The sequence below is a fragment of the Micromonospora sp. LOL_023 genome (assembly GCF_048060115.1).
Lineage (GTDB): Bacteria > Actinomycetota > Actinomycetes > Mycobacteriales > Micromonosporaceae > Micromonospora_E.
In genome coordinates this window covers 1-55,313 of sequence record NZ_JBHMIM010000046.1, presented here as the reverse complement: position 1 = coordinate 55,313, position 55,313 = coordinate 1, and the positions used below count along the sequence as shown (strand labels likewise).

The window sequence follows — 55,313 nt, the reverse complement described above, 5'->3', positions numbered from 1 at the left end:
GCTGCCGCGAAGGTGATCGGGATCCGTACGTCCTGACTGCGGTCGCCGGTGCGGGTGTGGTCGGCCCGGGTCATCACCGAGCAGGTGCGTACGGTGCAGTCGACGGCGCCGATGTTGGTGACGAGCGGGATGCTGACCTGGAACGAGCCGCCGGTGCCGTAGGGGACGGCGAGTCCCTCGCCGTACGAGGGCGGGTTGCTGGAGATCCAGTGCGAACTGCCGCCGGTGCCGGAGGTGTCGACGCCGCCGCCGCACGGGGAGGGCGCCGTGCCGGCGCCGTTGTCCACGCAGAACGCGACGTAGATGCCCTTGTTCGTGTCGTAGCCGGTGCCGGTGACGGTGACGGTCTCGCCGGAGCGGCTGACGCCGGTGGACTTGGCGACGGTGAGGCGTTGCCCGGCTGCGCCGTTGGCGGTGGTGTCGGCGTAGGCGGGGGCCGCCGTCATCAACAGCGGCGCGGCGGCGATGGCGGCGACGATGGTGGTCGCGATGGCGATAGGCGTCGCGGTCGCAGTGGTGGCGGCGGTCGCGATGACTCGGCCGCTGAGCAGCGGCTTAGGCATGGGTGGTCCTTCCGACAGACGTCGGTGCAGATCAGGATAGGTTTGGCTAACCTAAGTCATCGCTGCGGGCCTGGGCAAGGGTCCGACCGGCCCGAAGGTCGGGTACTCCCGCCGGATGCGCCCTCTATTAGGTTTGGCTAACCTAACTGCGATCGCAGCAGTGTCCACGTGAGAGCGTGGACACGGTGAGTAACCATCCGGAAAGGATCAGTAGATGATCTCAACCAGAGCCAGAGCTCTGGGGCGACGGTCGGCAACCTGGGCGGCCGTGGCCGTTCTCAGCGCCTCGACCGCACTCGTCGGCGCCTCGCCGGCCATGGCTGCCCCGGCCGACATCACCGAGGGAAGCCTCACCTGGGGCTTCAAGGCGTCGTTCCGCACCTACCTCTCGGGGGGCAACGGCAATCCGCCGATCGCGGCGAGCAACGGTGCCTCGATCAACGCCGACGGCACGTTCGCCTTCCCGTCCACCGGCGGCAGCTACGACGCCGAGACCGGCGAGGCGAACGCCACACACGGCGGTACGGTCGTCTTCTCGTACCCGGCGCACATGTTCACCATCACCCTGGCGAATCCGACAGTGGCCGTCACCGGCGGCACCGCCGTACTCAAGGCCGACGTCGAACTGGAAAGCACCGCCTTCCCGCCGGTCGACGTCACCCAGGCCACCGTCGCCACCCTGACCACCAGCGGATCCAGTCTGGAGGCCGGCGCCGGCGGCATCACCGGCACCGACCTGGCCGCCACCCTCACCGAGGCGGGAGCCGCGGCGTTCAACGGCTTCTACGCCGCCGGTGAGATCCTCGACCCGGTCTCGTTCACCGCCGTCACCTCCGGCGGCGGCGTCGAGCCGGGCGAGCCCGGCGTCACCGTCACCCCGGCCACCGGCGTCGACCCGGCCGGAGCCACCATCACCGTCGCCGGCAGCGGCTTCGACCCGGCGGCCAACAACGCGGCCGGCGTCTACGTGTCGTTCGGCCCGAAGGTCGACCAGCACTGGACCAACGCCGGCGTCCTGCAGGTCACAAAGTGGGTGAGCAGCACCAACGAGCCGACCGCAGCCCGGGACCGGATGAACCCCGACGGCTCGTTCGACACCACGCTGGCGATCAGCGCCCGGTACACCGACGGCAACGGCAACGCCGTCGACTGCACCGTCACCCAGTGCTACGTGATCACCTTCGCCGCGCGCGGCTCGGTCGACCGTAGCCAGGACACCTTCACCCCGGTGAGCTTCGCCGCCCCGGCCGGCGGCGGCGACGCCAGCCAGCAGATCGCGGCCACGGTGCTGGCCGGCGGTCCGCTCACCCTCAGCGTGGCCGGATCCTCGGTCACCCTGCCGGCGGTCGCCAACGGCGCCGTCGCCAGCGGCGCGCTCAACGCCGCGACCGTGTCCGATCTGCGGGGCACCAACGCCGGTTGGAGCCTGGTCGGCCAGGCTGGCGACTTCACCGCCGCCGGTGACGCCGTCATCGCCGGTAACAACCTCGGCTGGGCGCCGAGTGCGTCCGCCGTGGACGACCCACTGGTCGGGGCGACCGGCGCGGTCACCCCGGGAGCGGTGGCCGAGCCAGGTGCCGGTCTCGGCACCGCACGGGCGCTGTGCACCTCGGCCGCCGGCGCCAGCGCCGGCAGCTTCACCTGCGGCGCGCAGCTCAACCTCGGCGTACCCGCCTCGGCGACGCCGGGCGACTACACCGCGACGCTGACGCTGACGCTGTCCTGAGTAGTCGCTGGATCGGCCGGTGCGGGACCACCCGGTCCCGCACCGGCCACCCTCGTCCGACTGGAGTGTGCGATGTCCCAGCCCACCCGCAGCGGCCCCGCCGTCGGCCCGGCGCCGGCCGCAGCACTGGCGGCGGTGGCCGTCGTCGCCCTCCTCGGCGGCGCGGCCCTCAGCGGTGCCGCCCCGGCCGCCGCGCAGCCGGCCAGCCCGGCCCCGACCGCGCAGTCCGCCCCGGCCGGTGCCGGCGCGGTCACCTGGGCGGTGCAACCCTCCGGCCCGGACGGGCCGGCCGGCCGCAACTACTTCGCCCACGACCTCGCCCCCGGCGCGGAGATCACCGACTACGTCGGCATCAGCAACCTCGGTGACCAGGAGCAGACCTTCACCGTGTACGGCACGGACGGGTTCCTCACCGACGACGGTGCCTTCGCCCTGCTACCCGCCGACCAACCCGCCACCGACGTCGGCACCTGGATCCACTTCGACCAGCAGGAGTACGCGATCCCGGCGGGTGAACGGCGGGACATCCCGTTCCGGCTGGTGGTGCCGGCCAACGCCACCCCCGGCGACCACACCGGCGGAGTCATCGGCTCAGTGGCCCAGCTCGGTACCGACGCCAACGGGCAGCAGATCAACGTCGACCAGCGGGTCGCCGCCCGGATCTACCTGCGGGTCGACGGCCCCGTCCGACCGGCGATCAGCGTCGAGTCGATGAGCATCACCTACGACAACCCGGTCAACCCGTTGGGCGACGGCGACGTGGTCGTCACCTACCAGGTCCGCAACACCGGCAACATCCGGATCGGCGGCACCGGCGCGGTGCTGCTCGACGGGCCGTTCGGCTGGAATCTGGCCCGGACCGATCCGGTCGACCTGCCGGAACTGCTGCCCGGCAGCGCCTTCACCGTCGCGGAGCGGATCACCGGCGTGCCACCGGTACTACGGCTGACCGGCACCATCGACCTGGCACCGGTCACCGTGGACGAGGCGCTGCCGCCGGTCACCCGTACGGCCAGTGTCTGGGCACCGCCCTGGTTGCTGCTCACGGCGATCGCCGCCCTCGGCGGCTGGACCGGCGTACGAAGATGGCGCAGCCGCCGCCGACCGGCCCCGTCGGCCGCCGCCGACGCCGCGCCGTGACCGGCCGGGGGACCTCGGCCTGCGCCCTGGCCCTGGTCCTCGCCGCCAGCGCCGGTGGCCTGCCCTCTGCCGCGGCGACCGCCACGCCACCGCAGACCACCGTCGATCCGGCCAGCGCCGGCGTGGGGCAGCCGCTGGTGGTCACCCTGACCGGCTGGCCGACCGGCAACGTCCAGTTGGAGATCTGCGGAAACCAGGCCCGGCGCGGCTCGGTCGACTGCGCCGCCGGGGCGGCCCGGCAGTTGTACGTGCCCGGCCCGCAGCCGGCGACCGGTCGGCTCACTCTCGCCGCGCCACCGGTGGCCTGCCCCTGCGTGATCAGGTCCCGGCTTCTCGACCCGGGTACGCCGGACAGCGCGGCGGCGGCTCCGGTCACCAGCACCGTGGCGATCGACATCACCGGTCTGACTGCCCCGGTCGCTCCCGCGACCACCGTCCCGGCCCAGCTGCGGCTGGAGAATGTGACGGTTGCCCCGGCCGACCGGGACTGGTCGACGTTGTTCGCCCTGCGCGGTGCGGTCGTGCTCGACGTCGACGTGCGCAACGACGGCCCGTCCGACATCAACGCGCCCCGCCTGTCGCTGCTGACCGGCCGCCCGGAACAGGCCACGGTGATCGCCGACGCCCCCGAGATCGCGCCACTGCCGGCCGGGCAGCGTCGTACCCTGCGGATCGTCGTGCCGCTCGACGGACCGCTGTACGGTCGGTACGTCGTACACGGGCAGTTCCAGGTTGGCGTGCCTGGCACCGCCGCCGCGCCCGGGGCGGCGTTCGTCGCCGAAGCGGAGCACTACCCGTGGGGCTGGGCGGCGGTGGCCGGCGGGCTGATTCTCATCCTGCTGGTGCGGCAGTTCGTCGGGCTGGCCCGGGCCCGCCGGCTGTCGAGCTGAGCGCGGTGTAGCCGACCGTCACCGGGAGCCTCGTCCACCGGTCAGTTCGCGCGATGCAGGTCCGGCAGAGTTCGGGCGGAGCCAAGACAGTCGGTGGCCATCCGCTGTCTGCAACGGATGGCCACCGGCGGGTGCTCCCTGGACGGGTGGCCCGGTCAGCAGCGGCTGATCGTCGAGTTGTTCAGTACGATGTTGCGGATCACGATGTTCTGCCCGCACGGGTTTTCGGTGATCCGCGAGTTCGTCAACGTGAGGTTCTGCAGGGTGATGTCCCGGGAGACCGGGAACTCGGTGCGTGAGGCGATCCGCACGTCCGACCCGTTGACCGAGCCGGAGACCGCCGCGATGTTCACGTTGTAGCAGTTTTCCAGCAGGATCGAGTTGCTGCCCGTACCGGAGATGTCGATCCGGTCGATGACCGTGCCACCGGACTCCGACACGCAGAAGATGCCGCGGCCACCACCGCGGGCGACGACCCTGCCGACCCGGATGTTCGTCGGGTAGCTGTCGCCGACCCGGCCGTTGCGGTTGGCCATCCGGAAGGCGGCGTACCCGGTGCCGGTGCCGGCGCCCTGGCCGTCCACCGTGCCCACTGTGGCGTTGATGGTGTCGTTGAGCATCAGGCCGGAGTATCCGGTGTTGCGGGCGGTGACCGTGCCGACCGTCAGGCCGTCCACGCCGTACGTTTCGACGCCGTGCGCGCTGGTGCCCTGGACGTACACGTTGTCGATCCGCACGTTGCGGGACCGCTGACTGCGGTCGCCGTGGTTGTCGATCCGGATGCCCAGGCCGGCGGAGACCCGGATGTCGATCTGGCCGAGGGTGATGTTGCTGCCGTTGCGGACGAAGATCCCGTACAGCGGGTTGCCGGTGATGTTGAGCCGGGTGACCTCGACGTCGGTGACGCCTCGGGCGTAGACCACGGCCTGGTCGCCGGAGCCGGAGCCGGTCACGTTGACCGTGCCGCAGACCTCCAGGACCGTGTACGACGGCAGCGACAGCCGCGATCCTGCGCTGATCGACCCGGAGCCCCGGACGATGACCTTCTGCTTGCTGTTGCGTCCAGCGGAGAGGCTGTTCACCGCGGCCTGCATGGCGGAGAGCATGCTGGTGCCGGTGTAGACGGTGCTGCCGCCGTTGCGGGCGGTCCAGGTCGACCCGTTGAGGACGGCTTCGGCGTTGAACGATCCGGAACCGCAGCTGCCGGACGGGGGCGGGGTGCTGCCGGTGCCGACCCGGACCATCTGCCACTGCTGGTTCCAGCCACCGACGTCCTGGTACTGGGAGATCATCCCACCGTTGGCGGTGGACCACTGCCAGACGTCGAGGGCCTTGCTGGTGTGCCGGTTGATGAAGCGGACGTGGCCGCCGTCGGAGTCGGCGACCCTGAAGTGTTGGCGGGTGGTGCCGTTGTCGGCGTTCTGGATCAGCTGGGTGCCGTCGATGGCGTTCGGCAACTCCAGGAACTTGCCGCTGTGCCGGGACCGGATCTTGTAGTAGCCGTTGCCGACGTCGACGAACTGCCACTGCTGCTGGTTGCCGTCGTTGCGGGCCCACTGCACGATCGGTGCGCCGTCGTTGGTGGCTGAGTTGTGGAGGTCGATCGCCTTGCCGCTGTGCCGGCTGACCAGCACGTAGAAGGCGCTGGTGTCGACGGTGGCGGCGGCCGCGTGCTGCAGACCGACTGCGGCGCCGGTGACGACCATGGCGGTCGTGGCGAGCGCGACGATGCCGGTGCGCCAGCGCCGCCATCTGGTGGCTGTCATGAATCCTCCCGGGTGTGTACTCGACGGGCTGGTGGCGCCCACGGCAGCGTGCAGGAAAGGGTTTTCCTAATGTTACCGCAATGTATCGAAGGGTTTCGATCCCGTCAACCCATCCACCTCAATCTGGCGATCTTGCCCTCATCAATGGACAACCTAGACAAATAATCCTGACAACTGCAAGATCGTCAGGGAGAGTCGGGGAAAGGTGACAACGGGTGTCAGGTTTTGCTGACACGGTCGACACCATGAACACACCACTGACTGACCGGATCGCACTGGTCGCCGGCGCCACCCGGGGCGCCGGCCGGCAGATCGCGGTCCAACTCGGCACCGCCGGCGCCACCGTCTACGTCACCGGGCGGACCACCCGCGAACGGCGTTCGGAGATGGACCGCCCCGAAACCATCGAGGAGACCGCCGAGCTGGTCGCCGCCGCCGGCGGCACCGGCATCGCCGTCCCCACCGACCATTTGGAGCCCGACCAGGTTCAGGCGTTGGTCGAGCGAATCGATCGCGAGCAGGGCCGGCTGGACGTGCTGGTCAACGACATCTGGGGGGCCGACCACCTGACCGACTTCGAATCCCCGGTCTGGCGCCAGCCGCTGGACCGCGGTCTGCGGTCGCTGCGGCTGGCGATCGACACCCACCTGATCACCAGCCACTACGCCCTGCCACTGCTCATCCGCCGACCCGGCGGCCTGGTGGTGGAGATGACCGACGGCACCGCCGACTACAACGGCACCCACTACCGGGACTCGATCTTCTACGACACCGCCAAGAACGCCGTCGGGCGGTTGGCTTTCGCCCAGGCACAGGAGCTGCGTCCGTACGGGGCGACGGCGGTGGCGCTGAGCCCAGGCTGGATCCGGTCCGAGGCGATGCTGGAGCACTTCGAGGTGACCGAGGCGAACTGGCGCGACGGCACCGCCAAGGACCCGCACTTCGCCATCTCCGAGACCCCGGTGCTGGTCGGACGGGCGGTCGCCGCGCTGGCAGCCGACCCGCAGGTGTCCCGGTTCACCGGGCAGTCGCTGTCCAGCGGGCAACTGGCCAAGGAGTACGGCTTCACCGACGTCGACGGCAGCCAGCCGGACGCGTACCGCTACATCGTCGAGGTGGTGGAGACGGGCCGGCCGGCGGACACCACCGGTTACCGCTGAGGTCACCGGCGGTCAGTCGCTGGCGTAGAGCGCGGCGAGCTGGGCGGCGGCGGCGCGCATCCGGGCCCGCAACGCGGCCGGGGCGACCACCTCGACCTGCGGCCCGAGCGCCTGCAACTGTTGGTACGCCACTTCGAGCGACTCGACCGGCAGCCGGGTGCGCACCCAGCCCTGCCCGTCGGGCGGCCCGGCCGAGTCGGCCGCCGCGCGAGCGGCCGGTGCCTCCACCGCCCAGCGCAGCGCGCGCAGCCCGGCCGGGCTCAGCCGTACGGTGATCTCCTCGGTGAGGATCGCGCGGACGAACTCGGCCGACCGCCCCGCCCACACCGCGGCCAGGTCGAAGTCCGGATCGCGAGCGAAGGACACGCCGATGGTCGTGACCGTGCCGATCCGATCCACCCGGTAGATCCGGTGGCCGTCGTCGACCCGGGCGACCAGATACCAGGTGCCGTTCTTCAGGACCAGGCCGGACGGCTCGACGGTCCGGGACACCTCCCCGGCGCGGACCGTGGCACCGGCACCGGCACCGGCACCGGCACCACGCCGGTAGGTGATCTCGACGACCTGGTCCTGCCAGCTGGCGCGAGCCAGCGGGAGCAGGGCCGGCGGCGGATCGGCTTCGCGGAACCAGCCCGGCGCGTCCAGGTGGAACCGCTGCCGGGCCCGGCCGGCGGCATCGCGCAGGCTGGCCGGCAGCGCGGCGGTGACCTTGAGCTGGGCGACGCCCAGCACGTCGGCGAGGCCCATCTCGCTGGCCGGGCCCGGCAGCCCGGACAGGAACAGGGTCTCGGCCTCGCCCCGGCTCAGCCCGGTCAGCCGGGTCCGATAACCGTCGAGCAGCCGGTAGCCGCCGCCGCGTCCCTGGTCGGCGTAGACCGGCACCCCGGCGGCGGACAACGCGAGCACGTCCCGGTAGACGGTGCGCTCGGAGACCTCCAGCTCGCGGGCCAACTCGGCGGCGGTCATCGTCTCCCGGGCCTGCAGCAGCAGGACCAGGGAGATCAGCCGGGCGGCCCGCATCGTCGATCCCCGAACCCGCTCAGAGTCCGGACCGGGCGGCGACGGAACCGTCGGTACGCGGGTCGCGGGCGAGTACTTCGCTTCGTTGGCGCCGGCCGCGGGCCGAGCCGAGCACGCCGGCGGGGCAGCCGCCGGCGGTCGACCGGCGGAGCAGGTCGTCGTGCAGTCGCGCCCACAGCGGCAGTGGGTTGTGCCGGTCGACCGGCCGGACCTGGTCGGTCATCGCCGGAGCAGGTAGGTGTCCATGATCCAACCCTTGCGCTGTCGGGCCTCGGCCCGCCGCGCGACGATCCGGTCGGCGACCAGATGCACCGGGCCGGCGTCGAGGATCTCGTCCGGCGTACCGAGGTAGGCACCCCAGTAGATGCGAACCTGATCGTCGGCGGTGAACCGGGTGAACGCGCACTGCGCGTCGAGCATCACCACCAGGTCGTCGACTCCGGCAGGAAAGCCTTCGTCGGCGAGCCGGCGCCCGGTGGTGATCTGCACCGGGCGGCCGATCCGGTTGAGCGCGATCCGGTGCCGGGCGGTCAGCGTGGCGATGCTGCTGATGCCCGGGATCACCTCGTGATCGAACTCGACGACGTCGCGTTCCCTCAGGTCGTCGAGGATGGCGAGGGTGCTGTCGTACAGCGCCGGGTCGCCCCAGACCAGGAAGGCGCCGCAGCCGTCGTCGGGGAGTTCGTCGCGGATCAGCTCGGCGAAGAGGTCGGCGCGCCGACGACGCCAGTCCTCGACCGCCGCGGGGTAGGCCGCCGCTGTCCGGTCCCGTTCCGGGTCGGGGACCTCGACCAGCCGGTACGCCCCCGAGGTGTGTCGGCGCAGGATCTCGTGCCGCGACACGGCCAGATCCTGCTTCACCGGCCCCTTGTCGAGGAGGAAGAACACGTCGACCCGGCGCAGCGCCGCGATCGCCTGCACGGTGAGTTGCTCGGGGTCACCGGCACCGATCCCGATGATCAGAATCTTTCGCACCTGGCGAGTGTGCCCTAACCCGTCGGCGGCGGGTGTCCGGGTTTAGCGGTTAGTGGCCGTTTTTGGGCACAGTTTTGCGGCAAATGGTCAGACGGATGAGGCGCCGAGCCGGCTGAGCGGCGAGGATCACAACATGAAGGTTCTCTTCCTGGGTGGTCCGTGGCATGACCAACGTCGTGAGGTGACCCCCCGCCGCCTTGCCGCTGCCGCTGACACCTTGCCTACGCAGTACACGGTGCCGATTCAGACCGGAGCCGATCCGGTCACCTACACCCGCCGCTACGCCCGCAGTCAGGGCGGGCGGCTGCCGGTCTACGTCGCCCCCGACTATTCCGGCCCGGCCCGCGCCTGACCTGCGGCGCGGGCCGCGACGCTGAGCTGGTCACCGCGGTTTGTCGAGCCCCCGCAGCGGGTCGGCCAGCTCACGTTCGAAGAAGTCCAGGAATCCGTCCGGGTCGGGCCCGGCGTTCTGCAACACGATGTGGTCGAAACCGGCGTCGAGATACGGCCGGACCGCTTCGAGGTGCACCGCCGGGTCCGGCCCCACGCTGAAGTGGTCGGCGATGTCGCCGGCGTCGACCAGCGCCGACGCCGCTTCGAAGTTGACCGGGTTCGGCAGCTCGCTCATCACCTTCCAGCCGGTCAGCGCCCAACGGCTGGACTCCCAGGCGGCCTTGATCGCCTGGTCGTCGTCGACCGCCCAGGCCATCGGCACCTCGGCGTAGCGCGGCCCGGCACCGCCGGCCCGCCGGTAGTGCTCGACGATCGAGCCCTTCGGCTCGGTGGCGAACAGCCCGTCGCCGAGCTCGGCGGCCAGCCGGGCGGACTCCGAGCCGCTGGCGGCCACCGCGATCACCGGCGGGGTCGGTGGCAGGTCGAACACCCGTGCGTCGTCGAGCTGCAGGTGCCTTCCCTGGTACGAGTGGTAGCCGCCGGACCAGAGCAGCCGGATGATCTCCAAGGCTTCGCGTAGCCGCTCGTGCCGTCCGTGCACGCTGGGGAACGGCTCCCCGGTGACGTGCTCGTTGAGGCGTTCACCGGCACCCACCCCGAGGGTGAACCGGCCGTCGGACAGCAGTGCCATGGTGGCGGCCGCCTGGGCGATGATCGCCGGGTGGTAGCGCATGCTCGGGCAGGTCACCCCGGTGGCCAGGCCGATCCGTTCGGTACGGGCGGCGATCGCCCCGAGGACGCTCCAGGTGAACGGCGAGTGGCCCTGCGAGTCGAGCCACGGGTGGAAATGGTCGCTCATCTCGACGAAGTCGAACCCGGCCTGCTCGGCCCGGACTGCCTGGTCGATGAGCTCGGCCGGCCCGAACGCCTCGGTGGCCAGCTTGTAGCCAATCCGCATGTCTCTGCCCTTTCCGTGCTGGTCCCACCACGTCGGTGACCGTGGCGCAGTCCGAAGGTTCTCGTACCCGTGCCGGACGGATCTATTCGCGGTCGTGCTCGACCCGCAGTTGCCGCTTCGGGGCCGGGTCGGCGAGATGACCGGCGGCGGATCAAGGCGCCGGTCTTCGGCTCCGCGACGGTGGCGTCCTGGGCAACATCGATCCGTTCCTCGCTGTCGACCGCCAGGCGGTTACCGCTGGATGGTGCCTGATGAGCAACTGGTGCGGGTGCGACTGGCTAGCCGTGAGCAACTGCGAAGGCAACTGCTCTGTGAACGCGACGGGGGTCGCGGCGAGGCGGTCGCGAACCTCCTCAGGAATGTCTGATTTGGAGGTTCACGGATGTCCGGCGGGCCGGCATACGCGCGTGCCTGTGCGCTTCGTCTTCGGCCGATAGTGGAGGAGGATGTGCGGGTGCCGGTGCCACGAGTCCTGGTCGTCGACGACGACGCGCAGATCCGCGAGTTACTCGAGTCGACCCTGCGGTTCGCCGGCTGGGAGGTGCACGCCGTGCCCGACGCCGCTACGGCGTTGGTGCGCCTGACCGGCCAGGAGTTCGATGCTGTCGTGCTCGATGTGATGATGCCTGGCCTGGACGGGTTCGAGACCGTCCGGGTGCTGCGCGGCCGGGGCAAGACCACGCCGGTGCTGTTCCTGACCGCGCGGCAGGACGTGGAGGACCGGATCCAGGGGCTGCGGCTGGGCGCCGACGACTATGTCACGAAACCGTTCAGCGTTGCCGAGGTCGTCGCCCGGCTGGAGGCGCTGGTGCGACGGACGGCGGGCACCGAGGTGCCGTCCGAGGACAACCGGCTACTGCTCGCCGACCTGGCCGTCGACCTCGATGCTCACCTGATTACTCGTGCGGGGCGTCCGGTGCACTTGTCGCCGACCGAGTTCCGGCTGCTTGTCTTCCTACTCAACAATGCGGGGCGGGTACTGTCCAAGAGCCAGATCTTGCAGCACGTGTGGGGGTATGACTTCGGCGGGGACGCCAACGTCGTCGAGCGGTTCGTCGCCAATGTACGCCGCAAGATTGACAACGGTGCGTCCGTGCCGCTGATCCACACCGTGCGTGGTTTCGGGTACACGGCGAGAGAACCCCGGTGAGACTGCGGTGGCCCGTGCGGCCGCTGTCGATCCGTCGCCGGCTCCTGGTCCACCTGCTCGTCCTGCTGCTCGTCGGGCTAGTCGGCGGTCCCGCCCTGACCTCGTTGTTCCTGCAACGCTACCTCGCCGAGCGGGCCGAGGAGCGGCTGTGGAACATCAACGCCTCCGTCGGCGGGATCCTCAGCGGACGTGACCGGGTGGTGATCGAGCCGGACGCGTTGCCCGCCTTCTCCGGCGTGGTCGTGGTCGGTCTGGACACGAGCGGCCGGCCGGCGTTCACCTTCGACCGGCTCCAGGATGGCCCACCGCCACCGGCGGGCGACCTCGTCGCAGCTACCCGCGCCCTGCCGATCGGGGAACCCGCCGACCTGACCGCCGGGGGCCGCACGTTCCTGGTGGCCCGTGCCCGAGCCACAGGCCTGGTCGTGGAGTCCGGCGACGCCACGTCGATACCGCTCGGGTTCCTCATCGTCGCCGTCGACCGGACCGACGACGTGGCGGTGATCGCCCGCCTGCGGCGGACCGGGTTCGGGTTCGCCGTCGCCGCGTTGATCGTGCTGGGGTCGGTGGCCGCGTTGAGCCTGCGCCGCGGCCTGCGCCCGCTGGAACGGATGGCCGAGGCCGCCGACCAGATCGCCGGAGGCGCCGGGGACCACGACTTCGGCGATCTCGCCCACGGCTCCGGTACCGAGACAGTCCGGCTGGCCGCGGCCCTGACCGAGGCGTTCGAAGCCCGGCGCCGCGCCGAGCAGGCCCTGCGCTCGTTCGTCGCCGACGCCTCGCACGAACTACGCACCCCGCTCACCGGCATCAGCGGCTGGCTCGACCTATACGTGCAGGGCGGCCTGGAGGACCGCGACGACCTGGACCGGGCGATGGGCCGGATGGAGGCCGAGGTGGGCAGGATGCGCCTGCTCGTCGAGGATCTGGCCCTGCTCGCCCGGATGGACGCCGGGCGGCCGCTCGCCGCCGAACCGGTCCCTCTGCTGCCCCTGCTGGAAGGCATCATCGAGGACGCGCGCGTGATCAAGCCGGACCGGGCGATCACCCTGCAGGCGGCCGGACCGGTCACCGTGCTCGGCGACGCACCGCGGCTGGAGCAGGTGTTCCGCAACCTCGTCGGCAACGCCGTCCAGCACACCCCGGCCGGCACGCCCGTCGAACTGGCCGTCGGCCCCGCCGCCCGCACCGAGGTCGCCATCGAGGTCGTCGACCACGGACCGGGCATCGCCGAGCACGACCTGGCCCGGGTGTTCGACCGGTTCTACCGGGTCGACGCCGGCCGGTCCCGGGACGGATCCGGGACGGATCCGGCTCCGGGCTGGGGTTGTCCATCGTCCGAGCCCTGGTGACCGCGCAGGGCGGCGAGGTCACCGGCCGGTCCGTGGTCGGCGAGGGCACCACGATCACCGTCCGGCTCCCGGTCGCGGCACCGGCAGCGTTGCCGTCAGCCAACCATCAGGTTCCCGGCAGGGGATCGTCAGGGTCCGAATAGGCGCGCCGTCAGCTCAGGCCGGTCGACTGGACGGCGAGCGGGCATCCGGCCCGCCGGACAGCGGAAGGGATGACGAGCTGATGGCTCGGTTGTTGCAGCGCGTAGGCCGGTTCGCGCACCGGCGGAGATTCATCGTGATCGGAGGCTGGGTGCTGCTGCTCCTGGCCCTCGTGGGAGGTCTGGCGGCGCGCGGGAGCGCCCTGACCGACGAGTTCACCATCCCCAGTTCGGAGTCCCAGGCGGCGCTGAACGTGCTGCAGGAGGAGTTCCCCGGTGCGGGCGGGACCTCGCTGCAGATCCTGCTGGAGGCACCCGACGGCGGGACGGTTGGCGATCCGGCCTACAACGCAGCCGTCCAACGGTCACTGACAGCGGTGTCCAAGCTCGACCATGTGCGGTCCGTCGCGCCGCCGCAGGCCCCGGGCACGGTCAGCGCCGACGGCCGATCCGGGCTGGCCATCGTGCAGTTCGACGTACTCAAGAGCGAACTGCCCGACTCGACAGGCGACGACGTCCGGGCCGCGATGGCCCCGGCCGAACAGGCCGGGCTGACCGTGCTCCTCGGCGGCAACGCCCTCTCCGGCGGGCCGAGTTCCGCCTCGCACGCGGCGGAGGTGATCGGCCTCCTGTTGGCGGTCGTCGTCCTCGCGGTCACCCTCGGATCGGTGGTCGCCGCCGGGCTGCCCCTGCTCACCGCGCTCGTCGGCGTCGCCGCCGGGCTGGTCGGTATCTGGGTGGCCTCGACCCTGACCACGATCTCCACGACCGCCCCGACGCTCGCGCTCATGCTCGGGCTCGCGGTCGGTATCGACTACGCCCTGCTGCTGGTCGCCCGCCACCGCGCCGAACTGGCCGCAGGGGCGGACGTCGCGCAGGCCGTCGCCCGAGCCACCGCCACTGCTGGGTCATCGGTGGTGTTCGCCGGGTCGACCGTGATCATCGCCCTCCTCGGCCTGGCCGTGGCGCAGGTGCCGTTCCTCACCGTGATGGGAGTGTCCTCGGCGGCAACCGTGCTCCTCGCGGTGCTGGTGGCGATCACGTTGCTGCCGGCCCTACTGTCGGTGGCCGGGCGGCGGCTGGCGCCGCGCCCGGGCGGGCGATACAGCCGGCGGGCCACGGCCGTCGCCGAGGGCCGCGCGGTCCCCGGCGCCGAGCGCTGGGTGCGGGGCGTGCTGCGCCGGCCCGTCATCATCCTCGCCGCCGGGATCGGCGCGCTACTCCTCCTGGCGGTGCCGGTGACGGGCATGCGACTGGCGCTGCCCGACAACGGGAGCCTGCCGAACAGCGACCAGGCGCGCCAGGTCTACGACACAGTCTCCGACGAGTTCGGACCCGGGCTCAACGGTCCGGTCCTCGTGCTCGCCGACCTCTCCAGGTCCAGCCAGCCAGACACGGCCGCCACGGCCGTCGCCGAAGGTCTCAGCGACATTCCCGGTGTGGCGTCGGTGGCGCCGCCGCGGATATCCACCAACGCCCGGTACGCCCTGATCCAGGTGATCCCCGCGACCGGACCCGCCGACCCGGCGACCGCCGACGTGGTGCAGACGATCCGGCACGAGGCCGCGGACATCACCGCCACGACCGGCGCAACCATCCAGGTCAGCGGGACGACCGCGCTCGGCGTCGACGTCTCCGCCCGGCTGTCTACCGCGATCCTGCCGTTCGCCCTGGTCGTCGTCAGCCTGTCGATGGTGCTGTTGACGATGGTCTTCCGCTCCCTGCTGGTGCCCCTAATTGCCGCGGTCGGCTACCTACTCACCCTCGGCGCGACCCTCGGCGTCACGGTGGCACTGTTCCAGTGGGGCTGGTTCGGCGGCATCCTCAGCGACGGCACCACCGGCTCGCTGGTGAGCTTCATGCCGATCATCGTGATGGCCGTGCTGTTCGGTCTGGCAATGGACTACCAGGTCTTCCTCGTCTCCCGGATCCACGAGGCGGTCATCCACGGCCGCGAGCCGAGGGAGGCGGTACGCGAGGGAGCACGGCACGCCGGCAGAGTCGTCGCGGCCGCCGCACTGATCATGATCGGGGTCTTCGCCAGCTTCGTGGTCAGCGGGACGGCAACGGTCCGCCCGATCGCCTTCGCGCTGGCCCTCGGCGTGCTCCTGGACGCCTTCCTTGTCCGAATGACGCTGGTCCCCGCCGCACTCGGGCTGCTCGGCACACACGCATGGACACTGCCGCAACGCCTCGACCGCCTGCTGCCCGCCATGGACGTGGAGGGTGTCGCACTGGCCCGCCCGGCCGGTGGGGACGCCACCGGCTCCGTTGAGGAACTTGTCCCCACCGAGGTGGACCTCACCCGCACCGGCGGTCCGCAGCTGAGCGGACGACGTCGAGACCGCGAGCGCCGCCAGCCAGCACCGATCAGAAGGATTCGCGTGCGTAACCGCCTTTTTGCAGCCATGCCGGTGACCGTGATCGCAGCGCTCGTCGGGTGCCTCGCGGTGCCACCAGGCGCCCAAGCTGCCGCGTCGACAACGACGCCTGGCATCGACGCCTACCTCTACGGTTACGCTCCGGTCGTCGCCGCCCGCACCCGGGCCAACCAACTGTGCGCCATCGGGAACGTCAACACGCTGGTGAACTCGCCTACGCTCGCCACTCCCGCCAGCCGTGACGTGGTGGCACCCAACGTCGACACCCTCTACTCGATCGCATGGCTCGACCTGCGTCGTGGGCCGGTCGTGCTGACGGTACCGGCGATCGACGACCGGTACTACAACTTCCAGTTCCTCGACCTGTACACCAACGTGTTCACCAACATCGGTACCCGCACCGTGGGCGCTTCGGGCGGCAGGTACGCGATCGTTCCGCCCGGATGGTCCGGTGAACTTCCGAGCGGCGTCACGTCGGTGTCCGCACCCACCTGGGACGTATGGCTGCTAGGCCGCACGCTCGTGAAGAACCCCGACGACGTGCCCGCCGCCAGGGCTGTCATGGCCGGGTACCAGCTTGCCGTCCTCGAAACGTCCGCCACCGACACGCCGCCAGCGCTGCCTACGCCCGACTGCGCGAACCTGCCACGGCCACAGACCCCCTACGACGCCGGCGCCGCCTTCTTCGACGAACTGGCTGCCGCGCTCGCGGCTGACCCACCCCCGACCGCCGACGCGCCGGCACTCGCTCGTCTCGCCACGCTCGGCGTCGAGCCGGGCGGGATCCCGAGCCAAGGGGATCCGCAGACCGTTGCCACCCTGGAGGCGGCGGTGACCGACGGGCAGGCGTACCTCGTAGCCGGCCAGGCGGAAGCCGCGTTCCCCGCTGCCGGGCGGACGTGGCGGTCGAGCCTCAGCGCCGGCACCTACGGCACCGACTACCTGCTCCGAGCCAGTATCGCCGCTGGTGGCCTGGGCGCCAACGTGCCCGCCGAGTCGACGTACTATTTCTCCCTGTCCGACTCGCTCGGCCAGCCGCTCAGTGGGGAACGCTCCTACCGGCTGCACTTCCGGCCGGGAGCTCTCCCGCCGACGAGCGCGGACGGATTCTGGTCGGTGACCATGTACGACGAGAACCACTTTCTTGTCCCCAACGAGCTCAACCGGTACGCCCTCAGCGATCGTTCCGCTCTCACGGTGAACCAGGACGGATCACTCGACCTGTTCCTGTCCACCACTCCACCACCCGGCGGGACGGCGAACTGGCTGCCCGCCCCGACCGGCGCCTTCCACGTCTACATGCGGGTCTACCTACCCACCGACGATGTACTGACCGGCGAGTGGCAGCCGCCGCGCATCGCCCGGTGGTTCTGCTGAGACGTGTGCTGATCACGCGATCGGGTCAGCGCCGGCTGACACGATCGCGCCGCTCCCGGGTCGCGGTACCAGCCACCGCTCGTCGGTGATCCGCAGACCGAAGCGCATGAAAATGACCGTGACCAGCCGGTAGCCCGGGTTGGCCCATCGATCCAGGGTTGCAGGTCGGTCGAGTCGGGTCAGAACCTGGCGGGTGAGTGCCCGCGGTAGTCGTTCGGACTGCCGCGGGCAGGCCGTGCTGACCGCCCTCGCCGAACAGGCGCTCGCCGAACGCCCCGCGCCCGACGCGTTCGTCGAAGCGGGCGCTGCCGCCACGACGTCGGGAAGTGCCATGTGGCTGGGTGCGCCCATGGTGCTCCTGGATCTGTGTGCTCAGCGGCCGGGAGGGGCGAACGAAACTGGAACACGGCGTGGTGAAGGCGGCGGCAGCTCTAGTTTCGTACCTCCGGGCGAGGCGCCGCCGGCGATCCTGCCGCTATGGACAAGGGGGACAAGGGGCGGCCGACGTGATGGACGGCGTGCTGTCACCTGGGGAGATCACTAGCTGGGTGGCGTCGAGCAGGGCACGGACCGCTGTGGAGTCGCCGATGATGGCGACCGCTTCGGCGCCCTCGATCGGAGCTCCACCGATGACCAGAGCCTTCCACGCGAGGGTCGTTGCCTCGACTCGCGCGTCGACGTCGTCGGGGATCGGTTCCTTCGACACCGTGGTGCCGCCTGGGCCTACTGTCGCGAGGTACTCGACCGGCTCTTGCCCGGCGGCGCGGGAGTCCGTCAGGGTCAACGCGACGCGGCGGACGGGCTCACCTGCTGGTGCCGGCGACGCATGTGCCCGCATGGCGAGGACGAGTGTGTCCGGGCTCATGTCCGCCTCCAGCGGCAGTCGCGGCGAGCGCACGGCCCACCGTGACAGGGCTGTGTTGACAGCCTCGAGGTCGTATCCCCACTCAGTAAGGTCGTAGACGGTGACGTCGGCGGGGCGGGGCAGGGTGCGCCGTACAACGATGCCGGACTCTTCCAGGTCCTGGAGCCGGCGTGAGAGCGTTCCGGGGCCGATGCCTGGAATGTCGCGCTGGATGTCGACGAAGCGCTTCGGCCCCAGCAACAGCTCGCGCACGACGATGAGGGCCCACCGCTCTCCGATCAGGTCGAGCGCGTGGGCGGAAGCGCAGCCGTCGTTGTACGAGCCATATGTCCTTCGTGTCGCCACCGAGCCAGTGTAACTACTTGGCTAGTAGCGTGTACTACTGATTTAGTAGTGCCATGGATGCCCGACGCACCGATGTTTGGACTGCCGTTCACCGCGAACGCGCGGCTCTTGTCCGCGACCTGGAGACTCTCGCGCCAGAGCAGTGGAACGCTCCGACCGCCTGCGGTGAATGGGACGTGCACGACGTCGTGGCCCACCTCGTCGACACGGCGAAGACCACGAGGATCGGCTTCATCCGACACATGGTGACTGCCCGCTTCGACTTCGACCGCCAGAACGCCGCCGGTCTCGTCCGCGAACGGTGCGACGACCCGAAGGACACTCTCGACGCGCTGCGATCCGTCCTGACCTGCACCAGAACGCCGCCGGCGGCGATCGCCACACGCCTCGTCGAGGCCTTCGTCCACGGAGAAGACGTCCGGCGGGCGGTCGGGCTCACCGGCGACTACCCGGCCGACCAGGTGGCGACGGCGCTGGAATTCCAACTTCGCACGACCGTGAAGATCGGCGGCGGTAGGGAGCGCGCGAGTGGTCTGCGGCTCATCGCCTCCGATGCACCCGTGGACGGTGGAACCGGACCGCTGGTGCACGGATCGGCCCTCGCCCTCCTGCTCGCGGTATCCGGTCGCCCCGTTGAGCCCGATGAGCTCTCCGGCCCCGGCGCAGCGACTCTCGCCGAACGCACTACCTCCTGAAGCCGCCACGCCACCCGAATCTGCTACGAGCTCTGTCTGGTCCTTGGTGAGGCCGACGACGGCAACCTCGACAGGGCCGTCCGGTCCCTATGGCGTGCCGCCGACGTGCATGGCTGCCGGGTTCGCCGGGCCCGTGGTTCTGGCGAACCGGGTTCAGCGCCAGTCCGGGTCGCGGCGCAGCACCAGGGCGCTGTTGAAGCCGTCGAAACCACGGGCGGCGACCAGCGCGGCGTGCCCCGCGCACTCACGTGGCGTACGGACGAAGTCGAGCTCGCAGCCGGGTGCCGGCCGTCGCGGTGCGGCGGTCGGCGGCAGCAGCCGATGCCGCAGCGCCAGCAGCGCCGTCGCCACGTCCAGCGCGGCGCTGCCCTGGTGGGCCCGGCCGGTCAGCGGCTTCGGCGTGGTCACCGGTGGTTGCGCCGGGCCGAAGACGGCGTGCAACGCCCGAGCCTCGGACCGGTCGTAGCGCGGCACCCCGAGCGCGTCCGGCAGGCAGACGTCCACCTGCGCCGGTGCCACCCCGGCGACCTCCAACGCCCGCCAGATCGCCCGCGCGTACTGACCGACGTCACCGCCGGCGTGTCGGTCGGTGTGCCGGGCGTCGTGGGTGGCGCCCCAGCCGGCGACCTCGCCGTAGATCACCGGAGCGCCCCGGGCCAGCGCGTGTCCCAGCTCCTCGACGACCAGCACCGCGCCACCCTCGCCGGGCAGGTAACCGGCGGCGTCCGCATCGAACGGCAGGTACGCCGTCTGCGGGTCGGTGCCGGTGCTGAGCAGCCCGCTGCGCAGCTGGCAGGCCAGTGCGTACGGGCTCAGCGCGCATTCGGTGGCCCCGGCCAGCACCACGTCGGCACCTCGGCGGATGGTCCGGGCGGCGTGCGCCAGGCTGTCCAGCCCGCCGGCCGCCTCGGCGACCAGCACCCCGCATGCCCCCTTGAACTGGTGGGCGATGGAGAGCTGGCCGACGCTGGCGGCGTAGAACCAGGCGATCGACTGGTACGCGCCGACGCTGCGGCCCGGTCGGCTCCACAGCCGCTGCAGCTCCCGCTGCCCGAACAGGTTGCCCCCCGACGAACTGGCCAGCGCGACCGCGTACCGGTCGGGGTCGTCGGCGGTCTCCGGCAACCCGGCGTCGGCCAACGCCAGCCGGGTGCCGGCGAACCCGAGGTGGGTCCACCGGTCGGTCTGCACCGCCCGCCGGTTGTCGGTCCACTGCAGCGCGTCGAAGTCGGTGACCTCGCCGGCCAGGGTGACCGGGTACGGCGTCGGGTCGAACAGGGTGATCGGGCCGGTGCGTACCTGCCCGGCCAGGGTGGCCTTCCAGTGCGCGTCGGCACCCATCCCGGTGGGCGCCACCACTCCGATGCCGGTGACCACCGCTCGTCGGCGGTCCGGATGCGGTGGTGCGCCGCCATCGGTCCGCCCGCCGCTGTTCGATCCGTCGCCGCTCAACGTCGGGTCCTCTCCGGGCGGGCGAACACCATCGCCGACTGGAATCCGCCGAAGCCGCTGCCGACCGACAACGCCACGTCGACCGGTAGCTCACGGGCGGTGTTCGGGACGTAGTCCAGGTCGCACTCCGGGTCCCGGGTGCGCCAGTTCGCCGTCGGTGGGACCGTCCCGTGTGCCATGGCCAGCGCACAGGCCGCCATTTCGATGGAGCCGATCGCGCCGAGCGAATGCCCGACCATGGACTTGATCGAGCTGATCGGCACCCGGTACGCGGCGTCGCCGAGCGCCCGTTTGAAGGCGGCGGTCTCGTGCCGGTCGTTCTGTCGGGTCCCGGAACCGTGTGCGCTGACGTACGACACGTCGTCGGGGTTGAGCCGGGCCTGGTCCATCGCCTCGACGATGGCCCGCGCCATCTCCGCTCCGTCGGGCCGCAGGCCGGTCATGTGGTAGCCGTTGCTGCGGGTGGCGTACCCGCCGACCTCGCAGTAGATCCGCGCGCCGCGCCGCCGGGCGTGGTCGAACTCCTCCAGCACCAGGACGGCGGCGCCTTCGGCGAGGACGAACCCGTGCCGGTCGTTGTCGAACGGTCGGCTGGCATGCGCCGGGTCGTCGTTGTCCGGGCTGGTGGCCCCGATCGCGTCGAACGAGGCGACGGTGACCGGGGAGATCGGCGAGTCGGCGGCGCCGGCGAGCATCACGTCGGCGTCGCCGTCGACGATCAGCTGGTGGGCGTAGCCGATCGCGTCGATCCCGGAGGTGCAGCCGGTCGAGATGACCTGCGCGGGGCCGTGCAGCCCGTGCCGGCAGGCCACGTCGGCGGCGAGGCTGCTGGGGATCAGCGCCTGATACAGGTACGGGGTGGTGCAGTCCGGGTCGACCAGCCAGTGCGTGCCGGAGTCGCTGGCCACCACGTACTCCTGCTCCAGGGCCATGGTGCCGCCGACCGCGGAGCCGAGCGCCACACCGGCCCGCTGCCGGCCGGCGTCGTCGAGCCGCAGCCCGGCGTCGGCGACCGCCTCGATCGAGCAGGCGAGCGCGAACTGCACGTACCGGTCGGCGCGTCGTCGTTCGCGGGGGCCGAGGCCGGCGCGGGCCGGGTCGAAGTCGCATTCGGCGGCGATCTGGGATCGGAACGGTGCCGGGTCGAAGAACGTGATCCGGCGGGTGGCGGTGCGCCCGGCGGTGATCGTCGCCCAGAAGCTGTCCCGGGTCGCGCCGCCGGGGGCGACGACCCCGATGCCGGTGACGACGGTTCGCCGGGGCGACCCGGGCGCCGTCACGGCCGGCTGCCGTTGGGTGCCGTCGTGCGGGGGCGCTGCGCCGGCTGCGGCCGGTTCGCCGGGAGCCGGTCGGTGTCTGGCGCGTCCGGTCCGGGGCCGAGTACGGCCGGGCCTTCGGTGTCGACGTGGCCGAGCTCGGGGCGCGGTGCCAGCGGGCCGAGGTGGAACACCACTTCGGCCGGCCCTTTGCTGACGTTGCGCAGCCGGTGGCGGGTGTTCATCGGTACGAACAACGCCTCGGCGCGACGCACCGCGACCGGCAGGTCGTCCAGGTCGACGATGATCTCACCGCGCGCGACGTAGAGGAACTCCTCGCTGTACGGGTGGTAGTGCTCGGCGATCCGTTCGCCGGGGCGCAGGATCGCCATGCCGAGGAAGCCCGACGTGCTGCCGACGGTACGCGGGCCGAGCAGCACCCGCAGTTCGCCGCCACGGCGGCGGTCGGCGGTCAGGTCGCGGGCGGCGACGAGTCGTGGGTCGTTCACTGCCGACCTCCGGCGGTCTCGGCGGTGCGGGCCAGGGTTTCGATCCGGTCCCGGATGATGTCCAGTTGGATCCGGCTGTTGGCGTTGATCCGGTCGGTCATGCCGGCGTTGTCGATCGGCGCGGTCGGTCGCATCGAGAAGTCCTGCACCCAGGTCATCCGGGTGCCTTCGGGGACTTCGGCGTAGTCCCACCGGATCCGCATGTACTCGAACGGCCCGGGTTCGATCCGCTGCGCCAGCACCCGGCGGCGTTCCCGGTCGGCGGTGCGTTCGCTGACCCAGCTCCAGGCGATGCCGTTCTCGTCCGGGTGCATGGTCAGCCGGAACCGTACGGTGTCTCCGCTCCGGTGCATGATCTGCACCGATTCGTACTCGGTGAACAGGTCGGTCCAGCGGCCGACGTCGTTGGTGACGTCCCAGACCAGGTCCAGGCCGGCGGCGATCACCACGCTGTTCTCGGTGTGGCCGGGTGGATCCGGCTCGTCGACCGGTGCTGTGCCGGTCGCGTCGGTCGGACTGGCGACGGCTGTGCCGGCCGCGTCGGCCGGACTGGCAACGGCCGCACCGGACGGGCCGAGTTCGGCGGCGACCAGGTCGGCGACCTGGGCGATGCTCAGGTCCGCGCTGTCGGTCGGGATCCGCACCTGGTAGCGGTCGGCGACCACGGCCTGCAGTTCCAGCAGGGCGAGCGAGTCCATGCCGAGGTCGGCGAGCGACGCCGCCGGGTCGTCGGCGGCGCTGCCCGCGTCCAGGCCACAGTTGCGGACCAGGATGGCGGTGATGTCCGCGGAGGTGACCGACCGGTGTTGATCGATGATGCTCATTGTTGCTCCTTGGTTGAGGCGACTTGTCACTTAGGAACCGGCTGGTCGAGCAGTCGGTCGACCAGGGTGGTCGACAGCCGTCCCTTGCGGAACGCGGCGTCGTCGAGGACCCGCCGCAGGAACGGGATGGTGGTGCGCATTCCGGGCCCGTCGATGTCGAACTCGCTGAGCGCGCGTTCCATCCGGTTGAGTGCCAGCTCCCGCTCGGGTGCCCACACCACCACCTTGGCCAGCAGCGAGTCGTAGTGCGGGCCGACGACGTATCCGGGATAGCCGTGGGTGTCGACCCGGGTGAAGGGGCCACCGGGTGGGACGAACCGGTCCAGTCGTCCCGGGGTCGGAGCGAAGCCACGTCGCGGATCTTCGGCGTTGACCCGACACTCGATGGCGACGCCACGCGGCCGGATCTCCGGCTGGCGCAGCCGCAGCGGGGTGCCGCAGGCGATGTGGATCTGTTCCTGGACCAGGTCCACCCCGGTGATCATCTCGGTGACCGGGTGTTCGACCTGGATTCGGCAGTTGATCTCGATGAAGTGGAACTGGTCGTGTTCGTCGACGAGGAACTCGAAGGTGCCGACGCCGACGTAGCCGACCGCCAGGGCACCGCGCAGCGCGACCTCGGCCATCTCGTCGAGCATGGCGGCCGGCAGGGTGGGGGCCGGGCCTTCCTCGATGAGCTTCTGGTGCCGGCGCTGTACGGAACAGTCCCGGGTGCCCAGATGGATCCCGTTGCCGTGCCCGTCGCAGAGCACCTGGACCTCGACGTGCCGGGCCTGGAGGAGATAGCGCTCCAGGTAGACCCGGTCGTCGCCGAAGACCGCGCGGGCCGTCTGACGGGTCCGGTGGTACGCCTGGGCCAGGGTCCGTTCGTCGGAGACCACGGTCATGCCCCGGCCGCCGCCACCGGCCGCCGCCTTGATGATCACCGGGTAGCCGATCTCGGTGGCGAGGGCGGCGGCGTGTGCGGCACTGGTGACCGGCTCCTGGCTGCCCGGCGGCAGCGGCAGCCCGGCCGCGCCGAGGACCGCCCGAGCCTGGGCCTTGTCGCCCAGGGCGAGCATCACCTGTGCCGGCGGGCCGATGAAGGCCAGCCCGTTCTCGGCGCAGATCTCGGCGAAGTCGGCGTCCTCGGAAAGGAATCCGTAGCCGGGGTGGACGGCCTCAGCGCCGGTGCGGCGGGCCGCCTCGATGATCGCCGCCGCGTTCAGGTAGCTGGACCGGCTCGCCGGTGGGCCGATGTGGACGGACTCGTCGGCGAACCGGACCACCGCCGAGTCGCGGTCCGCCGTCGAGTGGACCGCGACGGTCCGTACGCCGAGTTCCCGGCAGGCCCGGGCGACCCGCAGCGCGATCTCGCCCCGGTTGGCGATCAGGATCTTCTCGAACACGATGCTCGCCTCCTCATTCGGGACCGAGCGTGATCAGCGGCTGGTCGAACTCGACCGGTTCGCCGTCGCCGACGAGGACTGCCTCGATCACGCCGCGCTGGTCGGCGGTGATCTCGTTCATCAGCTTCATCGCTTCGACGATCCCGATCACCTGCCCGGGTTCGATCACGTCGCCGGTGGTGACGAACGGTTTGCCGCCCGGCTCCGCCGCCCGGTAGAAGGTGCCGACCATCGGCGACACCAGCCGGCGTGTTCGCGCCGTCGGCACTTCGCCACCGGAAGCCGCCCCGGCGGTCGGCGGCTCCCCGGCGGTCGGCGGCTCCCCGGGTACGGCGGTCCGGCCGGCCGGGTCGTGCCACTCGATCTCGATCACGGTCTCCCCGTGCCGGACCTGCACCCGCCGCAGCGGGCCGGCGAGCTCGCCGACCAACTCCCGGGTCTGTTCGGCGAGCCGGCGTAGCTGACTGGCCAGCTCCGGGCCGGCCGGGGTTCCGTTGGCGGCGGCTGCGGACATCATCGCCTCACCTGGATCGGTCGGTCGGTGTCGTCGGCCGGTCCGCCGACGGGAACATCCGTTGCCCCGGCCCCGGCCCCGATCTCGGCTGGGCCGGCGGCGTAGCGGCGGAACCGGCGGGCACGTCGGCGGAGCAGTTCGGCGGTGGGCAGCGTGAGCAGGTCCGCCAAGGCGGCGAGCAGCGCGGCGCGGATCCGTTCACCGGCCCCGGTCGGGTCCCGGTGGGCACCGCCCGGCGGTTCCCCGACGATGCCGTCGGCGACGCCCAGGCGGACCAGATCGGGTGCGGTGAGCCGCAGCGCGGCGGCGGCCCGCGGTGCGGCGGCCCGGTCGTGGAACAGGATCGCGGCGCAGCCTTCTGGGCTGATCACCGAGTAGACGGCGTTCTGCAGCATCAACACCCGGTCGGCGACCGCCAGCGCGAGGGCACCACCGCTGCCACCCTCGCCGGTGATGACCGCGATCACCGGCGTCGGTAGTCGGGACATGGTGCGCAGACAGGTCGCGATCGCGGCGGCCTGGCCCTGCTCCTCGGCGTCCACTCCAGGGTGTGCGCCGGGAGTGTCGATCAGGGTCACCACCGGGAGACCGAGCCGGGCGGCCAGTCGCATCATCCGTACCGCCTTGCGGTAGCCGGCCGGGCCGGCCATGCCGAAGTTTCGGGCCAGCATCTCCCGCGCGTCGTGCCCCTTCTGGTGCCCGATCACGACGACCGGCTGGTCACCGAGCCGGGCCAGGCCGGTGACGATCGCCGGGCAGTCGGCACCGAGCCGGTCGCCGTGCAGTTCGACGAAGCCGTCGAACACGGTGTGCGCGTAGTCCGACGTGGTCGGCCGGGCCAGGTTGCGTGCGGCGCGTACGCACTGCCAGGCGTCGGGTGTCTCGCCCTGGCGGGCGGCCGGCACGACGACCGTCGGATGGGTGGCGGTGGGTGCCGCCGGACCTGCTCCGACCCGGCCGGCCACGGCGAGCGCGAGCAGGGCGCGCAGCCGGGCCCGCAGGTCGCGGCGTTCGACGACCAGATCGACCTGGCCGTGCCGGAGCAGGAACTCCGCGGTCTGGAAACCGGCGGGCAACTCCTGGCGGATCGTCTCGCGGATGACCCGGGGGCCGGCGAACCCCATCCGGGCGCCGGCTTCGGCGATCACCAGGTCGGTGTTGGTGGCGAACGAGGCGGCGACGCCGCCGTACGTCGGGTCGGTGATGACGCTGACGGTGAGCAGGCCGGCGGCCCGCAGGTCGGCGATCGCGCCGCTGATGGTGGCCAGCTGCATCAGCGCCAGCGCACCTTCCTGCATCCGGGCGCCACCGGAAGCGGTGACCAGCACCAGCGGGCTGGCGGTGGCGAGCGCGTGCTCGGCGGCCCGGGTGATCAGCTCGCCGGTGGCGGCACCGAGGCTGCCGCCGAGGAAGCGGAAGTCCATCACGGCGAGGACGGCGCGGTGTCCGCCGATGCGGGCGGTGCCGCACACCACGGCCTCCGCGAGGCCGGTCGCGGTCCGCGCCCGGGCGAGCCGCTGCGGGTACGGCAGGGAGTCGACGAACCGTAGCGGGTCCACCTCGGCGGCCGGTTCACCCAGGTCGACGAAGCTGTCCGGGTCGGCGAGCTGACTGATGCGCGCCGGCGCGGTGAGTCGACGGTGATGTCCACAGTCGGGGCAGACCTCGAGGTTGCGGCGCATCCGCCGCCGGTAGACCAGGGCGCGGCAGACGGCGCAGCGCAGCCACAGGTCCCGGGTGGCCGGGCCGGTGGCGGTCATGGCCGTCGGCCGGTGGAGGCGTCCCAGTGGTAGAACCGGTGGGCCATCGCGTCGCGTGGGGAGCGCCAGGTCGCCAGGTACGGGCTGATGTACGCGGCGAGCCGGCGGCTGACCCGGTCGAACTCGGGATGTTCCCGGGCGGCGGCGACCGCCTGCGGCCCCGTGTGGTCGGTTTCGATCAGGTGCACGTACAGGTCGTGCAGTCGGTACAGCGACCGGTGCCGTACCCCGGCCAGGCCGGGCAGGTCGGTGCAGTCCGACTCGGCGAAGATCTCCGCGACCTGCTGTTCCGCGTCCGGGACCACCTTGGCGATGATCAGCGACCGATCCATGGCTTCCTCCCAGCGGCGTCGTGCCTTGGTCGCTGCCCACGATGCCGTCGGCGGCGTCACCGTCGCGTCGCGTCGCGCTGTTCGGGCCGGAGCTCGGCGTTGACGCCGAGGTAACGGCGGGCCGGTACAGCGCGTGATCACCGAGGGTTACCGCGACTGTCGGTGATGCCCGTTTGTTTCGCAAGAAGTAGCAGCTCAGGCTAGTTGTCGGGTATCTGTCGGGGTGACCGGTCGGTCGAGCGCGTCATTGACTGAGAGTAATCACGGTTGATAATCTTGGTGACGCAAGGGCGTGGTGACAGGGCAGTGACCGGTGGCTGACGCGTGCAGGGGGTTCCGCCGTGACGTTAGAGGCAGGCAACGCGGAAGCATCGGTCCGACTACTACTTCTCGGCGGATTCCGCCTGGTCAGGCGGGACGAGTCAATAACGGTCCCTCGTGGACTCCAGCGGATCCTCGCGCTGATCGGGCTGCGTCCCGGTGCCACCCGCGCACATCTGGCCGGGCTGCTCTGGCCGGACGCGGCCGAGGAGCGTGCCCTTTCGTCGCTGCGTACCGCGCTGTGGCGGCTGCGCCAGGAGCCGAGTTGCCCGCTGCGCACCGCCGGGGACACCGTCCGGCTCGATCCACAGGTCCAGGTCGATGTGGACGATCTGGTCCGCACCGCGGCCCGGGTCCGCGACGGCGGCGATCCCCGGCTGGCCGACGTGGTGCTCACCGCCGCCCGGCACGATCTGCTGCCCGGCTGGTACGACGACTGGGTGCTGCTGGAGCGGGAACGGCTGCGGCAGTTGCGGCTGCACATGCTGGAGCACGTCGCGCAGACCTATCTGGAGGCCGGGCAGCACGACGAGGCGCTGCAGGCCGCCCTGGAGGCGGTGGGTGCCGAACCGTTGCGGGAGACCCCGCACCGGCTGATCGTGCGGATCCACCTCGCCGAGGGCAACGCCTACGAGGCGTTGCACACCTTCTACGCGTACCGGGATCTGGTGTTGCGGGAGTTGCAGCTGGAGCCGTCGCCGGCGATGTCGGCGCTGCTGGGCGACATCCTGACGCCGATCCGCGACGCCCCGGGGCGTCCCCGCCCCCGCCGGCACCACCCGGTCACCGACCCGGTGCGATCCGGTCCGGCGTGACCGCCGCCGGCTGGGTCGCGTCGGCCTGGGTCGTGCGGTCGTCACCCCCGCGGTTCGGCCACCCGCGCGCCGAGGGAGACCCGGACCAGGGCGGCGGCGAACCGCGGCAGGTCGCGATCACTGACCAACGTGGCCAGTCGCTCGGGCGAGCCGGGCAGCCCGATCCGGCCGGCGCCGCTGGTCACCCGCTTGTCCAGGTACGGCCGCAGGCCGGGCCAGACCGCCTGCACCTCACGCAGGTAGATGTCCGCGCCGGTCGGTCCGATCCCGGGGTACGCGGTGAGGAGCCGGCGCAGCGCGGTCGGCTCGTCACCGGCCTCGGCGTGCAGCCGCCGCAGGTCACCGCCCCATCGGCGTTGGCACAACTCGGCCCCGTCACCGAGCATGGTGGCGGTCCGCTCGTCGTACCGCCGGTAGTGACCGCGACCCAGCGCGTCCACCCGGTCCTGCCAGCTGGCCGCGGCCATCGCCGCCGGGGTGCGGTAGCCGGCGGCGAAGAGTTCCCGCGCGGCGTCGATCGCGATCCGCGCCGCGATCCGGGTACTCAGCAGCGTCGCGAGCACCAGGAGCTGGTACAGCGGTGCCGGCTTGTCGGCCAGCGTGATGCCCGCCTCCGCGCTGAAGGTACGGCCCTGCTGGTCGAGCAGGGCCGTCACGGTCGTTGCCGGCCGCCGATCGGCCATCTCCGTCACCTCCCGGTCACGCCACCTCGCCGACCTGCGGGATACCCCTGGCCGGCCGGGCGAAACGACTCAGCCGGCGGTGCTCGCCAGCAGCGCGCCGGCGTCCGGGCGGCCGTCGGCCCGCGGGTCGGCGCGGTCGCCGGCCTGTGCGATGTGCAGCGCCTCCACCAGGTCGCGGTACAGCTCGTCGGTCGCCAGCAGCGTCTGGTGGTCGCCGCGTGCCCGAACCCGCCCGGCCTGCATCACCACGATGGTGTCGGCGTCGATGACGGTGGAGAGCCGGTGCGCGATGGTGACCACCGCGCCGTGCCGGGCCTGCTCCCGGATGCAGTCGTGAATGGCGGCCTCGGTGAGCCCGTCGACCTGGGCGGTCGCCTCGTCGAGCAGCAGTACGTCCGGGCGGCGCAGGATGGCGCGGGCCAGCGCGATCCGTTGCCGCTGCCCGCCGGACATCGACGACGGGCTCAGCGGGGTGTCCAGCCCGTCGCTGAGCGAGTCGACCTTCTCGGTGAGCCGGACGGCGTGCAGCGCGCGGCGGATCTCGGCGTCGGTGGCGTCCGGATAGGTGAAGGTGAGGTTCTCCCGGATGCTGCCGGGGATCACCGGAGTGTCCTGCTCGACGTAGGCGAGTCGCTGCCGGACCTCGGTGTGGTTCAACGCCGGGTAGGGCGTGCCGTCGAGCAGCAGCTCACCCTGCTGCGGAGCGAGGAACCGCAGGATCAGGGAGAACATGGTGGTCTTTCCGGCACCGGACGGGCCGACGATCGCCACGTGGCCGCGCCGGGGCACGGCCAGGTCGACGTCGCGTACGGCCGCCGGCTGGTCCGGGCCGTAGCCGGCGGTGACCTGCCGTAGTTCCAGCACCGGCCGGTCGTCGCCGGTGGCGCCGAACTGGGTGCCGGCTCTGGCCGGTGTGTCGGCGTCACTGTCCGGCGCCGACGTGGGGTCGGCTTCGGCCGGCATCGCCTCGATCTGCCGGATCCGGCCGGCGGCGGCGATGCCCGACTGCAGCGCGGTGAGATGTCGGCTGAGCGTGGTGACCGGCTCCATCAGCCCGAAGGCGTAAAGCAGGAAGGCGATCAGGCTGGACACGGCGAGGTCTCCGGTGCCGACCCGCCAGGCACCGATCCCGAGGATCATGATGATGGCGAGCTGGATCCCGCTCCAGGCGATGGTCCAGGCGTAGGCCTCCCGGCGGACCGCCCGTACGCTTTGTCGGGCCGACTCGCGGGCCTCGCCGACGATCCGGTCGGACTGGCGCTGCTCGGCCCGGCTGACCTTGACGGTCCGGATCGCCCGCAGCGTCCCCTCCAGCACCGACCCGAGGGTGCCGACGTGTTCCTGGGCCCGCTCTTGCGCCTTGGCGATGCCCGGCATCAGCAGACTGAACAGGAACGCCATCACGGCCACCGCCGCGACGGTCGCGCCGAGCAGCACCAGGTCGAGGACTGCCATCAGCGCCAGCGTGCCGACCAGCATGACCGAGCCGTTGATCAGGCCGATGACGCTGGCCGAGGCGGCTTCCCGCAGCAGCACCGTGTCGGAGGTGACCCGGGTGACATACTCGCCGGTGGACCGGCCGGTCACCGCCGGCACGGTGGCCCGGAACAGCCGGCGCACCATCGACTCGCGGGCGTCGAGGACGACCCGTTCGCCGACGGTGCCGAGCAGGATCCACTGCCAGAGCCAGATGACCACGCCGAGGGCGAGCAGGCCGAGCAGGGCGAGGACCGGTCCGCGCAGCGAGGTGAAACTGGAGAGGCTGTCCAACACCCACTTGGTGACCATCGGGGTGGCCAGGCTGCCGGCGGATCCGAGCAGCGCGAGCAGCAGCCCGAGGCCCAGGGCGCGGCGGTGCGGCCGGGCGAACGACCAGAGCAGGCGGAGCCGGGGCAGGCTGGGATCGGCGGCGGAGGGTTCGACGTTGGCCGGAGCGGTCATACCTTCAAGTGGAACACTTATGTTCCAGAAGCGTCAACAAACATTCGCTAACGGCACGTCGTACGGTAGTTTCCCGCACATGGCGGAAGCACAGTTCGGCGCGGCGGAGACGGCGACCCGGGCCCGGACCCGGCGGGCCATCCTCGACGCGGCGATCACCGCCCTGTCCCGGGACCCGGCGGCCTCCCTCGGCGACATCGCCGTCGAGGCCGGCGTCGGCCGCACCACACTGCACCGCTACTTCCCGGAGCGCTCCGACCTGATCGACGGGCTCAGCCAGCACGTGCTGGAGCAGATCGCCGGTGCCACCGACCGCGCCCGCCTCGACCAGGGCACCGCGCTCGCCGCCATCGAGCGACTCTGCCACGAGTACTTCGCCCTCGGCGACGCCCTCGCCATGATCTTCAACGACCCGCAGCACGCCTGCCGGCCCGAGTGGAGCGAGCAGACCGACGCCGACCGGTCGATGCTTCGGCTGATCGAACGCGGCCATGCCGACGGCAGCATCGACCCGCAGGTCGACCCGGCCTGGGGGCAGCAACTGCTGTGGGCGTTGCTCTACGCCGGTTGGCAGTACGTCAACGACGACGCGGTGCCCCGCTACGAGGCGCTCAACCAGTGCCTGCGCAGTCTGCGCAAGTCGCTAGGTTCCTAGCATCTGCTAGCTTCCCGAGTGCTTTTCCTCGCATCTGCGGGGCTAGGCTGGCCAGGTGACGACCTATCGGATCGGTGTGGCCGCCGAGCTGCTCGGCGTGAGCGTCGACACCGTGCGACGCTGGATCGACGCCGGCAGACTCGCCGCCACCCGCGACGGCACCGGGCACCGCGAGATCGACGGCGCCGACCTTGCGGCCTTCGCCCGCGCGCTGGCCGACGACCCCGACGACGGCGTCGGCCGGTCGTCGGCCCGCAACCGGATGCGGGGCATCGTCACCGCCGTCACCCGCGACACCGTGATGGCCCAGGTCGACATCCAGGCTGGTCCGTTCCGGATCGTCTCGCTGATGAGCCGGGAGGCCGTCGACCAGCTCGGCCTGACCGTCGGCGCCCCGGCGACCGCCGTCATCAAATCCACCAACGTCGTCGTCGAGCGGAGCAACTGATGCGCCGGAACCTGCGTTCCGCCCTGCTCGTCGGTGCCGTCGCCGTGGTGACGGCCGGCTGTGCCGACACCGCCTCGGCCCCCGGCGGCGCTGGCGATTCCGGTGCCGGCGCGACACCGGCGTCGGTCACCGGAGCGCTCACCGTGCTCGCCGCCGCCTCGCTGACCGATGCGTTCACCCGGGTCGGTGCCGATTTCGAGGCGGCCAACCCCGGCGTCACCGTCACCTTCAGCTTCGCGGGCAGCTCACAGCTCGCCCAGCAGATCACCGCCGGTGCCCCGGCCGACGTCTTCGCCGCCGCCAGCCCGGCCACCATGGCGACGGTCGTCGACGCCGGCGACGCCGCCGGCGAGCCGGCCGTCTTCGTCCGCAACCAGCTGGTCATCGCCGTGCCGGACGGCAACCCGGCCGGCGTCACCGGCCTGGCCGACCTCACCGCGCCCGGAGTCAAGGTCGCCCTCTGCGCCGAGCAGGTGCCCTGCGGGGCAGCCGCCCGCACCGCCCTCGACGCCGCCGGAGACGATCTCGTCCCGGTCACCCTGGAACGCGACGTGCGGGCGGCACTGTCCAAGGTGCGGCTCGGCGAGGTCGACGCGGCACTGGTCTACCGCACCGACGCCGCGGCCGCCGCCGGCGAGGTGGACGCGGTCGAGTTCGTCGAATCGGCGCAGGCGGTCAACGACTACCCGATCGTGCCGCTGGCCCAGGCGGCGAACCGGGCTGCGGCGGATGCCTTCATCGCGTACGTCCGCTCCGCCGCCGGACAGGCGGTGCTGGCCGAAGCCGGCTTCGAGACCCCGTGACCGACCGCGACGCCCGCCGCGACCTCCGCCGGGCCGACCGCGCGATCAGTCGCCGGGCCGACCGCCGGCAGGCGGGCAGCCCGCTGCCGGTCTTTCTCGCCCTGCCGGCCCTGGCCGGGCTGACCTTCCTGATGCTGCCGCTGGTCGGGCTGCTGGCGCGGACACCATGGGCGGAGCTGCCGCAGCGACTCACCGCGCCCGGTGTCCTCGACGCGCTCCGGCTGTCGATGGTGACCGCCACCGCGGCCACCGTGCTGTGCCTGCTGCTCGGCGTGCCACTGGCCTGGCTGCTGGCCCGTACCCGGCTCCCCGGTCGCGGCGTGATCCGCGCACTGGTCACCGTGCCGCTGGTGCTGCCGCCGGTGGTCGGCGGGCTCGCGTTGCTGCTCGTCTACGGGCGGCGTGGGCTGGTCGGAAGCTGGCTCGACACCACGTTCGGCATCACCGTGCCGTTCACCACCACCGCCGTGGTGCTGGCCGAGGCGTTCGTCGCCATGCCGTTCCTGATCATTGCCGTCGAAGGCGCGCTGCGCGGCGCCGACCCGCGCTACGAGGAAGCCGCCGCCACCCTTGGCGCCGGCCGGTGGACCGCCTTCCGTCGGGTCACCCTGCCGATCGTCGCACCCGGCATTGCCGCCGGCTCGGTGCTCTGCTGGGCGCGGGCGCTCGGTGAGTTCGGTGCCACCATCACCTTCGCCGGCAACTTCCCCGGCCGTACGCAGACGATGCCACTGGCCGTCTACCTCGCCCTGGAGCAGGACCTGGAAGCCGCGGTCGTGCTCAGCCTGCTGCTGCTGGTCGTCTCGGTGGTGATCCTGGCCGGGCTGCGCGACCGATGGGTGGGTGGGCTGCGGTGAACGTCGACCCGCAGGTGGCGCGGGCGTCGACCCCCGCCGCCCACCTGGACGCGCACCTGGTCGTCGAGCGGGACAGCTTCACCCTCGACCTGCGGCTGGCTGCCGCCCCCGGCGAGGTGGTAGCGCTACTCGGGCCCAACGGTGCCGGCAAGACCACCGCGCTGCGGGCGCTCGCCGGCCTGCAGCCGCTACACGGTGGTCACCTGCGGATCGGCGGCACCCCGCTGGACGATCCGGCCCGGCAGGTGCTGGTACCCCCCGCCCGGCGCAGTATCGGGGTCGTTTTCCAGGACTACCTGCTCTTTCCGTACCTCAGCGTGCTGGACAACGTGGCGTTCGGGCCGCGTAGTCGTGGAATGCCGCGTCGGGCCGCCCGAAACGAGGCGGCCGGTTGGCTGGACCGGGTCGGGCTACCGGGCTACGCGGACCGCCGACCCCGGGAACTGTCCGGTGGGCAGGCGCAGCGGGTCGCGCTGGCCCGGGCACTCGCCGTACGCCCGCAATTGCTCCTGCTCGACGAGCCGCTCGCCGCCCTGGACGCCCGGACCCGGATCGACACCCGCGCCGACCTGCGCCAGCACCTCGCCACGCATACCGGCGTCGCCGTCCTGGTCAGCCACGACCCGCTGGACGCGATGGTGCTCGCCGACCGGCTGATGATCATCGAAGACGGTACGTTGGTGCAGTCCGGCGACGCGGCCACGGTCACCGCCCGCCCACGCACCGAGTACGTCGCCCGACTGGTCGGGCTCAACCTCTACCGGGGACGGGCCGACGGGGTGGTCGTGACGCTGCCCGGCGGGTTCACTCTCGTCGTCGCCGAGCCCCAGCAGGGTGAGGTGTTCGTCGCGTTCCCGCCGTCGGCGGTCGCGATCTTCGCGCAGCATCCCGACGGCAGCCCGCGCAACACCTGGCCGGCCACGGTCGCCGCACTCGTGCCCAACGGCGATCGGCTGCGGGTGGAGCTGACCGGGCCGATCTCCCTCGGCGTCGACGTCACCACGTCCGGTGCCGCCCATCTCGAACTGCGTCCCGGCCAGCAGGTCTGGGCGAGTCTGAAGGCAACCGAGACCGCGGTGTATCCCGCTGGACCGGACCGTACGATTCTCGGTGGAAGCTCGGCTTCCCAAGGTAGTTCGTCTCCAGGGAGGGAACCCAATTGAGCACCGGGGTTGAGACGCGTGAGTTCCAGGCGGAGGCGCGCCAGCTCCTGCAGCTGATGGTCCATTCGATCTACTCGAACAAGGACATCTTCCTGCGGGAGTTGATCTCGAACGCCTCCGACGCGCTGGACAAACTGCGGCTGCAGGCGCTGATCGACAAGGACCTCGACGTCGACATCTCGGATCTGCACGTCGAGATCGAGGTCGACCGCGAGCAGCGGACGCTCACCGTACGGGACAACGGCATCGGCATGTCCCGTGACGAGGTCGTCAGCCTGATCGGCACGATCGCCAAATCCGGCACCGCCGAGCTGCTGCGCAAGCTCAAGGAGTCCAAGGACACGGCGTCCCAGGAGCTGATCGGGCAGTTCGGGGTCGGCTTCTACGCCACCTTCATGGTCGCCGACCGGGTCTCCTTGCTGACCCGTCGGGCCGGCGAGACCGAGGCGACCCGCTGGGAGTCGTCCGGCGAGGGCACCTACACCATCGAGCCGGTGGACGACGCCCCGCAGGGCACCACGGTCACCCTGCATCTCAAGCCGGAAGACAAAGAAGACCAGCTCTTCGACTACACCGACGAATGGAAGATCCGGGAGATCGTCAAGCGCTACTCGGACTTCATCGCCTGGCCGATCCGGACGCGGACCGAGCGCCCCGGCGAGTCGGAGGGGGAGACCGTCAGCGAGACGGTCACCCTCAACTCGATGAAGGCCCTGTGGGCGCGACCGCGTTCCGAGGTGACCGACGACGAGTACAAGGAGTTCTACAAGCACGTCAGCCACGACTGGAACGACCCGCTCGACATCATCCACATGAAGGCCGAAGGCACCTTCGAGTACGAAGCGCTGCTGTTCGTGCCGGCGCAGGCGCCGTACGACCTGTTCATGCGCGACGCCAAGCGGGGCGTGCAGCTGTACGTCAAGCGCGTGTTCATCATGGACGACTGTGCGGCGCTGATCCCGGAGTACCTGCGCTTCGTCAAGGGGGTCGTCGACGCACAGGACCTGTCGCTGAACATCAGCCGGGAGATCCTGCAGCAGGACCGGCAGATCCAGCTGATCCGCCGCCGGCTGGTCAAGAAGGTGCTCTCCTCGGTCAAGGAGTTGATGGACAACGACGCCGAGCGCTACCGCACCTTCTGGACCCAGCTCGGCCGGGCGGTCAAGGAGGGCCTCCTCAACGACTTCGAGAACCAGCGGGCGATCCTGGACATCTCGTCGTTCGCCTCGACCCACGACCCGGAGCAGCTGACCAGCCTCGCGCAGTACATCGAGCGGATGCCCGACGGCCAGACCGACATCTACTACATGACCGGCGAGTCCCGGACCATGATCGAGAACTCGCCGCACCTGGAGGCGTTCAAAGCCAAGGGGTACGAAGTCCTGCTGCTCACCGACCCGGTCGATGAGATGTGGGTCGCCTCGGTCACCGACTACGACGGCAAGCAGCTGCGCTCGATCGCCCAGGGCCAGGTCGACCTGGACGGCGAGGACGAGTCGAGCAAGGACCCGGAGCGGGAGCAGCGCAAGGAGCAGTACGCTCCGCTGCTGGGCTGGCTCGGCGAGACCCTCGACGCCCACGTCAAGGAGGTACGGCTGTCCACCCGGCTGACCACCTCACCGGCGTGCCTGGTCGGCGACGCCGGCGACATGACCCCGGCGCTGGAGCGGATGTACCGGGCAATGGGGCAGGACGGGCCGAAGATCAAGCGGATCCTGGAGCTGAACCCGGCCCACCCGCTGGTCACCGGGCTGCGCGAGGCGTACGGCAGCCGGGCCGACGACCCGGCTCTCGTCGAGACCGCCGAGCTGCTGTACGGCACCGCGCTGCTCGCCGAGGGTGGCGAGCTGGACGAGCCGGCCCGGTTCGCGAAACTGCTCGCCGACCGGCTGGCCCGTACCGTCTGATCGTCGTTGCGGCGGTCGACCCGCCCGCGATCGTGCGCTGATCCCTCGGAGGATCGGAATCCTCCGAGGGGTCACGCCGTCACCACGGCCCTGGCTACGGCGGTGGCCTCGGCCGCGATGGCCTGCTCGACAGCGGCGGTGATGTGCAGCAGCGTGGTCGGGAAGAGCAGCACCGCGGTGTCCTGCTGGCGGATCAGCAGCTCGATCTCGGTGCAGCCGAGGATCACCCCCTGCGCGCCGGCACCGATCAGCCGGTCGATCGCCTTCAGGCAGGCGGCGCGGGACGACTCGGTGACCTCGCCGAGGCAGAGCTCGTCGTAGATCACCTTGTGGATCATCTTGCGGTCGTCGGCCTCCGGCACGAGCACGGTCAGCCCGTGGCCGGCCAACCGGCTGCGCAGGAAGTCCTGCTCCATGGTGAAGGCGGTGCCGAGCAGCCCGACGGTGTGCAGCCCGTGCCGGCGAACCTCGGCGGCGGTCACGTCGGCGATGTGCAGCAGCGGGATCCGCACCGCGTCGGCGACCTGGTCGGCGACGCGGTGCATGGTGTTGGTGCACAGCAGCAACAGGTCGGCACCGGCGGCCTCGACCCGGCGGGCGGCGTCGGCGAGCATCCGCCCGGCGTCGTCCCACTCGCCGGCTGCCTGCATGCGCTCGATCTCGGCGAAGTCGACCGAGTAGAGCAGGCACCGGGCCGAATGGTGGCCGCCGCGCCGCTCGCGTACCAACTCGTTGGCGAGCCGGTAGTAGTGGGCGCTGCTTTCCCAGCTCATGCCGCCGAGCATCCCGATCGTCAACATGTGGCCATCGTGCCACCCGGACCCCGGCCGCTGGGTGCATATTCAACCGCGGACATCGGCGGCCGACTGCTGGCACCAACCATTGATGTGTCGGCTGTCGCCGCGGGTGGCGGTGCCGTGCCGTCTGCCGGCACAATCGTCGACATGGAGATTCGTCGGGTCACCCGGGTCGATGAGGTGCTCGCCGCCGGCCACCTGTTCGACGAGCGGCCGAGTCGACCGGCGACCGTGCGATTCGTCGCCGACGAGCGGCACCACCTGCTGATCGCCTACCTCGACGACGGCACGCCGGCGGCGATGATCACCGGCGTGGAGATGACCCACCCGGACAAGGGCACCGAGATGTTCCTGTACGAGTTGGGCGTCGACGAGGCGTACCAGGGTCGGGGGATCGGCAAGGCGCTGGTCGCCGCGCTCGCCGAGCTGGCGCGCACCCGAGGCTGTTTCGGCATGTGGGTGATCGCCGACGGGGACAACACAGCGGCGTTGGCGACCTACCGGCGGGCGGGCGGCGCCAGCGAGGACGGGCAGGTCGTGCTCGCCTGGGCGTTCGACGAGTGATCGCCGGTGGCCGGCGAACCCGACAGCCGGGACTGGTCAGCTGGCTGGCCGGGGTAGGTCAGTCGTCGGACCGGGGTGGGCGGGTGAGCCGGCTCAGCTTCAGCGCCAGATGCAGGCACAGCCGCTCGTTTCCGTCCTTCAGATCGGTGTCGGCCAACTGCTCGACCCGTTGCAACCGGTAGTAGAGCGTGGTGCGGTGCAGGCGTAGGCGCTCGGCGGTGGCCTGCGCGTTACCGGCCAGGTCAAGGTAGACCTCCAGGGTCTCCAACAGCACCTGGTGGGCGTCGTCGCGCAGCATCCGCTCCAGGCCCGGATGCACCCCAGCGAGGTCTTGACCAGGTTGTCCTTTCACTGCGGGTCGGTCCTCGCCGCGCTGCTGGTCGGTGCCGTGGGGGCCGCCCTGGCTCTGGCGGCCTGCGGCGGCGCGGTGGACCCGGAGCTCCGGTCGGCGGTCACCGTGCGGGTGCTGGTCCGGGACATCAACATTCGCCCGGCAGGGGTTGACTGCGCCGGCACCGATGCGTACACGTTCTTCCACAATCAAGCGCCGTTTCGGATCCTCGGCCCGGCCGGCGGGGTGCTCGCCGTGGGTGAGCTGCCGCCGGGGACCTCGGTCGCGGCCTTCGAGGAGGACCTTGAAGTGGAACGGATCCCGACGTACTGCGAGTTCGCCGTGCCGGTCGAGGTGGCCGACCGGGACGGCTACCGGCTGGTGGTCGACGACCGTACGCCGATCGAGCTGACCCGCGACGACAGCGCGGGGCCGGCGCTGGTGGCCGTGGTGCCGTCGTGACCGCCCGACCGCGCCGGCTGCCTGGTGCCCGGCTGCCCAGCGCCCGGTTGGCGTTGGTGGTGGGGCAGCCGGTCGACCTACCCGTGCCGACCATGTCCAGCAGGATGATCGCGTAGCCGCGCGGCACGAAGTAGTTGTCGTAGCACAGCGGCCACTTGTCGAGCAGGCCGTCGCCATCGAGGTCCCGCTTGCACTGTGAGTCGTTGCCCCGGCACAGCGTCGTGTAGTACGGGCTGGCGTCCATCATGACGGGCACCCGCAGCCCGTCTCCGCACCGGCCGTGCCGCCATCCGCGCGGCGCAGGACGGCACCCACCGACCGGTGTGATCGGGATGATTCGATTCGGTGACGGAAGCCGGCGGTGTTTGGTTGCGGCGTGGGAGGCAGCGGTGGCTGAGGGGTACGCACTGGGGCACCGCGCTTGGCTACGACGCGGCCGCGCTGTGGCGCCCCAGGGCGGCAGATCTCGAGCACCGCACCACCTCGGCCGGGCACTCCATGGCCGAGGAGGCACCTGACGAGACAATCAGGGTGCTGCGCTCGTTGCTGGCGTGCTAGCGGGTCCGCCGCGGTCGGTCTCGGCGTCGAACCGTTCGCGGGCGCGGTCGACATCGGCCATGTTGGCGGTCGTCCAGTGCAGAAGCGCGTCGATGAGGTCCTGCAGGGTCTTGCCGAGCGGGGCGATTCGGTACTCGATGGCGAGCGGGCGGGTGCCGACCACGACCCGTTCGACCATCCCGTTGCGTTCGAGCCGGCGCAGCGTCGAGGTGAGCGACTTCTGGGTGACGACCGGGATCGCCCGGCGCAGCTCGTTGAAGCGTCGGGGCCGTTCGCACAGGGTGTCGAGGACCCGCAGTGACCACTTGTCCAGCACCTGGTCGAGTAGTGCGCGGTGCTGAGCGGTGATCTGGGGGGTTTCCGGCATGACACCTAGTATCGTTGAAGTTCCCTTCGGATACCAGGTAGACATCGGATACCGAGATCGTTGGTCGACGAAGGGAACTCTCCGATGACCGTGCAACTGCTCAGCCCGGACGGCATGGCCAAGCCCGTCCCGTACCACCACGTGTCGATCGGCACCGGCACCCGTCAGGTGCACGTCGCCGGCCAGGTGGGTCGCGACGCCGACGGCAAACCCGTCGGCGTCGACGACCTCCCCGGCCAGGTTGCGCAGGCCCTGCGCAACACCGCGCTCGGGCTCGCCGGCGCCGGCGCGACCTTCGCCGACGTCGTACGCCTGCGCTTCTACGTCACCAACTGGACCCTGGACAAGATGGACGACTTCCTGGCCGGCGTCGGCCGGGTCGCCGACGAGCTGGGCATCCCGCAGCCGCTCCCGCCGTCGTCGCTGATCGGCGTCGACGTGCTGTACGCCCCGGACGTGGCCGTCGAGATCGAGGCCGACGCCGTCCTCGACTGACCACGGCCCGCCGAGTCATCGCCCGACCGAGGTGTGACCCTCACGGTGCTGGTCTCGATAACCGCTCGTCTGATTCGAGCGCGTCGCAGACGTACGGTCGGAGGTCGGCCGCCGCCCCAGGTATACCGTTGGCGATCGACAAGGCGGGCGGCCGGCGCAACGTCCACCCCCGACACACAACGGACGGAGGCCGGATTGGGCGGCGAACTGGTGCTGGTGACCGGCGGATCCGGATTCATCGGCGCGCACTGCGTGCTACGCCTGCTGCGCGACGGCTACCGGGTGCGGACGACCGTACGCTCGGCGGGTCGGCAGGCCGACGTGCGCTCGATGGTCACCGCAGGCGGGGTGGAGCCGGGCGACGACCTCAGCTTCGCCATCGCCGACCTGCTCTCCGACGACGGCTGGCCGGCGGCGGTCGCCGACTGCGACTACGTGCTGCACGTCGCCTCCCCGGTGCCGCTGGCCGAGCCGAAACACGAGAACGAGATCATCGAGCCGGCCCGCGACGGCGTACTGCGGGTGCTCGGCGCCGCCCGCGCCGCCGGGGTCCGTCGTACGGTGCTGACCTCGTCGTTCGCCGCGGTAAAATTCGGCCACCCGGCAGGCAAGCGGATCTTCACCGAGGCAGACTGGAGCGACCCGACCGGCGGCGAGACGATGTCGGCGTACGCGAAATCGAAGCTGTACGCCGAACGCGCCGCCTGGGACCTGATGGCCGGATCCGACGACGCTGGCGTTGCTGGTATCTCTGGCGTTGCTGGTGTGTCTGGCGGCGGGATGGAGCTGGCGGTGATCAACCCGGTCGGGGTGTTCGGTCCGGCGCTCGGCCCGGAGCTGTCCCTCTGGGCCGACCTGGTCGGCAAGCTGCTCGACGGCCGGCAACGGGTGCTGCCCCGGATGTACGTCAACGTGGTCGACGTACGCGATGTCGCCGACCTGCACGTCCGGGCGATGACCGACCCGGCCGCCGCCGGTGAGCGTTTGCTGGCCAGCTCCGGCGGCAGGTCCTTGCCGCAGATCGCCGCACTGCTGCGCGACCGGCTCGGTGACGCGGCCGGCCGGGTGCCGACGCGGGCCCTGCCGGACTGGGCGGTACGGGTTGCGGCCCGGTTCAGTCCGCGGGCCGCGTTCGTGCTGCCCGAACTCGGGACGGTCCGTGAGGCGTCCAGCGACAAGGCACGGGCGACGCTCGGCTGGCGGCCCCGCAGTGTCGACGAGGCCGTGCTGGACATGGCGACCAGCCTGATCGATCGTTGACCGGCCGGGCTACCGCACCGAGGTGACGCCTACGCACGTCTCGACGACGTTTTATGGTGCGTAGGCGTCACTTCGATGATGGACCTCAGGGCCCGGTCGTCAGGAGACGGTGCAGGGTGCCCCGTTCAGGGTGAACACGGTCGGCTCGTTGGTGCCGGCACCGTTGCCGTTGAACCCGATGCTCGCCGTACCAGTCGGTACGAGAGTCGAGTTCCACGACAGCGCGGTCGCGGTGACGTTCTGGCCGCTCGTACTGTAGGTGGCCGACCATCCGCTGCCGAACGACTGCCCGCCGGGCAAGGTGAATGCCAGAGTCCAGCCGTTGATGGTGCTGGTGCCGGTGTTCGTGATGAGGATGTTGCTGGTGAAGGTAGAGCCACCGCTGCTGATCGTGTAGGCGACGTTGCAGGTGCCCGACGAGGTCGGCGTCGTCACGGTGACCGTTGAGGAGAAGGCGGACAGGTTGCCGGCGGCGTCCCTGGCCCGTACCCGGAACTGGTACGTCGTCCCGGCGGTGAGCCCGGTCGCGACGTACGAGTTCGTGGTCGAGGTGCCGACCAGCGTGAACGTGCCCCCGCCGGTGGACCGCTGGATGTCGTAGCCGGTCACCCCGACGTTGTCGGTCGACGCCGTCCAGGTGAGCGTGGCCGAGGTCGCGGTGACGTTCGAGGCGACCGGGGCGCCGGGGGTCGACGGCGCGACGGTGTCGGTGACCGTGCCGCCCGGGTCGGCGTACAGCAGTCGGTTGACCGACCCGGTGCCGATACCGGTCAGCACGTTGGTGGTCGCGGCGCTGGTCAGCGCAGCCTTCGCCTGTGCCAGGGTCGCGGCCGGGTTGCTCTGCAGGTATCGGGCTACCCAGCCGGCCACGTGCGGCGCGGCCATCGAGGTGCCGGACCAGCCGGAGGCGACCGCAGTGTCGCCGACGTTGCCGGCCGAGGTGATGCCGTCACCGGGGGCGAAGATGTCGATGCAGGAGCCGAAGTTGGAGCTGGACCACCGGGTGTCGGAGATCGTGGTCGCGCCCACCACGATCCCGCGCGGCGACCGTGGATTGTTGTTGCAGGCGTCATCGTTGTTGTTGCCGGCCGCGAAGACCGCGAGCACTCCGGCGTCGATCATGTTCTCGACAGCCGTGTTGACCACAGTGCCGTAGTTCTGCAGGCTCATGTTGGCCACCGAACGCGGCCCGGCATTAAGGGTCACCCAGTCCAGACCCTCGATGAGGTCCGCGTGGGTGCCACCGTTGAAGCAGTCCAACACTCGCACGTCGCGGATCTGGACGTTCTTGGCGACGCCGTACGAGGTGCCGCCGATGGTGCCCGAGACGTGCGTACCGTGGCCGTGGCAGTCACCCGGGCTGTTTCCGTCGTTGACCGCGTCGTACGAGAACTGTGCCCGGGTGCCGAAGTCGGTGTGCGTCGTACGGATCCCGCTGTCCAGCACGTAGACGGTGGCGCCGGTGCCGACCGTGCCGTAGTTGTACTGCTGGTTGAGCGGAAGGTTCTGCTGGTCGATGCGGTCCAGGCCCCACGACGGAGGGTTGGGCTGGGTGGTGGCCCCACCTGCGGGCGGCGTCTCGATGGCCTGGACCCGCGAGTCGGCGTGTACCTCAGCCACGTTCGGGTTGGCCCGCACCGCGTCGAGAGCGCGGGAATCCAGCTTCGCGGAGAAGCCACGCAGCACCCGTGAGTACCGGTGGATCTCCCGACCGCCGGCGCGCTCGGCGACCGCAGCGGGTTCGTTGGCCGCGCCGCCGATGACCGGTTGATCCTTGACGACGACGATGTAGCCACCATCCGGCACGCCATTTTCCGCAGGCAGCAGGGGGGCAAGTGCGGTTGTCGGCTGGGCCAGCGCCGGAGTGGCCCCGAAAACGATCAGAACTGCGGAAGCTGCGGCCGTTGCGATTGCATGATGACGATAGCGAAATCGCGTGAACATGGAGAGACTGCCCTCCTGGGCGCGGTTAATCTTGCACTATCCGTGGATTAGACGGTGTGCCCGGCTCGGCAGTCGCCGGGGTCTCCGGGCGCTGCGGCCGGGCAGAGCGCTCGGCCCGCCGATTGCAATTGGATCACGCGTCTACCCGCAGAGCCAGACCTCGATTATCGGCAACATGAATGAACGATGTTAAGCATGGGGTGTGGCCAGGAGCTGTTCACCAAATTGTAAAATTAGCTTCCATGCGTGATCGCTCTCACTTGTCGAATCACTGATGATCAAGCTACGTGTGACAATTCCTTCTAAGCTGGATAATCCGTTTTGTCAGGACGAACCATCCCTTTGGCGACGGTCGGCGCGCCGGCTGGGTGTCGGCGGTAGGGTCGGCACCGGCAGGTGTGGACCGGTTACCCACCGGACGCTGCGGCCGGCCGCTGGTAGTGAAGGGAGCCGCCGATGAACGCGCTTGATCCGACGACGCCGTTCGTCCGGCGGGTGCGGGTGCGCGGCTTCCGGTCGCTCGCCGGCTGTGACGTGACGCTGGGCCCGCTGACCGTACTGCTGGGGTTCAACGCGTCCGGGAAGTCGAACTTCCTCGACGTACGGGGTGCGATAACGCTGGCCGTGTCCGTGTCCGCCGTCGTGGTGACCCTTGTCGAGGATCGGGTGTAAGGGTGATGCGAAGGGCTGCGTCGATAGGCTGGCCGGTATGGGCGATGCGACGGGTGGAGCCGATGGGCTGCTGCGGAGCCGGATCGATGACGGCACCGGATCAGGGCCTTCTGATGTCCATCGCTGGCAGGTGTTCGGGGCGCGGACCGTGTACGAGCGGCGGCCGTGGGTCAGCCTTGACCTGGTCGACGTCCAGCCGCCCGGCGGCGAGCGGTTCGAGCATCACGTCGTACGGCTGTTTCGGGCTGCGATCGGCGTCGTCGTCAACGATCAGGACCAGGTGTTGATGCTGTGGCGGCACCGGTTCGTGTCGGACCAGTGGGGGTGGGAGCTTCCCGGTGGGATCGTCGACGACGGCGAGAGCCCGGCGGTAGCCGTGGCCCGCGAGGTCGAGGAGGAAACCGGTTGGCGGCCGACGGCCATGTGGCACCTGATCTCGTATCAGCCGATGGTCGGCATGATCGACTCGCCGCACGACGTCTACTACGCCAAGGGGGCGACGTTCATCAACCGGCCAGCGGCATCTGACGAAGCCGGCGAGGTCGCGTGGGTGCCACTCGCCAGCATCAGAGGGCTGCTGGACCGGAACGAGATCCTCGGCTCCGGCTCGATCGTCGGACTGCTGCACGTGCTGGCGTTCGGCGTACCAAAGGGCTAGACAGCTGCGGTGATTTGGGTCATCAGTTGGTTGAGGCGTCGCTGATTTCTGAGCGATCCGGTCCGGCTGGCCAGCGCCCGCGCACGTCGTGCTTCCTGCTCGGCTTCGCGCAGGTCGCCGCTGGCAAGGTGGGCATGAGCGAGGCCGATCCGGAGACCAGCCTCAGCTCGGGTGAACGTGCCGTCCATCGCAGCCAGGGCAGCATGCAGTTCGTCGACCGCCGAGCGCTCGCCCAGCAGGGCATGGGCGTTGCCGCGCCAGCGCGTCAGGTGGGCTTCGTTGAGGAAGATCCCGGCCACCTCCTCGTCCCGCATCTCCGGCCCGGCCGGCAGCGTCGCGGCGGCCTGGTCCAGCGCGGCGTGAGCCGCCGACGCGTCCGACAGAATGGCGGCGAACTCGGCGTGGGCAGCGTGTAGCCATGCGAGCAACCGGGCGGGTGCTTTCCGCTCGGCCACGGCCAACGCCTCCAGGATCAGCATGCGGGCAAGCTCCGGCTTGCCGGCATCGACCAGGACGTACGCCTGCTCGCCCATGGCGTGCGCGACCAGTGCTGGGCTCGCGGCTTCGACCGCAGCTCGTCGCGCCAACTCGTAGCAGCGCCAGGCGCGGTCGACAGCGCCGACGTCGAGCGCCTGCCAGCCGGCCAGCGTCGCGGCACCGGCGAGCGCCCGCGCGACCGGCCGTCGCGCGGATGGGAGCACGGAGTACGCCAGGGCGTTTTCCAGGGTCTCGACGTGGGTGCGCATCTGATCGCCGAGCGTGGGGGCGCCCATCTGGCGGTCGATGGAGCGGAAGATCTCGGTCTGCTGGGTGAGCACGCTGACCAACCCGACGTCGACCGACTTGGACGCCTCGATGCGCTTGGCCAGCTCGGCGTACGCGTTGTCGAGCGTCTCGCCTGCCGTCGTCGCTGTCCCGAACAGCTCGGCGTCGGTCAGCCCGAAAATGGCCCGCAGGACGGCGCGGTATTCGTCGTTGACTGATCGGCGACCGTTTTCCCACTCGGATACGTAGACCTTGAGGCTTGCCCGAGTAGCGGTAGCTGCGCCAGCGGCGGCGCGTCGCCGGGCGATTTCGTGAACGAGCCTCGCCTGTGACCACCCGCGTGACTCCCGTGCTGCCTTCAGCGTGCTCATCCCGCCTCCGTCCGGGTCACGCTCAGACTGCCCTATGCGGACCTTCATCGACAGGGGTTAGCAAGTGGGAGTTAACCACTGTGGTCTGTCAGAGGTGGCGCGAGGACAGGTCGACTGGGCGACGTCGGCGAGCGGGAGGTTGGATCTCAGTCTTCGAGTTGTGTCGGTCGGTGGATGCGGATCCACTCGGCGACCGCCGCGCGGGACCAGATCCGGCCCATGGCGAGGGTGTCCAGCGGCGCGGGGAACGACGAGCGGTTGACGATCTCGGATGCCCGCTGGCGGGAGACGCCACCAAGCATCTGCTGGATCTCGGAGATCCCTGCCAACCGCATGTCAACGACCGTACGGAGATGACTAGTGTCATCTGCGTCAACTTGACGGGGTTGACACTCGTAAGGGGGATGGGTGATTCTCAGTCAGGCACATCTTCAGAGGAGGTTGAGGCGGCCGTGACGCAGATGGATGACGACCGGTGGCGGTCGTGTGGGTCGGACTGGGATGACCCAGGGAGCGGTCCCGGGGCGTTGCCGGGCGGCGAGCCCACGTCGCCGCCGGATGGCCGGACTGGTGACACCGGCTCCGGCACCCGTGCCGGCGAGCGCAGCGGCGTCAGCCCGCTCGGCGCGCGCCCCGACCTGGGCGACTGCGCCTGACTCGGCGCTCCACAGCTCACGCAACGGAATCCACGATCTGCCCTGGTCGCCGTACTGCCAAGGAAGGCTGCGGTGGTTGGGGCCGGGGGTGGCCCTGCCCGAGTCGGCAAGGGGCCGGGCCACCCCCATCCACCACGCACACCACCACCATCCACCGCACGGCACAGGGGAGGAGCACCATCCATGCGCAAGCTCTGGCAACGAATCCGGGTCCGCTGGGGACGCCGACGAATGGCGTCGACCCCGCCCAGCCGCTGGCCGGCCGGCAACGGCCCCGGCGTGCACCGGGTGCCCGGCAACAACATGCGCTCGGCGGCGTACCGGCCGATCCGGCCCTGGCAGGTCCGCAACCAGCAGTTTCGCGCGGCAGGTGTCGCGGCCCGGGGCCTCGACCCGGTCGAAGTCGGCGCGTTCCTCGACCGGATCGCCTACGACCTCGGCGTAATCTACGCCGAACTTGACCGCACCTGGGAGCAGAACGACCGGATCAAAGACGCGCTGCGCCGCTGGCAGACCACCCAGGCCATGATCAGCCAGGCCGCAGCCAACCAGGTCACCGCCCATCAGGCCACGATCGGCCAGGCCGCCGTCTACTACCCGGCGGGTCCCGCCCGGTGACCGACCAGGACAAGGCCGATCAGGACAAGGCCGAGCCCGACAACCGTGGCGTCACCGTCGTCGACTGTGCCAGCTGCGACGGCGGTGGCATCACCTCCCGGCGGTGCAGCTGCACCTGGTACGGCGACCAGCTCATCGTCAGCGACGACCAGCGGACCACCGGTGCCGCGGCGGGCGGGTCCGCGTACCGCGATTGTCGGGTCTGTGGCGGCACCGGCACGACCTGCTCGACCTGCCTGTCCTGCGCCGGGCTCGGCCGCCGCCGCGCCCAGCTGGTGTTGACCGTCGCGAACGTCGACACCGCGGCCGTCGCCTCCGTCAACATCGTGCCCGGCGCGCTCGCCCCGGTGCACCGCGACGGCCACTGGCTGCTCGACCTCGACGCCGTCGTCGCCGAACTCGCCGGCCGAGTCGGCGCCGAGCACGTCTACGAACCGGATGCCCCCGACCGCGACATCTTCGCCGTCGGCCTCAGCCTGCCGAACGAGTGGCGGCCCGACCTGCCCGCCGAGCAGCGGCACGCCCTAGAAGCCGACGCGATCGCCGAGCGAGCCACGTACCCGTGGCGGATCTGGCTCGGCCGCACCACCCGGCCGCCGCGCCCCGACCCGGCCCGCCACCTCGGCCAACTCTGCGCCCTCGCCGAACTGCTCTGCCTCGACCTGGTCGTCGAAACCCGACCCGAGCCGTACGGCGACGGCCGCCACCGCTGGCAGCTGCGCCTCGAACTGCCCGACACCGACGTCGGCGACACGTTCGCCGGCAGCGTCAGCGGAGCCGACAGCCTCGACGAGGCGATCGTCGCCGCCGACCTCACCGGCCTGGCCACCGGGCTTGCCGATCGCAGCCGCGACGTCCCCGCCCACTATCTGCACCCCAACCAGCCCGGTGGCCTCCCGATCGGGCCGCCGAAACTCGACCTCGACCAGCTCGAACGCCGAATGGTCGCCGACTGCACCACCCTGGTCACCGGCGTGCCGACCCCGGGCGCGCAGGCCATCTGGCGCGACGGCCGCTGGTGGCACACCAGCCTGCGGGTGGTCGCCGTCGTCGAGGAACTCACCGAACGCGACACCGGACAAATTCGCCGCGGTACGGTCGACAAGCTAGCCCGATCGTGGCAACCGCCGCCGCCGAGCTGGCAGGGGCCGGCGATCCCATTCGAGCCATGCCCGTACTGCGTGCCGGAGCAGGGCTTGCGGCGCTGCATCTGCACCGTCGGCGCGGCCGACGCCGACCCGGAATGCCGCTTCTGCGGCGGTGCCGGGCTCAGCGGCCGGCACGGCTCCGGCCTGCTGCGCTGCTTCAGCTGCGGCGACACCGACCAGGTCCGGCACGGCGTCGTCGTCACCGTCACCGATGGGCAACACTGGGCCCGGCACCTCAACTGGGCTGCCCCCGACGCTGCCTCCGTTGCGGCTCCGCAGATCGGCAGCCAGCCCGGCGGGAAACCCATCCACCAGGTGCCGCCGCCGTACCGGCTCCCGTCGCACCTCGCCGATTTGGCCGTACGCGGACAGCCGGTGAGCCTGGCGCAGCTCACGCCGCTCGACGACCACGCCCGGGTCTACGCCGAGGAGCTGTGGCACGGCTGGGCCACCCTCGACCACCCTGGGCAGGACCCGCTGACCGCGTACCTGGCGAACGTCGCCAACGGGCATCCCGGCGGCCGGGTGCTGCTACTCGCTGAGCCGCCCGACGCGCCGCCGCTGGCCAGCACACTAGCGTTGGCCCACGGGCTGGGGCTGGCCCTGGTCGTCACCGTCGCCGACCACCGGCACAACGCCGGTACGCCGTACCAGCTGCAGGGAGTCTCCTGGGGTGCCTACTTCGCCCCGCCCGGTGCCTCAAGCGCGCCGGCTGCGCCCAGTGCCGCTGGCGAGCCTGGTGCCGCTGGCGCGGCCGGTGCGGCTTTCGGCCTGAACGCGTACCCGGACCGGCCCGCGCTCGGGCAGGCGCTGACCCGCGCCATCGAGTACCTGTCGGTCGACACCAGCTCGGCGGTGCCGGCCGAGCAGGGCACCCCGATCGCCGTACCGCAATCCGTACCAACGCCTGCCGTTGACCTTGGCCCGGCGTCCGACGGCCCGGCTCCCGGTGGTCCTGCACCCGACAGCCTGGTGTCGTTGTTGTCGCTGCTCGCGGCGCACTACGCCGGCGAGACGGTGATCGTCGTGCTGGCTGCGTCCCACTGCGCGGTGCACGTACGCGAAGGCCCGCAAACCGTCCGCCGGGTCGTCGCCGCCGCCGACCTGCCCGCCGCTGTCACCGCCCTACGCCTGCACCCACCCGCCACCTGACCACCCAGCCCGCTGTGGGTCTGCGTCGATGTGAGGCTGAGATACCCTACGCCGCCAACATTCGGTATCTCAGCCTCACATCGACGAGGTGGTTCAGCCGAGCGCCGCCTCCCAGGCACGGAGCAGAACCAGTCGGACACCGGCGTTCGATGGATCAAGGTGGTGGACGGCGAGGAGTTCGAAGCACTCCAGCCGGGGAAGTCGACGCTTCGTGACTACCCGGCCCGGGTACGGGACGTCCTCCAAGTGCTCTCCGTCGTTGAGGGCCGATCGCCGGTCGATATTCTCGCCGACATGGCCCACACACCCCACTCGCTTTTCGGCGGCGGGTCGGACGGGCTGCTGCTGTTCGGCATCACCCCGCCGCGTCGCGACGCCTCACATGAGCGGATGCGCGAGATCGCCCAGGTCACCCTCGATCGGCTCGCGCCGCTCGACCTCGACGCCCTGGTGCTCTACGACATCGACGACGAGGCAGACCGTAACCCGGACGAGCGGCCGTTCCCGTACCTGCCGACCGCCGATCCGGCTGCCTTCCACGCCGAACACCTCGGTGCCTGGCACCGTCCGGTGATCGTCTACCGCTGCGTCGGCAAGTACCCGGAGTCGCAGTTGCGGTCGTGGTTGACGACGGCGGACACCGATCAGGTTGGCGCGGTCTTCGTTGGCTCGTCGTCGCGCGACAAGCCGGTGCACACCAGCCTGACCCGGGCGCACGAGGTACGCCGTGAGACTCGGCCGGATCTGCTGGCCGGCGCGGTGACGATCACCGAGCGGTACACCCGTGGCCGTGACGAGCACCTGCGCATGTTGGCCAAGCAGGAGCAGGGCTGCGCGTTCTTCATCTCCCAGGTCGTCTACGACGTAGATGCGACCAAGAGCATGCTGTCGGACTACTACTACGCGTGCCTTGATCGAGGTGTGGCGCCGCGTACCGTCGTGCTGACCATGTCGGTGTGCGGGTCGCTCAAGACGTTGTCGTTTCTCCAGTGGCTCGGCGTCGACGTCCCCCGCTGGCTGGATAACGCGCTGCGGCGCGCCGATGACCCACTCGCCGAGTCGTACGCCCAGTGCCTACGCAACGCGAGTGACCTGCTCGACTTCTGCCGCCGTCTCGGGTTGCCGTTCGGCTTCCACGTGGAGAGCGTGTCGATCCGCAAGGTCGAGATCGAGGCGGCGGTCTCCCTCGCGACCGAACTTCGGGCGATGCTCGACCGGAACCGTTGACGTCGTCACAGTCGCGTCCGCGCCGCGAGCCCTGTTGATCTCGTCGAGATGACGAACACCGTGCCGACGAGCGCCGGGTTGCTGTTTGAACCCATCGTGTCGCCCTGGTGGCCGACCACGAGGGCGGCGAAGTAGGCGATCGTCATCGGGTTGAGCAGTGTCAGCCCGACGAAGGCGGCGTACGTCCGGGTCAGGGTTCCGGTCGGTGCCGGCCGCGTCGCATCGGCCGCATCGCACCGGCCGCATCGCACCGGCCGGGGAGACACCTGCCGGCATGGCTGACCCATGCCATCCGACCACTCGGATGGTTGCCTCGTAGTGACGATCCTCACTCTCGTTTTTGTCGAGAAAAAGTTGCTCGCATGCTCTTCGTTGCGTCTGCCGAGCTCAGACATCGGATGAGAAAGATCAATTGTGACTGGCGGTTCATTGCTTGATCATAACGGGGTTGACGAGGGTGGCTTGCTTCTCAGTATGACTTTGGTGTCGCCGGTGCGTGCCGAGGGAAGCTGGTCGAGCAGTGTCAGCAACGCCCTCACCGGATTCCAGTCCCGTGACTGGACTGACAACAACAGCGATTCGGCATCAACTCGCACGGTGTGGTCCGGTTGTTCGGTGGTCACGGGAACCTATCAGAACGCCACTCTCGATCTAGCTCGTAACAGGACCTGGCAGCTCCCTTACGCGACGTACGGCGAGCGCACCACGTCGTGTGGGACATTCAATTGGGGCCGGATGACTGACGTCGGCAGTTACCACTGGACGATCAAGAAGATCAACGGATCGACCTCGGGGTGGCGAGTCAACGTCAACTCGCTGACCACTACTACTGATCTGACGCCTTGATCGTCTAGCATGGGGTGGCGAGCCAGCCGCAGGTGTTGGCTCGCCACCCTTATCTGCCGTGCAAATTGCTCTCAGAGGTCGACCTGGTGCCCGTACTGATCGCGGACTGCTCTTTCCGGTATCGCAAAGATATCCCGGTGTTCCGTAACCTGACCGTCGAGTTCGGCGCGGTGCGACTGTGCTGCTCGGTCCCAACGGCGCTGGAAAATCCACACTGCTCTCGCTGATCGTGGGGCTGCTGCGGCCCGACGTGGGCACCGTGCGAGTCGGAGACCTGGTCAGCGACGCCCGGCGCACCCGGTCGCGGTATCGCCGCTCGGTCGGCTGGCTGCCGCAGCACGTCGCCGCGATGCCCGGCCTGAAGGTGCGGGAGCAGGTCGCCTACGCAGGCTGGCTGAAAGGGCTCAACCGCCGTGATGCCTGGGCCAATGCGGCCCAAGCCCTGAACCGCGTTGGCTTGCGGGACCTGGCGGAGCGACCCAGCAAGGCGCTGTCCGGCGGTCAGCTCCGCCGGGTCGGGATCGCACAGACTCTTGTCCATGATGCGAAGCTGATCGTCATGGACGAGCCATCAGCCGGCTTGGACCCGCAGCAGCGACGGATGCTGCGCGAAGTGCTCAACTCGGTCGTCGGCGACGTCGACCTGCTCGTGTCGACACACCAGACCGAGGACATCAGCGACATATATCAACACGTGGCAGTGCTGGACCATGGCGTCATACGCTTCGATGGTGGGGTGCCGGCTTTTCTGGCGCTGGCCCGACCGGGCGTCGAACCGTCACGACGAGCCGAGGACGCATACGTGCAGTTCATCGGCGCTGAGGCATGAGCGTGCGGAACGTCGGCGGCTGGCGGACGGTCTACGCCTGGCGTAGTCGCGCCGAGACCTACGTGACAGTGCCGATGCTGGCTCTGGTGCTGCTCCAAGGCTCGGCAGTCGTCGAGACGGTGACGCCAGGGTACTGGATGGCCGCAGTGGCCAAGGCCAACCTGATGCTGTTCATCGTCGTTCCGGTCTGTGCGGTCTGCGCCGCGTGGGAAGGGGTCCGGCACCGCAGCGGCGGCATCGACAAACAGACCGTCGCCCGGCCCATGTGGCTGGTCGTACTCGTCGCCGTCGCCCCGACGTTGCTGATGGGGCTGGCCGGGGTGGTCGTGGCATTGTTGTCGACCGCACCCGCCGCAGCCGGTGCCCCCAGAAGGCCGCATCTCGGGCTGATCGGTGTCTATCTGCTGGTGATGGTCGGGCACACCGTGGTCGGCTACGGACTTGGTCGATGGTTGCCGCCCGCTCTCGCGCTGCCGGTCAGCCTGGGCGGCTCCTACATCTGGCTGGCCTACCCGGCTGCGGTCGAGCCGTTCTGGATTCGACACCTCAACGGGCTGTCCTTCGAAGGCTGCTGCGCGATCGATCGGCAGCCGGACAGTCGAGCACTGCTGGCTACCGCGCTGTTTGCCGTCGGCATCGGTGCCGGCGCGCTGATCGCCCTGGCCGGCAGCCGCCGGGCCCGCATTGGCGGTGCGGTGAGCTTCGCCGCGCTGCTCGCCGTAGCGGTCACGGTGGCGGCGCCGCTCGGCCCCTCCTCCGGCAGCCCGCGTGCCGGCGCACCGCACTGCGCGGGGGAGCGGCCCGCGCTCTGCCTGTGGCCGGAGCAGGCGGAGACCCGGTGGGCTGTTCAGCCGGCGTTGGCGTCGGCGTACGCCCGGCTCGCCGAGGTCGGTATAACGTTGCCGGGCACGGTGACCACCAAGGAAGACAGCGCGACCGAAGCTGTCTTCATCGTCCTGCCGGCCAATCCGGACCCGCAGGTCGCGGTGTTGAGCCTGGTCTCCAGCGTCGTCCCGGACACGTTCCCCGAATGCGCCACGCAGGGGGAGTGGCCCGGTGCCCACAGCCGCCCCGTCCTGATGGTGTGGATGGCGTTGGTAGCCGGTTTGTCGGCCCCGGAGCTCGGCCCGGTCGCGCCGCCGGAGTTGATCGATCTGGCGGTCCAGGTGCGTCGGCTCGATGCTGATCGACAGTTCGCCTGGTACCAGGCCAATCTCGCGCCGTTGGCCGACTGCACCACTGCGCCCCGTCTCGACCCGGAGTCCTTCGCGTCGGAAGTTCCACAGTGAACTGGTGGTGGCGTACCCGTGCCTTGACGATGGTGACTGTCGCGTTCGCAGCCAGCCTCGTCGCCGCCATGATGATCGGCGGTGAGGTGCTGCCGCTGCCCAGCCTGGCCGGGGCGCTGCTGGTGCCGGTCGTGTTCGCACTGCTGCTGCCGCTCGTCCCGATCGTCTTCGTCTGGTACGGCATCGACCGCAGTAGCGGTGATCTCGACGCCACTGCAGTGCGTTCGGTGGCGACCCGCGACCTGGGCGTCGCCGCGACGATGGCGGCGGTGACTGCAGTGACGGTCGGTGTCACCTCGGCGGCCGGTTGGTGGCAGCTCGGTCCCGGATACCTGCGTAACCTCATCGGCTGCCTCGGGCTGGCGCAGATCGTCGCTCCGCTCATCGGCGCGCGGCTCGCAGCGGTGGTGCCGGTCGGCGCAGTGATCGTCAGCGCGTTGTTCGGCACCGGCGCCGGTGGACTGGTGCGCTGGTGGGCGTGGCCGATCGCCGATGCCCACTCCGAGCCGGCCTTCGTCCAAGCGCTACTGCTGCTGTTGATCGGCGCGGCGGTGGCGGTGTGGCGGTTCAGCCGACCGCCTGCCAGGCGAGGCGGATGGCGAGCAGGGCGATGATGCCGTTGCCGACGGCGGCGGCGTCCGCCGGGCCGGCGGACGCCGCCCGCGGACGCCGCGCCAGCCGGGCAGGTGCCCGAATCGCAGGCGGTGTGGCGGGTCGACCCGCTCGGCTCGCCGGTGCCGAACCCGACCTCGGCGCAGATGGTCGGGGCGGTCGCGGTGCAGGACGGACCCAACGCCATCCAACGGCCGTACGTCTTCAATATCATCGATGGCAAGCTGCGGGTGACCTGGTGGACCGGTGCCAGCTGGATCTGGACCGAGCTGGGTTTCGTGTCGTCGGGAAGCCCGATCGTCGCCAGCGTCGGGGCGATCACCGTTGCGCGCGGGCCGAGCGAGGCAAAGCTGCCGTACGCCTTCGTCCGCGCCGCAGACGGGCACGTGTCGGCGAACAGGTGGGTCGGCGACGGCTGGTCCTGGCAGGATCCAGGCCGTCACCGCGCTCAGTCAGGCGACCAGCGCCTCCGCACTCACCACCAGCCGCCCCGAGTAGCCGCGCGTCCCGACGGCGGGTCGTCACCGGCGAGCACGATCGTCACGGCGGTCCGCATCCCGGCGCGGTACCCCTCCACCGACGGGACCTTGTGCTTGAGCCCGAACGAGGTGGCGTGCAGGTGCTCGGCCAGGTCCCGGGCGGTCAATCCGGCGGAGCGCCACCGGTCGGCGACACCACTGTCGGTCAGGATCCGCTCCACCCCGTCGACCAGTCCCTGCTCGATCCGGCCGGCCAGCGAGCAGCGCAGGGCGGCCGCGGCGCTCAGCAACTCCTCGAAGTTGCCGTGCACCGCGGCCCCGACCCCCGGCGCCTGGCACGCCTCGAACGCGCCCAGGAGCCGCTGCGACACGTCGAGATCGTCGCGGGCGAACGCCGCCTGCGTCGCCGAGCACACCCCGGTCACCAACCGTTCCACAGCGGCGATGAACAGCTCTTCCTTGGTCTTGAAATGCAGGTACAGCCCCTGCCGGGAGATGTCCGCCGCCCGGGCTAGGTCGTCCATCGACGTCTTCTTGAACCCGTACCGGATGAAGACGTCGATGGCCGCGTCGGCGATCGCGTTCCGTCGCGCGCTGCCGGGCTGGGTCGCACCGCCCGGCTGGGTCGCACCGCCCGGCTGGGTCGCACCGCCCGGCTGGGTCGCACCGCCCGGCTGGGTCGCACCGCC

General features: G+C 70.7%; 55 protein-coding genes and 2 pseudogenes (1 of these 57 running past the window's edge). 29 read left to right on the top strand and 28 right to left on the bottom strand.

Going from position 1 to position 55,313, the window contains the following annotated elements; genetic code table 11:
- Window positions 1-563, bottom strand: the 5' portion of a protein-coding gene (locus ACFHVL_RS22760) for a hypothetical protein (protein WP_416630456.1). The gene continues 364 nt to the left of window position 1, outside the view; only the first 563 of its 927 coding nucleotides appear in the window; the start codon lies at window positions 561-563; its stop codon lies off the left edge, out of view.
- A gap of 268 nt (window positions 564-831) precedes the next feature.
- On the opposite strand from ACFHVL_RS22760, the gene ACFHVL_RS22755 reads away from it, so the two are divergent.
- From ACFHVL_RS22755 to ACFHVL_RS22745, 3 genes are all read left to right on the top strand, one after another.
- A complete protein-coding gene (locus tag ACFHVL_RS22755; RefSeq protein ID WP_416630455.1) occupies window positions 832-2,289 on the top strand; it encodes an HtaA domain-containing protein in 1,458 nt (485 codons plus the stop codon).
- A 72-nt stretch (window positions 2,290-2,361) separates the two neighbouring features.
- Window positions 2,362-3,429, top strand: a complete 1,068-nt coding sequence (locus ACFHVL_RS22750) for a WxL protein peptidoglycan domain-containing protein (protein ID WP_416630454.1) — start codon at window positions 2,362-2,364, stop codon at window positions 3,427-3,429.
- The gene (locus ACFHVL_RS22745) at window positions 3,375-4,319 is read left to right on the top strand and encodes a hypothetical protein (RefSeq protein ID WP_416630453.1); all 945 of its coding nucleotides are present in this window, start codon (window positions 3,375-3,377) and stop codon (window positions 4,317-4,319) included. Before ACFHVL_RS22750 ends, ACFHVL_RS22745 begins: the two co-directional genes overlap by 55 nt.
- Window positions 4,320-4,474: 155 nt before the next feature.
- On the opposite strand, the gene ACFHVL_RS22740 is transcribed toward ACFHVL_RS22745, so the two are convergent.
- Window positions 4,475-6,085: an RICIN domain-containing protein gene (locus ACFHVL_RS22740; RefSeq protein WP_416630452.1), complete on the bottom strand. Its 1,611-nt coding sequence runs from the start codon at window positions 6,083-6,085 to the stop codon at window positions 4,475-4,477.
- 245 nt (window positions 6,086-6,330) lie between these two features.
- On the opposite strand from ACFHVL_RS22740, the gene ACFHVL_RS22735 reads away from it, so the two are divergent.
- On the top strand, window positions 6,331-7,245 hold the full coding sequence (locus ACFHVL_RS22735; RefSeq protein ID WP_416630451.1) for an SDR family oxidoreductase: 915 nt from the start codon (window positions 6,331-6,333) through the stop codon (window positions 7,243-7,245).
- 12 nt (window positions 7,246-7,257) lie between these two features.
- Here the strand turns inward: ACFHVL_RS22735 and ACFHVL_RS22730 are convergent, their stop codons facing one another.
- The 3 genes from ACFHVL_RS22730 to cobF are packed head-to-tail and all read right to left on the bottom strand — an operon-like array spanning window position 7,258 to window position 9,240.
- A complete protein-coding gene (locus ACFHVL_RS22730) occupies window positions 7,258-8,265 on the bottom strand; it encodes a helix-turn-helix transcriptional regulator (protein ID WP_416630450.1) in 1,008 nt (335 codons plus the stop codon).
- Window positions 8,266-8,284: 19 nt separating this feature from the next.
- Window positions 8,285-8,488, bottom strand: coding sequence for a hypothetical protein (locus ACFHVL_RS22725; protein WP_416630449.1), 204 nt, complete (start codon window positions 8,486-8,488; stop codon window positions 8,285-8,287).
- On the bottom strand, window positions 8,485-9,240 hold the full coding sequence (cobF, locus tag ACFHVL_RS22720) for a precorrin-6A synthase (deacetylating) (protein WP_416630448.1): 756 nt from the start codon (window positions 9,238-9,240) through the stop codon (window positions 8,485-8,487). Before cobF ends, ACFHVL_RS22725 begins: the two co-directional genes overlap by 4 nt.
- A gap of 133 nt (window positions 9,241-9,373) precedes the next feature.
- On the opposite strand from cobF, the gene ACFHVL_RS22715 reads away from it, so the two are divergent.
- Window positions 9,374-9,592, top strand: a complete 219-nt coding sequence (locus ACFHVL_RS22715) for a hypothetical protein (RefSeq protein ID WP_416630447.1) — start codon at window positions 9,374-9,376, stop codon at window positions 9,590-9,592.
- Between the two features lie 30 nt (window positions 9,593-9,622).
- Here ACFHVL_RS22715 and ACFHVL_RS22710 read toward each other — a convergent pair whose 3' ends face one another.
- Window positions 9,623-10,591, bottom strand: a complete 969-nt coding sequence (locus ACFHVL_RS22710) for a TIGR03557 family F420-dependent LLM class oxidoreductase (protein ID WP_416630446.1) — start codon at window positions 10,589-10,591, stop codon at window positions 9,623-9,625.
- A gap of 454 nt (window positions 10,592-11,045) precedes the next feature.
- Between ACFHVL_RS22710 and ACFHVL_RS22705 the strand changes: the two genes are divergently transcribed.
- From ACFHVL_RS22705 to ACFHVL_RS22690, 4 genes are all read left to right on the top strand, one after another.
- Window positions 11,046-11,741, top strand: coding sequence for a response regulator transcription factor (locus tag ACFHVL_RS22705; RefSeq protein WP_416630445.1), 696 nt, complete (start codon window positions 11,046-11,048; stop codon window positions 11,739-11,741).
- A complete protein-coding gene (locus ACFHVL_RS22700) occupies window positions 11,738-13,093 on the top strand; it encodes a sensor histidine kinase (protein WP_416630444.1) in 1,356 nt (451 codons plus the stop codon). Before ACFHVL_RS22705 ends, ACFHVL_RS22700 begins: the two co-directional genes overlap by 4 nt.
- Window positions 13,090-13,236 carry a hypothetical protein gene (locus tag ACFHVL_RS22695; RefSeq protein ID WP_416630443.1) on the top strand — a complete coding sequence of 49 codons (147 nt, stop codon included), beginning with the start codon at window positions 13,090-13,092 and terminating at the stop codon, window positions 13,234-13,236. Before ACFHVL_RS22700 ends, ACFHVL_RS22695 begins: the two co-directional genes overlap by 4 nt.
- Window positions 13,237-13,370: 134 nt before the next feature.
- Window positions 13,371-16,991: an MMPL family transporter gene (locus tag ACFHVL_RS22690; protein WP_416630442.1), complete on the top strand. Its 3,621-nt coding sequence runs from the start codon at window positions 13,371-13,373 to the stop codon at window positions 16,989-16,991.
- Between the two features lie 475 nt (window positions 16,992-17,466).
- Here ACFHVL_RS22690 and ACFHVL_RS22685 read toward each other — a convergent pair whose 3' ends face one another.
- A complete protein-coding gene (locus ACFHVL_RS22685) occupies window positions 17,467-18,201 on the bottom strand; it encodes a winged helix-turn-helix transcriptional regulator (protein WP_416630441.1) in 735 nt (244 codons plus the stop codon).
- Window positions 18,202-18,254: 53 nt separating this feature from the next.
- On the opposite strand from ACFHVL_RS22685, the gene ACFHVL_RS22680 reads away from it, so the two are divergent.
- The gene (locus tag ACFHVL_RS22680) at window positions 18,255-18,896 is read left to right on the top strand and encodes a maleylpyruvate isomerase family mycothiol-dependent enzyme (RefSeq protein WP_416630440.1); all 642 of its coding nucleotides are present in this window, start codon (window positions 18,255-18,257) and stop codon (window positions 18,894-18,896) included.
- A gap of 153 nt (window positions 18,897-19,049) precedes the next feature.
- Here the strand turns inward: ACFHVL_RS22680 and ACFHVL_RS22675 are convergent, their stop codons facing one another.
- The 8 genes and pseudogenes from ACFHVL_RS22675 to ACFHVL_RS22640 all read right to left on the bottom strand — a co-directional run bounded on the left by ACFHVL_RS22675 (window position 19,050) and on the right by ACFHVL_RS22640 (window position 26,931).
- Window positions 19,050-20,273 carry a beta-ketoacyl synthase N-terminal-like domain-containing protein gene (locus ACFHVL_RS22675; RefSeq protein WP_416630470.1) on the bottom strand — a complete coding sequence of 408 codons (1,224 nt, stop codon included), beginning with the start codon at window positions 20,271-20,273 and terminating at the stop codon, window positions 19,050-19,052.
- 71 nt (window positions 20,274-20,344) lie between these two features.
- A complete protein-coding gene (locus tag ACFHVL_RS22670; RefSeq protein ID WP_416630439.1) occupies window positions 20,345-21,628 on the bottom strand; it encodes a beta-ketoacyl-[acyl-carrier-protein] synthase family protein in 1,284 nt (427 codons plus the stop codon).
- A gap of 113 nt (window positions 21,629-21,741) precedes the next feature.
- Window positions 21,742-22,113 (bottom strand): annotated as a pseudogene (locus tag ACFHVL_RS22665) (cupin domain-containing protein); the annotation flags it as partial.
- Window positions 22,110-22,937: an SRPBCC family protein gene (locus ACFHVL_RS22660; RefSeq protein WP_416630438.1), complete on the bottom strand. Its 828-nt coding sequence runs from the start codon at window positions 22,935-22,937 to the stop codon at window positions 22,110-22,112. The gene ACFHVL_RS22660 and the pseudogene ACFHVL_RS22665, both read right to left, overlap by 4 nt.
- Before the next feature lie 26 nt (window positions 22,938-22,963).
- Window positions 22,964-24,325: an acetyl-CoA carboxylase biotin carboxylase subunit gene (locus tag ACFHVL_RS22655; protein WP_416630437.1), complete on the bottom strand. Its 1,362-nt coding sequence runs from the start codon at window positions 24,323-24,325 to the stop codon at window positions 22,964-22,966.
- Between the two features lie 13 nt (window positions 24,326-24,338).
- Window positions 24,339-24,839, bottom strand: coding sequence for an acetyl-CoA carboxylase biotin carboxyl carrier protein (locus ACFHVL_RS22650; RefSeq protein ID WP_416630436.1), 501 nt, complete (start codon window positions 24,837-24,839; stop codon window positions 24,339-24,341).
- On the bottom strand, window positions 24,839-26,599 hold the full coding sequence (locus tag ACFHVL_RS22645) for an acetyl-CoA carboxylase carboxyltransferase subunit alpha (RefSeq protein WP_416630435.1): 1,761 nt from the start codon (window positions 26,597-26,599) through the stop codon (window positions 24,839-24,841). The genes ACFHVL_RS22650 and ACFHVL_RS22645 overlap by 1 nt, the downstream gene beginning before the upstream one ends.
- Window positions 26,596-26,931, bottom strand: a complete 336-nt coding sequence (locus ACFHVL_RS22640; RefSeq protein WP_416630434.1) for a TcmI family type II polyketide cyclase — start codon at window positions 26,929-26,931, stop codon at window positions 26,596-26,598. The genes ACFHVL_RS22645 and ACFHVL_RS22640 overlap by 4 nt, the downstream gene beginning before the upstream one ends.
- Before the next feature lie 341 nt (window positions 26,932-27,272).
- Between ACFHVL_RS22640 and ACFHVL_RS22635 the strand changes: the two genes are divergently transcribed.
- On the top strand, window positions 27,273-28,067 hold the full coding sequence (locus ACFHVL_RS22635) for an AfsR/SARP family transcriptional regulator (RefSeq protein WP_416630433.1): 795 nt from the start codon (window positions 27,273-27,275) through the stop codon (window positions 28,065-28,067).
- A 41-nt stretch (window positions 28,068-28,108) separates the two neighbouring features.
- Here ACFHVL_RS22635 and ACFHVL_RS22630 read toward each other — a convergent pair whose 3' ends face one another.
- Both ACFHVL_RS22630 and ACFHVL_RS22625 read right to left on the bottom strand, forming a co-directional pair.
- Complete coding sequence (locus tag ACFHVL_RS22630; RefSeq protein ID WP_416630432.1) at window positions 28,109-28,750, bottom strand: hypothetical protein; 642 nt, start codon at window positions 28,748-28,750, stop codon at window positions 28,109-28,111.
- 69 nt (window positions 28,751-28,819) lie between these two features.
- Window positions 28,820-30,691 (bottom strand): ABC transporter ATP-binding protein, encoded by a 1,872-nt coding sequence (locus ACFHVL_RS22625; protein ID WP_416630431.1) that lies wholly within the window; start codon window positions 30,689-30,691, stop codon window positions 28,820-28,822.
- A 79-nt stretch (window positions 30,692-30,770) separates the two neighbouring features.
- Between ACFHVL_RS22625 and ACFHVL_RS22620 the strand changes: the two genes are divergently transcribed.
- The 6 genes from ACFHVL_RS22620 (at window position 30,771) to htpG (ending at window position 36,524) form a co-directional block, all read left to right on the top strand.
- On the top strand, window positions 30,771-31,346 hold the full coding sequence (locus ACFHVL_RS22620) for a TetR/AcrR family transcriptional regulator (protein ID WP_416630430.1): 576 nt from the start codon (window positions 30,771-30,773) through the stop codon (window positions 31,344-31,346).
- Between the two features lie 55 nt (window positions 31,347-31,401).
- A complete protein-coding gene (locus ACFHVL_RS22615) occupies window positions 31,402-31,794 on the top strand; it encodes a TOBE domain-containing protein (RefSeq protein WP_416630429.1) in 393 nt (130 codons plus the stop codon).
- On the top strand, window positions 31,794-32,597 hold the full coding sequence (gene modA / locus ACFHVL_RS22610) for a molybdate ABC transporter substrate-binding protein (protein WP_416630428.1): 804 nt from the start codon (window positions 31,794-31,796) through the stop codon (window positions 32,595-32,597). The genes ACFHVL_RS22615 and modA overlap by 1 nt, the downstream gene beginning before the upstream one ends.
- 131 nt (window positions 32,598-32,728) lie before the next feature.
- Window positions 32,729-33,454 carry an ABC transporter permease gene (locus ACFHVL_RS22605; RefSeq protein WP_416630469.1) on the top strand — a complete coding sequence of 242 codons (726 nt, stop codon included), beginning with the start codon at window positions 32,729-32,731 and terminating at the stop codon, window positions 33,452-33,454.
- Window positions 33,451-34,617, top strand: coding sequence for an ABC transporter ATP-binding protein (locus tag ACFHVL_RS22600; protein WP_416630427.1), 1,167 nt, complete (start codon window positions 33,451-33,453; stop codon window positions 34,615-34,617). The genes ACFHVL_RS22605 and ACFHVL_RS22600 overlap by 4 nt, the downstream gene beginning before the upstream one ends.
- The gene (gene htpG, locus ACFHVL_RS22595; RefSeq protein WP_416630426.1) at window positions 34,614-36,524 is read left to right on the top strand and encodes a molecular chaperone HtpG; all 1,911 of its coding nucleotides are present in this window, start codon (window positions 34,614-34,616) and stop codon (window positions 36,522-36,524) included. Before ACFHVL_RS22600 ends, htpG begins: the two co-directional genes overlap by 4 nt.
- A gap of 71 nt (window positions 36,525-36,595) precedes the next feature.
- Here htpG and ACFHVL_RS22590 read toward each other — a convergent pair whose 3' ends face one another.
- Entirely contained in the window at window positions 36,596-37,324 is a 729-nt protein-coding gene (locus ACFHVL_RS22590; RefSeq protein ID WP_416630425.1) for an aspartate/glutamate racemase family protein, read from the bottom strand.
- Between the two features lie 144 nt (window positions 37,325-37,468).
- On the opposite strand from ACFHVL_RS22590, the gene ACFHVL_RS22585 reads away from it, so the two are divergent.
- A complete protein-coding gene (locus ACFHVL_RS22585) occupies window positions 37,469-37,885 on the top strand; it encodes a GNAT family N-acetyltransferase (RefSeq protein WP_416630424.1) in 417 nt (138 codons plus the stop codon).
- Between the two features lie 58 nt (window positions 37,886-37,943).
- On the opposite strand, the gene ACFHVL_RS22580 is transcribed toward ACFHVL_RS22585, so the two are convergent.
- The 3 genes from ACFHVL_RS22580 to ACFHVL_RS22570 all read right to left on the bottom strand — a co-directional run bounded on the left by ACFHVL_RS22580 (window position 37,944) and on the right by ACFHVL_RS22570 (window position 39,603).
- A complete protein-coding gene (locus ACFHVL_RS22580; protein WP_416630468.1) occupies window positions 37,944-38,204 on the bottom strand; it encodes a PucR family transcriptional regulator in 261 nt (86 codons plus the stop codon).
- Between the two features lie 160 nt (window positions 38,205-38,364).
- The gene (locus ACFHVL_RS22575; RefSeq protein WP_416630467.1) at window positions 38,365-38,922 is read right to left on the bottom strand and encodes a CocE/NonD family hydrolase; all 558 of its coding nucleotides are present in this window, start codon (window positions 38,920-38,922) and stop codon (window positions 38,365-38,367) included.
- A gap of 282 nt (window positions 38,923-39,204) precedes the next feature.
- A complete protein-coding gene (locus ACFHVL_RS22570; RefSeq protein WP_416630423.1) occupies window positions 39,205-39,603 on the bottom strand; it encodes a winged helix-turn-helix transcriptional regulator in 399 nt (132 codons plus the stop codon).
- Window positions 39,604-39,687: 84 nt separating this feature from the next.
- Between ACFHVL_RS22570 and ACFHVL_RS22565 the strand changes: the two genes are divergently transcribed.
- Window positions 39,688-40,098 carry a RidA family protein gene (locus ACFHVL_RS22565; protein WP_416630422.1) on the top strand — a complete coding sequence of 137 codons (411 nt, stop codon included), beginning with the start codon at window positions 39,688-39,690 and terminating at the stop codon, window positions 40,096-40,098.
- A 195-nt stretch (window positions 40,099-40,293) separates the two neighbouring features.
- Complete coding sequence (locus ACFHVL_RS22560; RefSeq protein ID WP_416630421.1) at window positions 40,294-41,358, top strand: SDR family oxidoreductase; 1,065 nt, start codon at window positions 40,294-40,296, stop codon at window positions 41,356-41,358.
- Between the two features lie 99 nt (window positions 41,359-41,457).
- Here ACFHVL_RS22560 and ACFHVL_RS22555 read toward each other — a convergent pair whose 3' ends face one another.
- Window positions 41,458-43,164, bottom strand: coding sequence for a S8 family serine peptidase (locus tag ACFHVL_RS22555; RefSeq protein WP_416630420.1), 1,707 nt, complete (start codon window positions 43,162-43,164; stop codon window positions 41,458-41,460).
- A 594-nt stretch (window positions 43,165-43,758) separates the two neighbouring features.
- On the opposite strand from ACFHVL_RS22555, the gene ACFHVL_RS22550 reads away from it, so the two are divergent.
- Complete coding sequence (locus tag ACFHVL_RS22550) at window positions 43,759-43,974, top strand: hypothetical protein (protein ID WP_416630419.1); 216 nt, start codon at window positions 43,759-43,761, stop codon at window positions 43,972-43,974.
- A gap of 37 nt (window positions 43,975-44,011) precedes the next feature.
- Window positions 44,012-44,632 (top strand): NUDIX hydrolase, encoded by a 621-nt coding sequence (locus ACFHVL_RS22545; protein ID WP_416630418.1) that lies wholly within the window; start codon window positions 44,012-44,014, stop codon window positions 44,630-44,632.
- Here the strand turns inward: ACFHVL_RS22545 and ACFHVL_RS22540 are convergent.
- The 3 genes from ACFHVL_RS22540 to ACFHVL_RS22530 form a co-directional block, all read right to left on the bottom strand.
- Window positions 44,629-45,768 carry a helix-turn-helix domain-containing protein gene (locus ACFHVL_RS22540; RefSeq protein WP_416630417.1) on the bottom strand — a complete coding sequence of 380 codons (1,140 nt, stop codon included), beginning with the start codon at window positions 45,766-45,768 and terminating at the stop codon, window positions 44,629-44,631. The two genes, ACFHVL_RS22545 and ACFHVL_RS22540, sit on opposite strands and share 4 nt — an antisense overlap.
- Before the next feature lie 146 nt (window positions 45,769-45,914).
- Window positions 45,915-46,103 (bottom strand): hypothetical protein, encoded by a 189-nt coding sequence (locus ACFHVL_RS22535; RefSeq protein WP_326551797.1) that lies wholly within the window; start codon window positions 46,101-46,103, stop codon window positions 45,915-45,917.
- Between the two features lie 96 nt (window positions 46,104-46,199).
- On the bottom strand, window positions 46,200-46,547 hold the full coding sequence (locus ACFHVL_RS22530) for a hypothetical protein (RefSeq protein WP_416630416.1): 348 nt from the start codon (window positions 46,545-46,547) through the stop codon (window positions 46,200-46,202).
- A 60-nt stretch (window positions 46,548-46,607) separates the two neighbouring features.
- On the opposite strand from ACFHVL_RS22530, the gene ACFHVL_RS22525 reads away from it, so the two are divergent.
- The gene (locus ACFHVL_RS22525) at window positions 46,608-47,042 is read left to right on the top strand and encodes a DivIVA domain-containing protein (RefSeq protein ID WP_416630415.1); all 435 of its coding nucleotides are present in this window, start codon (window positions 46,608-46,610) and stop codon (window positions 47,040-47,042) included.
- Complete coding sequence (locus ACFHVL_RS22520) at window positions 47,039-49,342, top strand: hypothetical protein (RefSeq protein WP_416630414.1); 2,304 nt, start codon at window positions 47,039-47,041, stop codon at window positions 49,340-49,342. Before ACFHVL_RS22525 ends, ACFHVL_RS22520 begins: the two co-directional genes overlap by 4 nt.
- A 93-nt stretch (window positions 49,343-49,435) precedes the next feature.
- Here ACFHVL_RS22520 and ACFHVL_RS22515 read toward each other — a convergent pair whose 3' ends face one another.
- Entirely contained in the window at window positions 49,436-49,588 is a 153-nt protein-coding gene (locus tag ACFHVL_RS22515; RefSeq protein ID WP_416630413.1) for a hypothetical protein, read from the bottom strand.
- A gap of 48 nt (window positions 49,589-49,636) precedes the next feature.
- Between ACFHVL_RS22515 and ACFHVL_RS22510 the strand changes: the two genes are divergently transcribed.
- Window positions 49,637-50,569, top strand: a complete 933-nt coding sequence (locus ACFHVL_RS22510) for a methylenetetrahydrofolate reductase (protein ID WP_416630412.1) — start codon at window positions 49,637-49,639, stop codon at window positions 50,567-50,569.
- A gap of 5 nt (window positions 50,570-50,574) precedes the next feature.
- Here ACFHVL_RS22510 and ACFHVL_RS22505 read toward each other — a convergent pair whose 3' ends face one another.
- Window positions 50,575-50,856, bottom strand: a complete 282-nt coding sequence (locus ACFHVL_RS22505) for a hypothetical protein (protein WP_416630411.1) — start codon at window positions 50,854-50,856, stop codon at window positions 50,575-50,577.
- 196 nt (window positions 50,857-51,052) lie between these two features.
- Between ACFHVL_RS22505 and ACFHVL_RS22500 the strand changes: the two genes are divergently transcribed.
- The 4 genes and pseudogenes from ACFHVL_RS22500 (at window position 51,053) to ACFHVL_RS22485 (ending at window position 54,147) form a co-directional block, all read left to right on the top strand.
- Window positions 51,053-51,415 (top strand): hypothetical protein, encoded by a 363-nt coding sequence (locus ACFHVL_RS22500; protein ID WP_416630410.1) that lies wholly within the window; start codon window positions 51,053-51,055, stop codon window positions 51,413-51,415.
- 137 nt (window positions 51,416-51,552) lie between these two features.
- A pseudogene (locus ACFHVL_RS22495) lies at window positions 51,553-52,244 on the top strand (ABC transporter ATP-binding protein).
- A complete protein-coding gene (locus ACFHVL_RS22490) occupies window positions 52,241-53,533 on the top strand; it encodes a hypothetical protein (protein ID WP_416630409.1) in 1,293 nt (430 codons plus the stop codon). Before ACFHVL_RS22495 ends, ACFHVL_RS22490 begins: the two are co-directional and overlap by 4 nt.
- On the top strand, window positions 53,530-54,147 hold the full coding sequence (locus tag ACFHVL_RS22485; protein WP_416630408.1) for a hypothetical protein: 618 nt from the start codon (window positions 53,530-53,532) through the stop codon (window positions 54,145-54,147). Before ACFHVL_RS22490 ends, ACFHVL_RS22485 begins: the two co-directional genes overlap by 4 nt.
- Window positions 54,148-54,620: 473 nt before the next feature.
- Here ACFHVL_RS22485 and ACFHVL_RS22480 read toward each other — a convergent pair.
- On the bottom strand, window positions 54,621-55,313 hold a 693-nt coding region (locus ACFHVL_RS22480; protein WP_416630407.1), incomplete at its 5' end, for a TetR family transcriptional regulator.

Excerpts from the sequence above, each read along its gene's own strand:
- ACFHVL_RS22750 (WP_416630454.1), top strand. The coding sequence starts at position 2,362 with ATGTCCCAGCCCACCCGCAGCGGCCCCGCCGTCGGCCCGGCGCCGGCC.
- ACFHVL_RS22745 (WP_416630453.1), top strand. The coding sequence starts at position 3,375 with ATGGCGCAGCCGCCGCCGACCGGCCCCGTCGGCCGCCGCCGACGCCGC.
- ACFHVL_RS22740 (WP_416630452.1), bottom strand. The coding sequence starts at position 6,085 with ATGACAGCCACCAGATGGCGGCGCTGGCGCACCGGCATCGTCGCGCTC.
- ACFHVL_RS22735 (WP_416630451.1), top strand. The coding sequence starts at position 6,331 with ATGAACACACCACTGACTGACCGGATCGCACTGGTCGCCGGCGCCACC.
- ACFHVL_RS22730 (WP_416630450.1), bottom strand. The coding sequence starts at position 8,265 with ATGCGGGCCGCCCGGCTGATCTCCCTGGTCCTGCTGCTGCAGGCCCGG.
- ACFHVL_RS22725 (WP_416630449.1), bottom strand. The coding sequence starts at position 8,488 with ATGACCGACCAGGTCCGGCCGGTCGACCGGCACAACCCACTGCCGCTG.
- ACFHVL_RS22715 (WP_416630447.1), top strand. The coding sequence starts at position 9,374 with ATGAAGGTTCTCTTCCTGGGTGGTCCGTGGCATGACCAACGTCGTGAG.
- ACFHVL_RS22710 (WP_416630446.1), bottom strand. The coding sequence starts at position 10,591 with ATGCGGATTGGCTACAAGCTGGCCACCGAGGCGTTCGGGCCGGCCGAG.
- ACFHVL_RS22680 (WP_416630440.1), top strand. The coding sequence starts at position 18,255 with ATGGATGCCCGACGCACCGATGTTTGGACTGCCGTTCACCGCGAACGC.
- ACFHVL_RS22660 (WP_416630438.1), bottom strand. The coding sequence starts at position 22,937 with ATGAGCATCATCGATCAACACCGGTCGGTCACCTCCGCGGACATCACC.
- ACFHVL_RS22650 (WP_416630436.1), bottom strand. The coding sequence starts at position 24,839 with ATGTCCGCAGCCGCCGCCAACGGAACCCCGGCCGGCCCGGAGCTGGCC.
- ACFHVL_RS22645 (WP_416630435.1), bottom strand. The coding sequence starts at position 26,599 with ATGACCGCCACCGGCCCGGCCACCCGGGACCTGTGGCTGCGCTGCGCC.
- ACFHVL_RS22640 (WP_416630434.1), bottom strand. The coding sequence starts at position 26,931 with ATGGATCGGTCGCTGATCATCGCCAAGGTGGTCCCGGACGCGGAACAG.
- ACFHVL_RS22630 (WP_416630432.1), bottom strand. The coding sequence starts at position 28,750 with ATGGCCGATCGGCGGCCGGCAACGACCGTGACGGCCCTGCTCGACCAG.
- ACFHVL_RS22625 (WP_416630431.1), bottom strand. The coding sequence starts at position 30,691 with ATGACCGCTCCGGCCAACGTCGAACCCTCCGCCGCCGATCCCAGCCTG.
- ACFHVL_RS22620 (WP_416630430.1), top strand. The coding sequence starts at position 30,771 with ATGGCGGAAGCACAGTTCGGCGCGGCGGAGACGGCGACCCGGGCCCGG.
- modA (WP_416630428.1), top strand. The coding sequence starts at position 31,794 with ATGCGCCGGAACCTGCGTTCCGCCCTGCTCGTCGGTGCCGTCGCCGTG.
- ACFHVL_RS22605 (WP_416630469.1), top strand. The coding sequence starts at position 32,729 with ATGCTGCCGCTGGTCGGGCTGCTGGCGCGGACACCATGGGCGGAGCTG.
- ACFHVL_RS22590 (WP_416630425.1), bottom strand. The coding sequence starts at position 37,324 with ATGTTGACGATCGGGATGCTCGGCGGCATGAGCTGGGAAAGCAGCGCC.
- ACFHVL_RS22585 (WP_416630424.1), top strand. The coding sequence starts at position 37,469 with ATGGAGATTCGTCGGGTCACCCGGGTCGATGAGGTGCTCGCCGCCGGC.
- ACFHVL_RS22575 (WP_416630467.1), bottom strand. The coding sequence starts at position 38,922 with ATGGACGCCAGCCCGTACTACACGACGCTGTGCCGGGGCAACGACTCA.
- ACFHVL_RS22570 (WP_416630423.1), bottom strand. The coding sequence starts at position 39,603 with ATGCCGGAAACCCCCCAGATCACCGCTCAGCACCGCGCACTACTCGAC.
- ACFHVL_RS22565 (WP_416630422.1), top strand. The coding sequence starts at position 39,688 with ATGACCGTGCAACTGCTCAGCCCGGACGGCATGGCCAAGCCCGTCCCG.
- ACFHVL_RS22550 (WP_416630419.1), top strand. The coding sequence starts at position 43,759 with ATGAACGCGCTTGATCCGACGACGCCGTTCGTCCGGCGGGTGCGGGTG.
- ACFHVL_RS22545 (WP_416630418.1), top strand. The coding sequence starts at position 44,012 with ATGGGCGATGCGACGGGTGGAGCCGATGGGCTGCTGCGGAGCCGGATC.
- ACFHVL_RS22540 (WP_416630417.1), bottom strand. The coding sequence starts at position 45,768 with ATGAGCACGCTGAAGGCAGCACGGGAGTCACGCGGGTGGTCACAGGCG.
- ACFHVL_RS22535 (WP_326551797.1), bottom strand. The coding sequence starts at position 46,103 with ATGCGGTTGGCAGGGATCTCCGAGATCCAGCAGATGCTTGGTGGCGTC.
- ACFHVL_RS22525 (WP_416630415.1), top strand. The coding sequence starts at position 46,608 with ATGCGCAAGCTCTGGCAACGAATCCGGGTCCGCTGGGGACGCCGACGA.
- ACFHVL_RS22510 (WP_416630412.1), top strand. The coding sequence starts at position 49,637 with ATGGCCCACACACCCCACTCGCTTTTCGGCGGCGGGTCGGACGGGCTG.
- ACFHVL_RS22505 (WP_416630411.1), bottom strand. The coding sequence starts at position 50,856 with ATGGGTCAGCCATGCCGGCAGGTGTCTCCCCGGCCGGTGCGATGCGGC.
- ACFHVL_RS22490 (WP_416630409.1), top strand. The coding sequence starts at position 52,241 with ATGAGCGTGCGGAACGTCGGCGGCTGGCGGACGGTCTACGCCTGGCGT.